Source organism: Methylobacterium sp. WL120, assembly GCF_008039465.1.
In the GTDB taxonomy this organism is placed as follows: Bacteria; Pseudomonadota; Alphaproteobacteria; order Rhizobiales; family Beijerinckiaceae; genus Methylobacterium; species Methylobacterium cerastii.
The window spans coordinates 1-44,823 of sequence record NZ_VRUT01000021.1; the positions used below are offsets into that span (position 1 = coordinate 1).

The 44,823-nt window shown below is 69.7% G+C and carries 43 protein-coding genes and 2 pseudogenes; 25 read left to right on the forward strand and 20 right to left on the reverse strand.

Translation table 11 applies throughout. The features are described 5' to 3' along the window. Window positions 1-386: pseudogene (locus FV229_RS06485) on the forward strand (porin family protein); the annotation flags it as partial. Window positions 387-574: 188 nt separating this feature from the next. On the opposite strand, the gene parE reads toward FV229_RS06485, so the two are convergent. Continuing rightward, window positions 575-2,647 (reverse strand): DNA topoisomerase IV subunit B, encoded by a 2,073-nt coding sequence (gene parE / locus FV229_RS06490; protein WP_147751176.1) that lies wholly within the window; start codon window positions 2,645-2,647, stop codon window positions 575-577. 279 nt (window positions 2,648-2,926) lie between these two features. Here parE and FV229_RS06495 point away from each other — a divergent pair, with 279 nt between their 5' ends. Further along, window positions 2,927-3,112, forward strand: coding sequence for a hypothetical protein (locus tag FV229_RS06495; RefSeq protein ID WP_147751177.1), 186 nt, complete (start codon window positions 2,927-2,929; stop codon window positions 3,110-3,112). 93 nt (window positions 3,113-3,205) lie between these two features. Here the strand turns inward: FV229_RS06495 and topA are convergent, their stop codons facing one another. The 3 genes from topA to FV229_RS06510 form a co-directional block, all read right to left on the reverse strand. Continuing rightward, window positions 3,206-5,974: a type I DNA topoisomerase gene (topA, locus tag FV229_RS06500; protein ID WP_147751178.1), complete on the reverse strand. Its 2,769-nt coding sequence runs from the start codon at window positions 5,972-5,974 to the stop codon at window positions 3,206-3,208. A gap of 305 nt (window positions 5,975-6,279) precedes the next feature. Then, entirely contained in the window at window positions 6,280-7,203 is a 924-nt protein-coding gene (locus FV229_RS06505) for a molybdopterin-binding protein (protein WP_147751179.1), read from the reverse strand. Beyond that, entirely contained in the window at window positions 7,200-8,054 is an 855-nt protein-coding gene (locus FV229_RS06510; RefSeq protein ID WP_246688078.1) for a cytochrome b/b6 domain-containing protein, read from the reverse strand. Before FV229_RS06510 ends, FV229_RS06505 begins: the two co-directional genes overlap by 4 nt. Before the next feature lie 158 nt (window positions 8,055-8,212). On the opposite strand from FV229_RS06510, the gene FV229_RS06515 reads away from it, so the two are divergent. Genes FV229_RS06515 through dprA form a run of 6 tightly spaced genes read left to right on the forward strand, consistent with a single transcriptional unit; the run spans window position 8,213 to window position 12,905 of the window. Further along, window positions 8,213-9,160 carry an aspartate carbamoyltransferase catalytic subunit gene (locus tag FV229_RS06515; protein ID WP_147751180.1) on the forward strand — a complete coding sequence of 316 codons (948 nt, stop codon included), beginning with the start codon at window positions 8,213-8,215 and terminating at the stop codon, window positions 9,158-9,160. Window position 9,161: 1 nt separating this feature from the next. Further along, the gene (locus tag FV229_RS06520; protein ID WP_147751181.1) at window positions 9,162-9,383 is read left to right on the forward strand and encodes a type II toxin-antitoxin system HicA family toxin; all 222 of its coding nucleotides are present in this window, start codon (window positions 9,162-9,164) and stop codon (window positions 9,381-9,383) included. Then, entirely contained in the window at window positions 9,380-9,766 is a 387-nt protein-coding gene (locus FV229_RS06525; RefSeq protein ID WP_187275074.1) for a type II toxin-antitoxin system HicB family antitoxin, read from the forward strand. Before FV229_RS06520 ends, FV229_RS06525 begins: the two co-directional genes overlap by 4 nt. Window positions 9,767-9,776: 10 nt before the next feature. Then, entirely contained in the window at window positions 9,777-11,075 is a 1,299-nt protein-coding gene (locus tag FV229_RS06530; protein WP_147751183.1) for a dihydroorotase, read from the forward strand. After that, on the forward strand, window positions 11,072-11,704 hold the full coding sequence (plsY, locus tag FV229_RS06535; protein WP_147751184.1) for a glycerol-3-phosphate 1-O-acyltransferase PlsY: 633 nt from the start codon (window positions 11,072-11,074) through the stop codon (window positions 11,702-11,704). The genes FV229_RS06530 and plsY overlap by 4 nt, the downstream gene beginning before the upstream one ends. 22 nt (window positions 11,705-11,726) lie before the next feature. Continuing rightward, window positions 11,727-12,905, forward strand: coding sequence for a DNA-processing protein DprA (gene dprA / locus FV229_RS06540; protein ID WP_147751185.1), 1,179 nt, complete (start codon window positions 11,727-11,729; stop codon window positions 12,903-12,905). Window positions 12,906-12,910: 5 nt separating this feature from the next. Here dprA and ruvX read toward each other — a convergent pair whose 3' ends face one another. Next, window positions 12,911-13,402, reverse strand: coding sequence for a Holliday junction resolvase RuvX (ruvX, locus tag FV229_RS06545; protein ID WP_147751186.1), 492 nt, complete (start codon window positions 13,400-13,402; stop codon window positions 12,911-12,913). A 22-nt stretch (window positions 13,403-13,424) separates the two neighbouring features. Continuing rightward, the gene (locus FV229_RS06550) at window positions 13,425-14,006 is read right to left on the reverse strand and encodes an SMI1/KNR4 family protein (protein WP_147751187.1); all 582 of its coding nucleotides are present in this window, start codon (window positions 14,004-14,006) and stop codon (window positions 13,425-13,427) included. 117 nt (window positions 14,007-14,123) lie between these two features. Between FV229_RS06550 and FV229_RS06555 the strand changes: the two genes are divergently transcribed. The 5 genes from FV229_RS06555 (at window position 14,124) to gatB (ending at window position 18,158) form a co-directional block, all read left to right on the forward strand. Further along, complete coding sequence (locus tag FV229_RS06555) at window positions 14,124-14,324, forward strand: hypothetical protein (RefSeq protein ID WP_147751188.1); 201 nt, start codon at window positions 14,124-14,126, stop codon at window positions 14,322-14,324. Window positions 14,325-14,442: 118 nt separating this feature from the next. Then, window positions 14,443-14,730 (forward strand): Asp-tRNA(Asn)/Glu-tRNA(Gln) amidotransferase subunit GatC, encoded by a 288-nt coding sequence (gene gatC, locus FV229_RS06560; protein ID WP_147751189.1) that lies wholly within the window; start codon window positions 14,443-14,445, stop codon window positions 14,728-14,730. Window positions 14,731-14,843: 113 nt separating this feature from the next. Then, window positions 14,844-16,322 carry an Asp-tRNA(Asn)/Glu-tRNA(Gln) amidotransferase subunit GatA gene (gene gatA / locus FV229_RS06565; RefSeq protein WP_147751190.1) on the forward strand — a complete coding sequence of 493 codons (1,479 nt, stop codon included), beginning with the start codon at window positions 14,844-14,846 and terminating at the stop codon, window positions 16,320-16,322. Beyond that, the gene (locus FV229_RS06570) at window positions 16,319-16,621 is read left to right on the forward strand and encodes a hypothetical protein (RefSeq protein WP_147751215.1); all 303 of its coding nucleotides are present in this window, start codon (window positions 16,319-16,321) and stop codon (window positions 16,619-16,621) included. Before gatA ends, FV229_RS06570 begins: the two co-directional genes overlap by 4 nt. Before the next feature lie 64 nt (window positions 16,622-16,685). Next, on the forward strand, window positions 16,686-18,158 hold the full coding sequence (gene gatB / locus FV229_RS06575; protein WP_147751191.1) for an Asp-tRNA(Asn)/Glu-tRNA(Gln) amidotransferase subunit GatB: 1,473 nt from the start codon (window positions 16,686-16,688) through the stop codon (window positions 18,156-18,158). A gap of 30 nt (window positions 18,159-18,188) precedes the next feature. Here the strand turns inward: gatB and FV229_RS06580 are convergent, their stop codons facing one another. Genes FV229_RS06580 through FV229_RS06600 form a run of 5 tightly spaced genes read right to left on the reverse strand, consistent with a single transcriptional unit; the run spans window position 18,189 to window position 22,320 of the window. Continuing rightward, window positions 18,189-19,262 carry an HlyD family secretion protein gene (locus FV229_RS06580; protein ID WP_147751192.1) on the reverse strand — a complete coding sequence of 358 codons (1,074 nt, stop codon included), beginning with the start codon at window positions 19,260-19,262 and terminating at the stop codon, window positions 18,189-18,191. After that, on the reverse strand, window positions 19,262-19,456 hold the full coding sequence (locus FV229_RS06585; protein WP_147729829.1) for a DUF1656 domain-containing protein: 195 nt from the start codon (window positions 19,454-19,456) through the stop codon (window positions 19,262-19,264). Before FV229_RS06585 ends, FV229_RS06580 begins: the two co-directional genes overlap by 1 nt. A gap of 34 nt (window positions 19,457-19,490) precedes the next feature. Continuing rightward, window positions 19,491-21,524, reverse strand: coding sequence for an FUSC family protein (locus FV229_RS06590; protein WP_147751193.1), 2,034 nt, complete (start codon window positions 21,522-21,524; stop codon window positions 19,491-19,493). Next, complete coding sequence (locus FV229_RS06595; RefSeq protein WP_147751194.1) at window positions 21,521-21,961, reverse strand: DUF4345 domain-containing protein; 441 nt, start codon at window positions 21,959-21,961, stop codon at window positions 21,521-21,523. The genes FV229_RS06590 and FV229_RS06595 overlap by 4 nt, the downstream gene beginning before the upstream one ends. 59 nt (window positions 21,962-22,020) lie before the next feature. After that, a complete protein-coding gene (locus FV229_RS06600; protein ID WP_147751195.1) occupies window positions 22,021-22,320 on the reverse strand; it encodes a hypothetical protein in 300 nt (99 codons plus the stop codon). Window positions 22,321-22,563: 243 nt separating this feature from the next. Here FV229_RS06600 and FV229_RS06605 point away from each other — a divergent pair, with 243 nt between their 5' ends. Then, window positions 22,564-23,199: a glutathione S-transferase N-terminal domain-containing protein gene (locus tag FV229_RS06605; RefSeq protein WP_147751196.1), complete on the forward strand. Its 636-nt coding sequence runs from the start codon at window positions 22,564-22,566 to the stop codon at window positions 23,197-23,199. 55 nt (window positions 23,200-23,254) lie between these two features. Here the strand turns inward: FV229_RS06605 and FV229_RS06610 are convergent, their stop codons facing one another. Then, window positions 23,255-23,761 carry a DUF2147 domain-containing protein gene (locus FV229_RS06610; RefSeq protein ID WP_147751197.1) on the reverse strand — a complete coding sequence of 169 codons (507 nt, stop codon included), beginning with the start codon at window positions 23,759-23,761 and terminating at the stop codon, window positions 23,255-23,257. A 230-nt stretch (window positions 23,762-23,991) separates the two neighbouring features. Between FV229_RS06610 and ndk the strand changes: the two genes are divergently transcribed. Together ndk and FV229_RS06620 are read left to right on the forward strand one after the other, a co-directional pair. Beyond that, window positions 23,992-24,414, forward strand: a complete 423-nt coding sequence (ndk, locus tag FV229_RS06615) for a nucleoside-diphosphate kinase (protein WP_147726086.1) — start codon at window positions 23,992-23,994, stop codon at window positions 24,412-24,414. 178 nt (window positions 24,415-24,592) lie between these two features. After that, on the forward strand, window positions 24,593-24,955 hold the full coding sequence (locus FV229_RS06620; RefSeq protein ID WP_147751198.1) for a hypothetical protein: 363 nt from the start codon (window positions 24,593-24,595) through the stop codon (window positions 24,953-24,955). Between the two features lie 52 nt (window positions 24,956-25,007). Here the strand turns inward: FV229_RS06620 and purN are convergent, their stop codons facing one another. Both purN and purM read right to left on the reverse strand, forming a co-directional pair. Next, window positions 25,008-25,664 (reverse strand): phosphoribosylglycinamide formyltransferase, encoded by a 657-nt coding sequence (gene purN, locus FV229_RS06625; RefSeq protein ID WP_147751199.1) that lies wholly within the window; start codon window positions 25,662-25,664, stop codon window positions 25,008-25,010. After that, complete coding sequence (gene purM, locus FV229_RS06630) at window positions 25,664-26,731, reverse strand: phosphoribosylformylglycinamidine cyclo-ligase (protein ID WP_147751200.1); 1,068 nt, start codon at window positions 26,729-26,731, stop codon at window positions 25,664-25,666. The genes purN and purM overlap by 1 nt, the downstream gene beginning before the upstream one ends. A gap of 181 nt (window positions 26,732-26,912) precedes the next feature. Here purM and FV229_RS06635 point away from each other — a divergent pair, with 181 nt between their 5' ends. The 4 genes from FV229_RS06635 (at window position 26,913) to ppx (ending at window position 32,934) form a co-directional block, all read left to right on the forward strand. After that, the gene (locus FV229_RS06635; RefSeq protein WP_147751201.1) at window positions 26,913-28,004 is read left to right on the forward strand and encodes an AI-2E family transporter; all 1,092 of its coding nucleotides are present in this window, start codon (window positions 26,913-26,915) and stop codon (window positions 28,002-28,004) included. A 46-nt stretch (window positions 28,005-28,050) separates the two neighbouring features. Next, window positions 28,051-28,776 carry a hypothetical protein gene (locus FV229_RS06640; RefSeq protein WP_147751202.1) on the forward strand — a complete coding sequence of 242 codons (726 nt, stop codon included), beginning with the start codon at window positions 28,051-28,053 and terminating at the stop codon, window positions 28,774-28,776. 133 nt (window positions 28,777-28,909) lie between these two features. Beyond that, window positions 28,910-31,282, forward strand: a complete 2,373-nt coding sequence (locus tag FV229_RS06645) for an RNA degradosome polyphosphate kinase (RefSeq protein ID WP_147751203.1) — start codon at window positions 28,910-28,912, stop codon at window positions 31,280-31,282. 110 nt (window positions 31,283-31,392) lie between these two features. Further along, window positions 31,393-32,934 carry an exopolyphosphatase gene (ppx, locus tag FV229_RS06650; protein ID WP_147751204.1) on the forward strand — a complete coding sequence of 514 codons (1,542 nt, stop codon included), beginning with the start codon at window positions 31,393-31,395 and terminating at the stop codon, window positions 32,932-32,934. A gap of 39 nt (window positions 32,935-32,973) precedes the next feature. Here the strand turns inward: ppx and FV229_RS06655 are convergent, their stop codons facing one another. Both FV229_RS06655 and FV229_RS06660 read right to left on the reverse strand, forming a co-directional pair. Further along, window positions 32,974-34,419, reverse strand: coding sequence for an acetamidase/formamidase family protein (locus FV229_RS06655; RefSeq protein ID WP_147751205.1), 1,446 nt, complete (start codon window positions 34,417-34,419; stop codon window positions 32,974-32,976). Between the two features lie 64 nt (window positions 34,420-34,483). Next, complete coding sequence (locus FV229_RS06660; RefSeq protein ID WP_147751206.1) at window positions 34,484-36,814, reverse strand: NADP-dependent malic enzyme; 2,331 nt, start codon at window positions 36,812-36,814, stop codon at window positions 34,484-34,486. A gap of 54 nt (window positions 36,815-36,868) precedes the next feature. On the opposite strand from FV229_RS06660, the gene FV229_RS06665 reads away from it, so the two are divergent. Both FV229_RS06665 and FV229_RS06670 read left to right on the forward strand, forming a co-directional pair. After that, window positions 36,869-37,489 (forward strand): CatB-related O-acetyltransferase, encoded by a 621-nt coding sequence (locus FV229_RS06665; protein ID WP_187275075.1) that lies wholly within the window; start codon window positions 36,869-36,871, stop codon window positions 37,487-37,489. Between the two features lie 83 nt (window positions 37,490-37,572). Next, entirely contained in the window at window positions 37,573-37,842 is a 270-nt protein-coding gene (locus FV229_RS06670) for a DUF3297 family protein (protein ID WP_147751207.1), read from the forward strand. Here FV229_RS06670 and FV229_RS06675 read toward each other — a convergent pair. The 4 genes from FV229_RS06675 to aspS all read right to left on the reverse strand — a co-directional run bounded on the left by FV229_RS06675 (window position 37,794) and on the right by aspS (window position 41,981). Next, window positions 37,794-38,150 (reverse strand): hypothetical protein, encoded by a 357-nt coding sequence (locus tag FV229_RS06675; RefSeq protein WP_147751208.1) that lies wholly within the window; start codon window positions 38,148-38,150, stop codon window positions 37,794-37,796. The two genes, FV229_RS06670 and FV229_RS06675, sit on opposite strands and share 49 nt — an antisense overlap. Next, window positions 38,147-39,226 carry an acyltransferase gene (locus tag FV229_RS06680; protein WP_147751209.1) on the reverse strand — a complete coding sequence of 360 codons (1,080 nt, stop codon included), beginning with the start codon at window positions 39,224-39,226 and terminating at the stop codon, window positions 38,147-38,149. The genes FV229_RS06675 and FV229_RS06680 overlap by 4 nt, the downstream gene beginning before the upstream one ends. Continuing rightward, on the reverse strand, window positions 39,223-40,092 hold the full coding sequence (locus FV229_RS06685) for a glycosyltransferase family 2 protein (protein ID WP_147751210.1): 870 nt from the start codon (window positions 40,090-40,092) through the stop codon (window positions 39,223-39,225). The genes FV229_RS06680 and FV229_RS06685 overlap by 4 nt, the downstream gene beginning before the upstream one ends. Before the next feature lie 74 nt (window positions 40,093-40,166). Further along, on the reverse strand, window positions 40,167-41,981 hold the full coding sequence (gene aspS, locus FV229_RS06690) for an aspartate--tRNA ligase (protein ID WP_147751211.1): 1,815 nt from the start codon (window positions 41,979-41,981) through the stop codon (window positions 40,167-40,169). A 231-nt stretch (window positions 41,982-42,212) separates the two neighbouring features. Here aspS and rnd point away from each other — a divergent pair, with 231 nt between their 5' ends. From rnd to FV229_RS06705, 3 genes and pseudogenes are all read left to right on the forward strand, one after another. Then, window positions 42,213-43,367, forward strand: coding sequence for a ribonuclease D (gene rnd, locus FV229_RS06695; protein WP_147751212.1), 1,155 nt, complete (start codon window positions 42,213-42,215; stop codon window positions 43,365-43,367). 143 nt (window positions 43,368-43,510) lie between these two features. Further along, window positions 43,511-43,798 (forward strand): hypothetical protein, encoded by a 288-nt coding sequence (locus tag FV229_RS06700; RefSeq protein ID WP_147751213.1) that lies wholly within the window; start codon window positions 43,511-43,513, stop codon window positions 43,796-43,798. Window positions 43,799-44,489: 691 nt separating this feature from the next. Beyond that, window positions 44,490-44,823, forward strand: a pseudogene (locus tag FV229_RS06705) (PQQ-dependent dehydrogenase, methanol/ethanol family); the annotation flags it as partial.

Genomic DNA, 44,823 nt, shown 5'->3' on the forward strand with positions numbered 1-44,823 from the left:
TCGGCTACGCCTTCGACCGCACCCTCGTGTACGGCACCGGCGGCTTCGCCTACGGCAGCGGCGGCGGCCGTGACTTCGGTTCGGGCGTGTCCCGCAACGACTTCCAGACCGGCTGGGCCGCCGGCGCAGGCGTCGAGTACGCCCTTCCGACCGACTCGTTCCTGAACTTCTTCCGCTCCTCGGCCGTGACGCTGAAGGTGGAAGGCCTGTACGTGAACCTCGACCAGAACGGCCGCAACAACGGCGCGTTCGCCACCAACTCGACCGGCACCGTGACCCTGACCTCGCCGGGCGTGACCGTCGTGCAGAGCGGCCTGAACCGCAACAACAGCACCGAGTTCGCTGTCGTGCGCGCTGGCCTGAACTACAAGTTCGGCTCGTACTAGGACCTTCGGGACCGGACGCGGCCCGCACCCCGGGCCGCAGCCGAACCCGATCCTCGGCCCGACACGCAGAAGCCCGGCCGAAAGGCCGGGCTTCTCGCGTTTTGCAGACCCGTTACCCGCACGGAGCTACGCACGAAAAAGCCCGGCCGTAGGGCCGGGCTTCGGGTCGCACCGCCAATGGGGTCGCCTCAGATGTCGAGGTCGGTCTTCTCGGCGAAGACGGCGCGCTCGGAGATGAAGGCGAAGCGCGCCTCGGGCTTGTTGCCCATCAGGCGCTCGACCGCGTCGCCCGTCGATTCGCGGGCTTCGTCGAGAACCGCGACGCGCAGCAGGATGCGCTTCTTCGGGTCCATCGTGGTTTCCTTCAGCTGCGCCGGCATCATCTCGCCCAGCCCCTTGAACCGGCTGATCTCGACCTTGCCGCCCTTGAACACCGACTTGATCAGCTGCTCCTTGTGGGCGTCGTCGCGGGCATAGGCCGTCTTGGTGCCCTGCTGCAGCCGGTAGAGCGGCGGCATCGCGAGGTAGAGGTGTCCCTTGTCGATCAGCTTGGGCATCTGCCGGTAGAAGAAGGTGATCAGCAGCGAAGCGATGTGGGCGCCGTCGACGTCGGCGTCCGTCATGATGATCACCTTGTCGTAGCGCAGGTCCTCCCCACGGTACTGTCCGCCCGTGCCGCACCCCAACGCCAGGGTCAGGTCGCCGATCAGCTGGTTGGCGCCGAGCTTGTCGCGGCTCGCCGAGGCGACGTTCAGGATCTTGCCGCGCAGCGGGAGGATCGCCTGCGTGGCCCGGTCGCGCGCCTGCTTGGCCGAGCCGCCGGCCGAGTCGCCCTCGACGATGAAGATTTCGGAGCCCGCAGTCCCGGCGGCCGAGCAGTCGGCGAGCTTGCCGGGGAGCCGCAGCTTGCGCGTCGCGGTCTTGCGCGCGACCTCCTTCTCCTGGCGCCGGCGCAGGCGCTCCTCGGCCCGGTCGATCACCCAGTCGAGCACCTTGTTGGCCTGGGCCGGCGAGGCGGCGAGCCAATGGTCGAAGGCGTCGCGGATCGCCGTCTCGACGATGCGCGAGGCCTCGACGGTGGCGAGCTTGTCCTTGGTCTGGCCCTGGAACTCGGGCTCGCGGATGAACACCGACAGCATCGAGGCGCAGGTGGCCATCACGTCGTCGGTGGTGACGGCCGTCATGCGCTTGGCCTGGTTCACCCGCTCGGCATGCTCGCGCAAGGCCCGCAAAAGCGCGACGCGCAGGCCCGATTCGTGGGTGCCGCCCTCCGGCGTCGGAATGGTGTTGCAGTAGGAAGCCGAGACGCCGTCGTCGTGCACCATCCAGGCGACGGCCCATTCGAGGGAGCCGTGCGAGCCGGGTTTGGTGATCTTGCCGGAGAAGATCGCGTCGGTGACGAGCTCCTTGCCGTCGATGTCGCGGGCGAGGTAGTCGCGCAGGCCGCCGGGGAAGCGGTGCACCGCCTCGGCCGGCACGTCGGTGCCCTCGATCAGGGACGGCGCGCAGCGCCAGCGGATCTCGACGCCGCCGAACAGGTAGGCTTTCGAGCGCGCCATCTTGAACAGGCGGCGCGGGTCGAATGCCAGCGAGCCGAAGATCTGCGCGTCGGGATGGAAGCGGATGCGCGTGCCCCGGCGGTTCTGCACCCGCCCGACCGTCTCCAGCCCACCCTGGGCATGCCCGCGCGAAAAACTCTGGCGGTAGAGGGTCTGGTTGCGCGCGACCTCGACCTCCAGCACGTCGGACAGCGCGTTGACGACGGAGATGCCGACGCCGTGCAGGCCGCCGCTGGTCTCGTAGACCTTGGAGTCGAACTTCCCGCCCGCATGCAGCGTCGTCATGATGACTTCGAGCGCGGACTTGCCTGGAAACTTCGGGTGCGGGTCGACCGGGATGCCGCGGCCGTTGTCGGTGACCACGAGCGCGCCCGACGCCTCGAGCTCGACCTCGATGAAGCTGGCATGGCCCGCTACCGCCTCGTCCATCGAGTTGTCGATCACCTCGGAGAAGAGGTGGTGCAGCGCCCGCTCGTCGGTGCCGCCGATATACATGCCGGGCCGGCGCCGCACCGGCTCCAACCCCTCCAGCACCTCGATGTCGGACGCGGTGTAGCCGGCCTCAGAACCGACGAGCGGGTCGAGCGCCGCCATCGGCGCCGCGGGCTTGCGCCGGCGGTCGGATGCGGGCGGAAGGTCGGCGGCGCCCTTGGCCGCGCCTTTGGCGCCCGGTCCGAACAGGTCGCGAGCGGGGTCGCTCACGCGACGGGCTCCAGGCTTAGGGTCACGTCTCGCATGGGCTTTCATCCGCTCACGATATCGGAACAAAACGGAAACATCAAAGGCGATCCGCCCGCGATTCCGTGGCGCAGCTTCGCATGTGCGGCGCGCGCCCACCAAACGCTGCGATGCAACCGTCATCGGAGTGATGCGCAGCGCTGGTTAAGATCGCCTCACGTTGCAGTTTCGCGCGGAACTGGGGAGGGCATCCTGCATTATACCGCAAAAGCTCCGCCGCGCTTAGGGCAGGGAACGCCACCGATGACGACCGCTTCGATAGAGGCCCGCACCCTCACCCTCGCTCGCCTGGAGCGCGCCGCCGGACAGGCCTTCGGCTGCGAGCAGGAGGGTGCGTCCGCGTCCCGCCTCACCCTCGTCGGCCCGACCACCATCGCCCTGGCGACCTTCGCGACGGCGCTTGCGGCGACGATCAGCTATCTGATCTGAGACGTCCGAGCGTCTTCACGCGAAGCGGTCACCGGCTCGCATGAAGACGATGCTTCGTGATTGGACCGGATCACCGAGCCGGCGGCGAACGGTCTAGCGGCTCGCCTTCTTCGTCGCAGCCGGCTTCGCAGCGGTCGTCTTGGATGCGGTCGTTTTGGCCGCCGCGGCCTTCGGGGCCGCGCGCTTCTTCGCAGCCGGCTTGGCAGCGGATTTGGCGGGTGCGTCCCCATCAACCTTGGTGGCCTTCGCGGGCTTCCGCGCCGCCGTCTTGGCGCCACGGGCCGGCGCGGCCTTGCGGCCCCGGCTCGGCTTGCCGCCGCCGGCCGCGCGCTTGGCGTTGACCAGGTCGATGCCCTCTGCGAGCGTCAGCGCATCGGCGGCCGTCGACTTCGGCAGGGTCGCGTTGACCTCGCCGTCGGTGACGTAGGCGCCGTACTTGCCGGCCTTCACCACGAGCTCGCGCCCCGTCGCCTCGTCCTTGCCGATCGGACGGCCGGGATCGGAGGAGGGGCGACCGCGCCCGCCGCCCTGTTCCTTGGCGACGATCAGGTCGATCGCCCGGTTGGCGCCGACCTCGAGCACGTCGTCGTCCTTGCCGAGGTTCGCGTAGGTCTTGCCGTGCTGCACGTAGGGCCCGAACCGGCCGAGGTTGGCCAGGATCGGCTCGCCGGTCTCCGGGTGCTTGGCGACCTCGCGCGGCAGCGACAGCAGACGCAGCGCCTTCTCCAAGTCGACCATCGAGGGCGTCACGCCCTTCGGCAGCGACGAGCGCTTGGGCTTGGCCGCATCCTTCTCGGTCGAGGCCTCGCCGAGCTGGACGAACGGACCGAAGCGGCCGTCGCGGATCGTCACCGGCAGGCCCGAGACCGGGTCGTTGCCGAGCAGCCGCGTCCCGGGCGGGCTGCCGTCCGGCGAAGACCCGTCGCCCTCGCCGTCGACGCCCGCGGCCGAGAGCTGGCGGGTGAACTTGCACTCGGGATAGTTCGAGCAGCCGACGAAGGAGCCGAACTTGCCGAGCTTCAGCGAGAGCTGGCCCGAGCCGCAGGTCGGGCACGTGCGCGGGTTCGAGCCGTCCGCCTTCTGCGGAAAGATGTGGTCGCCGAGCAGCGTGTTCAGCGCTTCCAGCACCTCGGTGACGCGCAGCTCCTTGGTGCCGCCGACGGCGGCCGAGAAGTCGCGCCAGAAGTCGCGCAGCACGTCGCGCCAGTCGATCTCGGCGTTCGACACCCGGTCGAGCTGGCCTTCGAGGTCGGCGGTGAAGTCGTACTCGACGTAGCGCTTGAAGAAGCTCTCCAAGAAGCCGGTCACCAGCCGGCCCTTGTCCTCGGGCTGAAGGCGCTTCTTCTCGATCTTCACGTATTCGCGGTCGCGCAGGGTCTGAAGCACGGCGGCGTAGGTCGAGGGCCGGCCGATGCCGAGTTCCTCCATACGCTTCACGAGGCTCGCCTCGGAGAAGCGCGGCGGCGGCTCGGTGAAATGCTGGGTCGAGGCGATGCGCTCGCGCTTCAGCGCCTCGCCGGCCTTCATCGGCGGCAGGCGCTTGCCGTCCTCGTCCTCCTCGTCGTCCTTGCCCTCTTGGTAGAGGGTGAGGAAGCCGTCGAACTTCACGACCTGGCCGGTGGCGCGCAGGTCGATCTTGCGCGGGCCGACGCTGGCCGTGACGTCCACGGTCGTGCGCTCCAGTTCGGCCGACTCCATCTGGCTCGCGACGGTGCGCGTCCAGATCAGGTCGTAGAGCTTGGCCTGCTCGGGATCGAGCATGCGCGCGACCTGCTTCGGCAACCGGCCCATCTCGGTCGGGCGCACGGCCTCGTGGGCCTCCTGCGCGTTCTTGGCCTTGACGCTGTACTTGCGCGGCACGCCCGGCACGTACGTGTCGCCGAACTCGCGGCCGATCACGCGGCGCGCGTCGGCGATGGCTTCGGGCGCCATGTCGACGCCGTCGGTCCGCATGTAGGTGATGAGGCCCACGGTCTCGCCGCCGATGTCGACGCCCTCGTAGAGTTTTTGCGCGACGCGCATGGTCTGCGCCGGCGCCATCCCGAGTTTTCGCGATGCTTCCTGCTGCAGGGTCGACGTGGTGAAAGGCGGCTGCGGGTGGCGCTTGGCGGGCTTGGCCTCCACGCTCGCCACCTGGAAGGTCGCGAGCTCGAGGTCGCGCTTGAACGCGGCCGCGTCCTCGCCGTTGCCGACGTCGAGGCGCTGGATACGCTTGCCGTCGGCGCCGACGAGCCGGGCCTCGAACACGCCGCCGTCGGCGGTCGAGAGCGTCGCCACCAGCGACCAGTACTCGCGCGGCTTGAAGCGCTCGATCTCGACCTCGCGCTCGCAGACGAGCCGCAACGCCACCGACTGCACGCGCCCGGCCGAGCGGGCGCCGGGAAGCTTGCGCCACAGCACAGGCGAGAGGTTGAAGCCGACGAGGTAGTCGAGCGCCCGGCGGGCGAGGTAGGCGTCGACCAGCGCCTGGTCGATCTGGCGCGGCTGGCGCATCGCCGTCTCGACCGACGCCTTGGTGATCGCGTTGAAGGTGACGCGCTCGACGGGGATGCCCTTCAGCACCTTGCGGGCATTCAGCGCCTCCAGCACGTGCCAGGAGATCGCCTCGCCCTCGCGATCCGGGTCGGTCGCCAGGATCAGCTTGTCGGCGCCCTTCACGGCGCGGGCGATCTCGGACACCTGCTTCGATCCGCGGGCGTCGAGCTCCCAGATCATGTTGAAGTCGGCCTCCGGGTCGACCGAGCCGTCCTTGGCAGGAAGGTCCCGGATGTGCCCGAACGAGGCGATGACTTCATAGTCCCGGCCAAGATACTTGTTGATGGTCTTGGCTTTGGCCGGCGACTCGACGACGACGACTTTCATGGACGAAACAGCCTCTCGTCAAAGCCCGAGCAGCGGCAGGAACGCACCAATTGTGGGGTTTCGCGCCGCGGCCGGGCCGGACCTGCGCCGGGCATGAAGTGGTTCATGCCCCGCGGGTTGTCAAATGGGGGCTGTCCAAGGCGTGGCGCGAACGCGCCGGTACAGTCTCGCCGCAGCGGCGCGCCGACGGAGGGTGAGGACGCCGGAAACGCTACGCGACTCTCTCTCCCATGGGAGAAGGGACCCGCGCTCGACCAAACACCCGGTCGAGCGCGGCAAATCGCCAGGATTCGGAAGCGCGAGCCTCAGATCCCCGCGTACCACTCGTAGCCGCGGTCTTCCCAATAGCCGCCCTGTCCGTCGCCGATCTTGGCGAGGGAATCGACCACCTCGATCCGCATCACGTACTTGGCCTGCTTGTAGCCGAGTTGGCGCTCCAGGCGCAGGCGCAGAGGGGCGCCGTTCGAGACCGGGAGTGGCTTTCCGTTGAGGTCGTAGGCGAGGATCGTCTGCGGATGGAAGGCGTCGGTGAGGTCGATGCTCTCGTAGTAGCGGATCGGCGTGCGCGTCTCCTCCGGCTCCTCGGCCGGCGCGCCGCCCCAGGCGTCGGCATCGTTGCCCGCCGCAGCGACCTGGACGTGGCGCACCGCGCTCGGGTTCTCTGGTTGTATGAAGGCCCCGTCCTTGGTGCCGTCCTTGCCGCCCTCCAACCCGCCGCCGGCATATTCCAGCGTGTCGGCGCAGTGGAACACGACGTAGCGCGCCTGCGGCTTCAACCCGGCGCGGTTCAGCACCTCGGACAGGGGCACGCCGGCCCACTTGCCGATGCAGCTCCAGCCCTCGACGCAATCGTGCCGCGTGGTCTGCGTCCGCGACGGCAACCCGCGCAGGTCCGCGAGGCTGAAGCTCTGCGGGCGCTCGACCAGGCCGCCGACCTCGAGCTTAAAGGTGGAGAAGTTCGAGGCCGCCAGCGCCTTGTAGGCCTTGTCCGGCGGGTCGATCGTCCCGTTCGGCTTGAACACGGCCGAAATCTCGGAGTCGGGGAATTCCCTGGCGAGCGAGGCGTTCGAGAGCAGCAGGCGCTGCACGAACAGGTTGGCGTCCTCCCCGGCCTTCAGGGTCCGCGGGCCGTAGGCGGAGCCGGCGAAGCGGTCGCAGCCGGCGAGCATCGCGGTGCCACCGAGCGCGGCGACGGTGGTGAGGAAGCGGCGGCGGTCGAGGGTGCTCATCGGCGGGTCGCTCCATCCTGCTCGATCGCGAACCAGCCGGTGACCATGCCGCGCATGTTGTTCCAGAACCCTGAGACCAGCACCAGGACCACGTGCACGATCACGAACAGCACCAGGAGGTTGGCCACGATGAAGTGGACCGTGCGGGCCGATTGCCGGCCGCCGAACGCGTCGACGAGCCAGGGCCAGGCCGCGTCCATGCCGGGCGACATCGCGAGGCCGGCCAGCACCATCGCCGGCAGCAGGCCCGCGATGACGGCGAGGTAGGTCAGCTTCTGCAGCACATTGTAGCGCTTGGCCTCCTCGCCCTTGGGGAAGTGCAGGGTGAGGTGCTCGCGCACCGAGCTGCCGATGTCGCGCACCTGGTCGCCGTCCGGGATCACCCGGCGGCGCAGCTGCCCCGACACCAGCCCGTAGAACAGGTAGATCGCGCCGTTGATCACAAGCGCCCAGGCGAACAGGAAGTGCCAGCGCCGGGCGGTAGCGAGGTCCTGCCCCGAGGGGATCGTGCTCCACGACGGGAACGCCCGGTCGGCCATCTGGCCCTGGTCCTTGGAGAGGCCGAGCACGCCGGTGGTGTCGAAGGTGTAGCCGCCGACCGTGACGACGCCGCGGGCGTTGCCCTTGGCGTCGGTGTCGCTCGTGATCGCGAGCGCCGGGGTGTCGAAGGTCGACTTCGCGCCCCAGTACAGGGCCGGGTGCGCATTGAAGATTTGCAGCCCGCTCATCAGCAGGATCAGCAGGGAGGCGGCGTTGAGCCAATGCGCGAGGCGGATCACCAGCGGATGCCGGTAGATCGTCTCGCGGCGGGGGGACGCGGCGCCGGAGGGAATCGCCGGGGAAGCTGCCAAAGGAAGTTCGCCTGATTGCAGGAAAAGGATGGGAGGAACTGCGACCCATTCGCCGCGTGGTCCTAGCCGGTTACGTACAACCGCGGCGGAAAGTTGCCAGTCTCCGGATCGCGGCCCGCGCTTGCCGTCGCACCGGCCGCGACCTATCACGCGAGCCGATGAGCCAGCCGACGCACCCGAACTATCCCCACCGGCATCTCCTCGGGATAGAGGGCCTGTCGCGCCCCGACATCGAGGGGTTGCTCGACCGGGCGGATGCCGCGGTGGCGATCTCCCGCCAGGTCGAGAAGAAGCTCTCGACGCTGCGGGGCCGCACCCAGATCAATCTGTTCTTCGAGCCCTCGACGCGGACGCAATCCTCGTTCGAGCTCGCCGGCAAGCGCCTCGGCGCCGACGTGATGAACATGTCGGTGGCGTCTTCCTCGGTGAAGAAGGGCGAGACGCTGATCGACACTGCGGCGACCCTGAACGCGATGCGCCCCGACATCATCGTGGTGCGCCACCATTCGGCCGGCGCCGTGCACCTGCTCGCCCGCAAGGTGGACTGCTCGGTCGTGAACGCCGGCGACGGCGCCCACGAGCACCCGACCCAGGCGCTGCTCGACGCGCTGACCATCCGGCGCAACAAGGGGCGGATCGAGGGGCTTCGCGTCGCGATCTGCGGCGACGTGCTGCACAGCCGCGTCGCCCGCTCGAACCTGATCCTGCTTCAGGCGATGGGCGCGCGCGTCCGCGTGATCGCACCGTCCTCGCTCCTGCCCGCCGGCATCGAGCGCTTCGGCGTCGAGGTGTTCACCGACATGCGTAAGGGCCTCGACGGCTGCGACATCGTGATGATGCTGCGCCTGCAGCGCGAGCGCATGAACGGCTCCTTCGTGCCGTCTGTGAAGGAGTACTTCCGCTATTATGGCCTCGACGCCGACAAGCTCGCGCTCGCCGCCCCCGACGCCCTGGTGATGCATCCCGGCCCGATGAACCGCGGCGTCGAGATCGCCTCGGACATCGCCGACGGCGCGCAATCGCTGATCCGCGAGCAGGTCGAGATGGGCGTCGCCGTGCGGATGGCGGTGATGGAAGCGCTGGCCTCGCACCTGCCGAACGCTTGACATGCCTCCGCGCGACTTCGACCTTGATATCCAGGCCATTCGGCGGCGCCTGGAACGGGAGGGTTGGATGACGCGACCGTTCAAGGGACCGCACGACATCTACGCGCATCCCGAGCGGGCGGGGACCGTCGCGGTGCCGCGCGGCCGCGGCGACCTTCCGGCCGGGACCGCCCGAAGCATCGCCCGGGCGGCCGGCTGGACGAAGGGGAGGCAGGAATCGTGACGACGTATGTCGGCATTCTCGAGAAGGACCCGACCAGCCTCTGGGGCGTATGGTTCCCCGACCTGCCCGGCTGCATCGCCGCCGCCGAGACGGCCGACGCGACCGTGATCCAGGCGGCCGAGGCGCTTGTGCAGTGGATGGCGCTGATCGAGGAGGACGGACGGACCCTGCCGCCTGCGCGGACCATCGAGGTCCTCCGTCAGGACGTGGACGTCTCGCAGGCACTTGCCGCCGGCCACGCCGCCGTCGTCATCCGTCCCCCCTTCGACGAGCTCGGACTCGACGAGACGGCGATCAGAGCGATCGATTCGGCTGCCGAGCGCCGCGGCCTTTCCCGGCGTGATCTCGTTCGCGAGATGGTCCTCAATCAGATCGCGGTTTGATCCCCCCCAGATGCTGCTTCTCACCAATGCCGCCCTCCTCGACCCGGCCTCCGGCCGCGAAGGGCCGGGCCATGTCCTGATCCGCGACGGCCGCATCGCCGACGTCGCCTGGGGCGCCGCGCCCGGCACCCCGGAGGGCGCGAAGGCGATCAATTGCGGCGGGCACGTGCTGGCGCCGGGCTTGATCGACATGCGTGCCTTCGTCGGGGAACCCGGCGCCGAGCACCGCGAGACCCTGGCGAGCGCGAGCGCGGCGGCGGCGGCGGGAGGCGTCACGACGTTGGTCTGCATGCCGGACACCAACCCGGTGATCGACGGGCCGGCGATCGTCGACTTCGTGCTGCGGCGCGCGCGCGACACCGCCTGCGTCAACGTCCTGCCGGCCGCTGCCATCACCAAGGGACTCGCGGGACAGGAAATGACCGAGTTCGGCCTGCTCCAGGAAGCCGGCGCGGTCGCCTTCACCGACGGGCTGAGAGCCGTCACGCATGCTCAGGTGATGCGCCGGGCGATGACCTACGCCCGCGACTTCGGCGCCCTGCTGATGCAGCACGTCGAGGAGCCCGACCTGGTCGGCGAGGGGGTGATGAACGAGGGCGAGTTAGCGTCGCGCCTCGGACTGATGGGCATCCCGCGCGAAGCGGAGACGATGATGCTGGAGCGCGACCTCCGCCTCGTCCGCCTCACCGGCGCGCGCTACCACGCGGCGATGATCTCGTGCGCCGACTCAGTCGAGATCGTGCGTCGGGCCAAGGCGGACGGGCTGCCGGTGACCTGCGGCGCCTCGGTCAACAACCTCGTCCTGAACGAGGGCGACATCGGCCACTACCGCACCTTCTGCAAGCTCTCGCCGCCCCTGCGCGGCGAGGCCGACCGGCAGGCGCTGGCGGCGGCGCTGAACGAGGGGGTGATCGACGTGGTCGTCTCCGACCACAACCCGCAGGACGTGGAGACCAAGCGGTTGCCCTTCGCCGAGGCCGCCGACGGCGCGCTCGGGATCGAGACCCTGCTCGGCGCCTCGCTTCGCCTCGTGCGCGCGGGGGACGTCTCCCTCGCGCGCCTGCTCGCCGCCCTGTCGGCGAACCCGGCTCGGATCCTCGGCCGCGAGGCCGGGCGGCTCGCCGTCGGCGCCCCGGCCGACCTCGTGCTGATCGATCCCGACGTGCCCTACGTCCTCGACAAGCGGACATTGAAGTCCCGCTCCAAGAACTCGCCCTTCGACGAGGCAAGGATGCAGGGCGCGGCGGTGCTGACGCTCGTCGGCGGCCGGATCGTCCACCGCTCACCCGACCTCGCGGCGGCGGCATGACCGCGCCGTCGGACATCGCCTGGCCGGTCGTCCTCGGCTGCCTGGCGCTCGGCTACGCCCTGGGCTCGATTCCCTTCGGGCTGATCTTCACGCGGCTGGCCGGCCTCGGTGACGTGCGGGCCATCGGCTCGGGCAACATCGGCGCGACCAACGTGCTGCGCACCGGCCGCAAGGGCCTCGCGGCCGCGACGCTGCTCGGCGACGCGCTCAAGGGCACCGCGGCGGTGCTGATCGCGCAGCGGATCGGCCAAGGGATCGGCCAAGGGTTCAGCGAGTGGCCGGCGCTCGCGGCCGGGCTCGGCGCCTTCCTCGGGCATCTCTTCCCGGTCTGGCTCGGATTCAAGGGCGGCAAAGGTGTCGCCACCTTCCTCGGCGTGCTGCTGGCGCTGAGCCCCCTGGCGCTGCTCGCCTTCGCCGCGATCTGGCTCGGCCTCGCCTTCACCCTGCGCTACTCGTCGCTCGCGGCGCTCGCGGCCTCGGCCGCCACCCCTATCATCCTGGGGGCGTTGGGCGATCCGAGCCGCGCGGGGCTCTTCCTCGTTCTCGGCCTGCTGCTATGGTGGAAGCACGCGCCCAACATCCGCCGGCTCGTCGACGGCACCGAGGGACGGATCGGTCAGAAGGGCTGAGACCCCTTCCGAGGGAGGGCCCGTGCAGCTCACCGACGCACAGCGGGTCGACTGGCTCCGCCTGATCCGCACCGAAGGGGTCGGCCCGCGCACCTTCCGCGGCCTGATCAACCGCTTCGGCGGCGCCGCAGCCGCACTCACGGCCCTGCCGAACCTCACCGCCAAGCGCGGACGGCGGATCGAGCCGCCGACACGCGACGAGGCCGAAGCCGAGATCGCGGCGGCCGCGCGCCTGGGCGCCCGCATCGTCGCGATGGGGGAGGCCGGTTACCCGAAGATCCTCCAGGCGGCCGATTCCGCGCCGCCGCTCGTCGCGATCCGCGGGTCCGCCGAAGCGCTGGCCCGGCCCGCGGTGGCGATCGTCGGATCGCGCAACGCCTCGGCCTCGGGATTGGCCTTCACCGAGCAGCTGGCGCGGGGCTTGGGCGAGGCGGGCCTCGTCGTGGTCTCGGGCCTGGCCCGCGGCATCGACGCCCGCGCCCACAAGGCCTCGGCCGCGACCGGCACCGTCGCGGTGCTCGCCGGCGGGCACGACAAGATCTATCCGGCCAACCACGCCGGCCTCGTCGAGTCGATCCTGGAGGCCGGCGGCGCGGTTGTCGCCGAGATGCCGATGGGCTGGGTGCCGCGCGGACGCGACTTCCCGCGGCGCAACCGCATCATCTCGGGGCTCGCCTACGGCACCGTGGTGGTCGAGGCCGCGCGCCGGTCGGGCTCGCTGATCACCGCGTGCTTCGCCCTCGAACAGGGGCGCGAGGTGTTCGCGGTGCCGGGCTCGCCGCTCGATCCCCGGGCGGAGGGCACCAACGACCTGATCCGCCAGGGCGCGACGCTCGTCGCCGAGGTCGATCACGTCCTCGCCGCGATCGCGCCGCTGATCGAGCGCGGCGGCGACCCCGACCAGGCGCCGGCCTTGCCGCGACCGGATCTGGCCGACCAGCCGGATTTCTGGGACGAGATCGACCTCGATGACGGCGGCTCATCAATGCCGGCGCCGTCGTTCGAGGCGCCGGAACCGGCAGAGCCGGTGGGCGACCGCGAGACGATCGTCGCCGCGATGAGCCCGACGCCGGTCGGCACCGACGAGATCGCCCGCGCGACCGGCCTGTCGGTGCGCGTGGTGCAGACGACGCTGCTCGAACTCGAGCTCGACGGGCGGATCGAGCGGCACGGCAGCGGGATGGTGTCGCTCGTCGGGTGACGCCTTCAATCCAGGTCGTCGTCCTCCGATTCGACCATCCCGCGCATCCGGTCGAGGCAGCCCTGCAGGATGTAGGCGGCGGCGAGCTTGTCGACGAGTTGGCTGCGCTTGGCCCGAGAGGTGTCGGCAGCGATCAACGCGCGGGTGACGACCGCGGTCGAGAGGCGCTCGTCGTAGAACAGGACCGGTAGGTCGAGGAGCGGCTTCAGGTTGCGCACGAACGAGCGCGTCGACTGCACCCGCACGCCCTCGCTGCCGTCCATGTTGAGCGGCAGGCCGATCACCAGGCCGCCGACCGCGTGCTGCTCGCAGAGGAACCGCAGCCGCGCCACGTCGGGCGTGAACTTCACGCGCTTGATCGTCTCAAGCGGCGAGGCGATCTGGCGGCCGAGGTCGGACAGCGCGAGCCCGATCGTCTTGGTGCCGAGATCGATGCCGATCAGCCGGGGCCCGCCGCGGGAGGCCTCGGCGAAGGTGTGTAGCGCGTCCGTGTCCATCGTGTCCCATCCCGCCAAGCGCTCACACCGGCGCGCCGTCCTGCGCCGGCGCGCCGGCCCGCGCCAGCACCGCCGCCTCGATGCCCTGGAAGGTCGAGGCGAGCGGCGGTGTGCCGTCGCCGAGCACGTCGAGGATCGTCAGCCCCTGCGTCCGCTTGAAGAACGCGTCCAGGGTGTCGCCGCCGAAGCGGACGGTCTCGAGGTCGGGGGCCATCACCCAGATCGGGTACTCGCCCGCGCCCGACACGTCCCAGAACAGGAAGCTGCCGTCGTCGCCCTCGCCGAAGAAGCAGGCGCGCTCCAGCCGCGACAGGTCGCCGTCCTCGATCGAGAAGCGGTGCGGCGTGTCGGCGGCGGAAAGCGCCTGGATCGCCGCGTTGATGCTGTCGGCGACGATCTCGGCCCGCGTCACCAGGTCGGCCGCCGGGTAGGGCAGGGGCGTCGCGATCCGGAAGTGGCCGTTCGCGAGCCCGGCGCCGCACGCGCGGCAGAAGCTGCGATACGATTCGGGCAGCGCGAACCCGAGTTCGGCCTCCGCCCGCGCGATCTCCGCCTCGCTCGACCGTGCCCCCGGATGAAGCCGCTCGAACACCGTGTTCCACATCGCGTCCCCGCTCCATCCACAGGCGTTAACCGCGTCCCGAACTTGCCCTGGCGCAGGACGCAGCGCTTCCCTCATAACGATGGTTAAGGTTTCGTTAACCCCGCCGCGGAGGCAATCGTGCAGGCCATCGGTTCGTTCGTCCCCCAAGCTCCCGTCAAGGCCCCCGCCCGGCGTGCCATGCCGCGCAAGCACAAGCTGATGCTGCTGATCGCCTTCGAGGTGCTGGTGCTGGGCTTCGCCCTCGCGGAGTTCCGCCCCATCCGCCCAAGCGGCATTCTCATCGAGACCACGGGGATCCCGAACCACATCGTCACCTGACCCCCTGCGCGTTGCGGCGCCGCGAAGCCCGGTGCTATAGCGCCCGGACCGTGGAAGGGCCGGCCGCCGCTGCCGGCGCCCGACCTTCCGAGACGAACGCGCAAGACGAACAGGCAGCATGTCGGTCGACGAGAAGACAGTCCGGCGCATCGCGCATCTGGCCCGCATCGCGGTGGCCGAAGACGAGGTCGCGCCGCTGCAGGGCGAGCTGAACGCGATCCTGGCCTTCGTCGAGCAGCTGAGCGCGGTCGACGTGACCGGCGTCGAGGCGATGACCTCGGTGACGCCGATGGCGATGAAGAAGCGCAAGGACGTCGTCACCGACGGCGGTCGCGCGGTCGACGTGGTCGCCAACGCGCCGGAGACCGAGGACCACTACTTCCTCGTTCCCAAGGTCGTCGAGTAGGCCGGCCGGGCCGCGAAACGCCGGCCCGTGAACGACATCTGCCGCGTCCGCCGGCTCCGCCGGCCGGAACGCCCCTGACCCGCATCGCGGCCGAACGGCCGAGGACGAACAGCGTGACGGAACTCAACGAACTCAGCCTCGCCGAGGCGCGCGACGGCCTGAGGGCCAAGACCTTCTCCGCCCGCGAGATCGCGCAGGCGCACATCGACGCCCTGGAGAAGGCGCGCGTGCTCAACGCCTACCTGCTGGAGACGCCCGACCGCGCCCTCAAGATGGCCGAGGCGTCCGACGCGAAGATCGCCAAGGGCGAGGCCGGGCCGCTCGAAGGCCTGCCGCTCGGCATCAAGGACCTGTTCTGCACCGAAGGCGTGACCACGACGGCGGGCTCCAAGATCCTGGAGAATTTCGAACCGCATTACGAATCCGCCGTCTCCGCCAACCTCTGGCGCGACGGCGCGGTGATGCTGGGCAAGCTGAACCTCGACGAGTTCGCCATGGGCTCCTCGAACGAGACCAGCGCCTACGGTGGAGTGATCTCGCCGTGGCGGCGTACCGGGTCCGACGTGAAGATCGTCCCCGGCGGCTCGTCGGGCGGCTCGGCCGCGGCGGTCGCGGCGCATCTGTGCCTGGGCGCCACGGCCACCGACACCGGCGGCTCGATCCGGCAACCGGCCGCCTTCACCGGCACGGTCGGGATCAAGCCGACCTACGGCCGCGTCTCGCGCTGGGGTACGGTGGCCTTCGCCTCCTCCCTCGACCAGGCCGGGCCGATCGCCCGCACGGTGCGCGACTGCGCGATCCTGCTCGGCTCGATGGCAGGGCCTGATGCCCGCGACACCACCTGCGTCGACCTCCCCGTGCCGGATTTCGAGGCCGCGGTCTCGCGCGGCGTGAAGGGCCTCACCATCGGTATCCCGAAGGAGTACCGGGTCGAGGGCATGCCCGCCGAGATCCAGAAGCTCTGGGACGACGGCGCCGCCTGGCTGAAGGACGCGGGCGCGACGATCCGCGAGATCTCGCTGCCGCACACCAAGCTCGCGCTGCCGGCCTACTACATCGTCGCGCCGGCCGAGGCTTCCTCGAACCTCGCCCGCTACGACGGCGTCCGCTACGGCCTTCGCGTGCCGGGACGTGACATCGCCGCCATGTACGAGAACACCCGCGCGGCTGGCTTCGGCCGCGAGGTGAAGCGCCGGATCATGATCGGCACCTACGTGCTGTCGGCCGGCTACTACGACGCCTACTACGTCCGCGCTCAGAAGATCCGCACGCTGATCAAGCGCGACTTCGAGGAGGCCTATGCGGCGGGCGTCGACGCCATCCTGACGCCGGCGACGCCGTCCTCCGCCTTCGGCGTCGGCGAGAAGGCCTCCGCCGACCCGGTCGAGATGTACCTCAACGACGTGTTCACCGTGACTGTGAACATGGCAGGGCTCCCCGGCATCGCGGTGCCGGCCGGTCTCGACGGCCAGGGCCTGCCGCTCGGGCTGCAGCTCATCGGGCGGCCGTTCGACGAGGAGACGCTGTTCGCCACCGCCGAGGTGATCGAGCGCGCGGCCGGGCGCACCGTGCTGCCGAAGGCCTGGTGGTGACGGTCCCGTATTATCCCTGGACCGTCTGGATCTTGGCCGGGTTCGATCCGGTCCTGATCGCGGTCTGCCTCTATCTCGGCTGGTCGGCGGACCAGTTCGGCAAACTCTTCGTCGCGGTGATCGCGGGGTTCGTGGCGGCGGTGCTGTTCTCCTGGGCGGTCACCGCGATCGGCATCCCCTGGCCGGCGCCGGTCAGCCACGACGGGCCGACCTTCTTCCCGGTGCGGGTCGGCGCGGCCATCCTGTGGTCGATCCTGGGCTTCACCGCCCGAAAGATCCTGCGGCCGCACGCGCCTTGACCGGCCTGCGCACCGCCACGACACTCCGCGGCGCTCCGGCGCTTCGTTGCATGAAAGTCCGAGCATGACGGCTCCCGTGAACCCGAAGAAGCTCATCAAGGGCGCCGAGCACGACTGGGAGGTCGTGATCGGCATGGAGATCCACGCCCAGGTCACCAGCCGCTCGAAGCTGTTCTCCGGCGCCTCCACCGAGTTCGGGGCCGAGCCGAACGACCACGTCTCGCTGGTCGACGCGGCGATGCCGGGCATGCTGCCGGTGATCAACGAGGAATGCGTAGCGCAGGCCGTGCGCACCGGCCTCGGCCTGAAGGCGCAGATCAACCACCGCTCGGTGTTCGACCGGAAGAACTACTTCTACCCGGACCTGCCGCAGGGCTATCAGATCTCGCAGTACAAGGACCCGATCGTCGGCGAGGGCGAGGTCGTGGTCGACCTGCTCGACGGCGAGTCGATCACCGTCGGGATCGAGCGGCTGCATCTGGAGCAGGATGCCGGCAAGTCGCTGCACGACCAGAACCCGACCCAGAGCTTCGTCGACCTCAACCGCTCCGGCGTCGCGCTTATGGAGATCGTCTCCCGGCCGGACCTGCGCTCCTCCGAGGAGGCGCGCGCCTACGTGACCAAGCTGCGCACGATCCTGCGCTACCTCGGCACCTGCGACGGCGACATGGAGAAGGGTTCGCTCCGCGCCGACGTGAACGTTTCGGTGCGGCTGCCCGGCCAGCCGCTCGGCACCCGCTGCGAGATCAAGAACGTCAACTCGATCCGCTTCATCGGCCAGGCGATCGAATCGGAGGCGCGGCGTCAGATCGCGATCATCGAGGACGGCGGCACGATCGCGCAGGAGACGCGCCTGTACGACCCGTCCAAGGGCGAGACCCGGTCGATGCGCTCGAAGGAGGAGGCGCACGACTACCGCTATTTCCCCGACCCGGACCTGCTCCCGCTCGAGTTCGACCAGGCCTACGTCGACGCCCTCGCCGAAGGGCTCCCCGAGCTGCCGGATGCCAAGAAGGCGAGGCTCATCGCCGATTTCGGGCTCTCGCCTTACGACGCCAACGTGCTCGTCGCCGAACGGGCGTCTGCCGACTACTACGAGGCGGTGGCCGCCAAGCGCGACGGCAAGGCTGCCGCGAACTGGGTGATCAACGAGCTGTTCGGGCGCCTCAACAAGGAAGGCCTCGGCATCGAGGCGACGCCGGTCTCCGCCGACCAGCTCGGCCAGATCATCGACCTGATCGGCGAGGGCGTCATCTCCGGCAAGATCGCCAAGGACCTGTTCGAGATCGTCTGGACCGAGGGCGGCGACCCGCGCGCGGTCGTCGAGGCGCGCGGGATGAAGCAGGTCACCGACACCGGCGCGATCGAGGCGGCGATCGACGACATCGTCGCCAAGAACCCCGACAAGGTCCAGCAGGCGAAGGAGAAGCCGACCCTGCTCGGCTGGTTCGTCGGCCAGACCATGAAGGCCACCGGCGGCAAGGCCAACCCGGCCGCCGTCAACGCCCTGCTGAAGAGCAAGCTCGGGATCGACTGAGCCGCCTGCGCCCAGAGCCGGTCCGCCTTGTCACCGGCGGTCGGCGTCGGCCTCCCGCGTGGCCGGCGGATCGCCGGTGACGCGGCGGCGCAGGTCCATGAACCAGGCCGGCGGCGGTGCGCCGCCTTCGCCCACCACCACGGTCGCGGTCATGCCGGCCACCAGCGGCACCCCCGGCGGCACGTGCGCGATGCGGATGCGCACCGGCACCCGCTGCGCGAGCCGCACCCAGGTGTAGACCGGGTCGACGTTCGGCAGCCCCTGCGTGCTCGCCGCGGCGTTCGCGGTGGAGATGCCCTGCGTGATGCTCTCGACCGTGCCGCGCAGGTGGTTCGAATATCCCATCAGCGCCATCTCGGCCGGGTCGCCGACATGGATGTTCGCCATCTTGGTCTCCTCGAAATAGCCGTCGACCCAGAACGAATCCGTGTCGATGACCGAGATGTTCGAGGTGCCGGTGGTGGCGTAGTCGCCGGCGCGCAGCAGCAGGTTCGTGACCCGGCCGTTCACCGTTGATTTCACCTGCGTGCGCCCGAGGTTGGTCTTGGCCTGCGAGAGCTGCGCCTTCGCGGTCTCCAGGGCCGCCTCGGCGATCTTGGCCGTGCCGGCATATTGCTGCTTCTCCTCGACGGAGGTCGAGACCGTGGTCAGCGCCTGGCGCCGGGCCGACTGGGCGTTCTTCACCGAGAGGTCGGCCTCGCGGTTCTTCACCTCGGCTTCGGCGGAAGCGACGTTCACCTCGAAGTCGAACGGGTCGATGACGTAGAGCACGTCGCCGCGCTTCACGCTCTGGTTGTCCACCACCCGCAGCTCGACGATCTGCCCCGAGACCTGCGGCGCGATGCTCGCCACCTGGACGCGCACCCGGCCGTCGCGCGTCCACGGCGCGGTGACGTAGTACGACCACACCACGGTCGCGGCGAGGAACGCCAGCACCAGGATCACGCCGGTGGCGGCCAGGCGAAACACCTTACCGATGCGGCCGCCGCGCGCACGGGCGGGACGGTCGTCGGCCAGAGCCGGCGGATCGCCGCGGGGGGCCGCGGCATGGTCGCTCCCAGCCCGGTCACCGTTCGAGGCCTTGGGGTCGTCTTCGTCGGCCATCACAGCAACACGATCAGGAGGGCGAGGACGCAGACGTAGATCCCGGCCTCGGCGAGCGGCGGGTTGGCGACGTAGCGGCTGAAGCGGATGCGCGCGAAGACGAAGCGCAGCGCGATCAGGATCGCGAAGGCGCCCAGCGCATAGGCGACGAAGGGCGAGACCAGGATCCCGCCGATTTGCAGTTCATGACGCATGGTCGCCTTCGAGACCCTCGCGAAACCCTTCGCCTTAGAAACCCGGCATGTCGAGCCGCACGAAGAAGCGTCGATGCCGCTCGATAACGCGCGCGGCCGCCACGAGATCGGTGGCCGCGCGCGCGACCGTCATGCGCGCGCCGCGGTCGTCCGCGGGCGCGGCACGCAGGAGGTCGCGAGCTGCGTCCTGCAGGCGCCAGGCGTCGCCGCGCGCGAGCGCGTCCCGGCCCTTCGAAACCGGATCGCGCATCCCCGCGGTTCCGTCGAGCAGCCGCATCTGTGCGTGGGCGCGGGCGGCGGCCGATTCCAGCTGCGACAGGGCGAAGGCGTGGACCATCGCCATCCGGCGCACCGCGCGGCTGCCGGAGGTGTAGCCCGCGAACTGGAACAGCCGGTCGGCGTTCAGGCTGGTCCGCGTGGTCGCGTCGCCGCCTTCGCCGGCCAGGGCTTCAGCGAGCGCGCGCTTAGCGGAATCCAGCGCGAAGGCGCGATGCTGCGAGGGCGAGATCGGCAGGACCAGGCGCACCGCGAGGAACAGGATGATCGCCGCCGCGATCACCAGCGCGACGTTCATCAGGTAGGTCTGCGGATCGTAGCTCTGCGGATTCTCCGGCGCGATCAGCACCGGCGTGAACACCAGCGCGATGAAGCCGATGCCGAAGGTCGACGGATTCAGCGACAGGAAGCACGCGACGAAGACCGGAACGATCATCGCGATGGCGAGCAGCGGGAAGCCCTGGTTCCCGTTGAGGAAGGCGAACAGCACGATGCCGGCGAACAGCGACGCCAGCGGCATGCCGATCAGCACGCTGACGGCGAACTTCTTGGGGTCCGGGGCGGTGGACGACAGCGCGCAGGTGGAGGCCACCTGCACCAGCGCGAACGAGGTCTGCGGCAGGCCGGACAGGATCATGAAGGCGGCGGTGAGCCCGAAGCCGATCGCCACCCGCAACGCCGCGCGCAAGGCCACGGGAAAGTCGCGGTGCGTCGGGAGCTTCACGTCGCGCAGCGGCACATGGCCGTCGGCGAGCGCGCGCACTCCGTCGTCGGCAAAGGTCGCCGCGTTGACGAAGTCGAGGCAGCGCTGGAGCGCCACCAGTTCGTCGAGGGGGCGGCGGCCGTCCCGGACCGCCTCGTCGACGAGGTCGCGCAGCCTCGCGTCGATCCGGTCGAGGCGTGCGGCGTGCGGCTCGCCGACGCCGCCTCCGGAAACCTCGCGGCACAAGCCCAGCGCCTCCTCCGCCGCCGGGCTCGGATGGCGCAGCGCCGCCGCGGCGTTGACGGCGGCGCGGCTCGCTGCCGCCATCACGTAGAGCGCCGCGATCGCGCTGCGGGATCCGGCCGCGCGATACGGGCCGTCGTCGAGTTCGCCGGCGATCGCGCTGGCGTCGGCGCGCATCGGCGCGATCGTGCGGATGAGGGCTGCGGTGCGCAGGGGCCCGGGATCGCCTGACGTGAACGCCTCGTGGGCGAAGGCCTTGGTGCCGTCGTAGGCCGACGACAGGGTCGGCAACAGCGTGCGCCACGTGCTGGGAGAGGCGAGAGCATCGTTGATGAAGGTGATCGTGACGATCGCCACCGTGATCGCCGCAAGCCGCCCGACCGCCGCGTCGAAGGTCGTCTGCGGCGCATCGATATGCGCAAGCGCGATGATCGCGACGGTATAGCCCGAGAGCATCGCACCGTAGGCGCGGGTGTCCTGCAGGTACTGGGCGGTGAAGACGCAGAGCCCGATCCACACCGAGAAGGCGACGAGCAGCGTCACGCGGTCCTGCGCGAACAGCGCCATGAACACGATCGCCACGATGCCGCCGACGACGGTGCCGAGGAAGCGGTAGGCCGCCTTCGAGATCGCCTGCCCGCGCTTGGGCTGCGCCAGGATCGCGACGCCTGTGGCGGCGGACGACGCGCTGTCGAGCTGCAGCCAGAACGCGACGTAGAGCGCCAGCATCATGGCCAGCCAGATCCGGAAGGCGAAAGCCCAGGCGGCCGGCTTCGGCACGATCGCGTCGAGCCGGTCGATCGCGCGGTCGAGCCACGGGGCGCGCCGGGTGGCGGCCGCGCTCATCGCAGGCGCGCGCCGGGCGCGGCGGCTGTGCCGACGACGGCCTCGGCGTCGCGCGCCCGTCCGGCGATCCGCGCCTGCCACAGGCACAGCGACGGCGTGACGCCGAGCTCCATGGCCAGCGCCGCCAGCATCGTCAGCGACGGGACGCCCGTGAGCCACAGGCCGAGCAGCCGCGCGAGCCCGCCGAGCATGACGACGAGGGTCAGGAACCGGAACAGGCGTCCCTTGTCCTCGATCCCGGGGACGCAGGTGAGGAACAGGATGCCGACGCCGGTAAGCAGGCCGGAGAGATAGCGGAAATGGCTGTCCGCGGAGATGTTAGGCACGCCGCCCTCCATCCCGTTGATGCCGAAGACCACGCCGTACAATCCGGCGGCGACCGGCACGATCGCCGCCACCGCCACCACGCGCTGAAGCGCCTGCCGTTCCGTCATCATGCCGTTCGGTTACGCGTGGGCACCCGGACGCACAACCCGCAGAGCGGGCGGACGATCCGTCAGGCCTTCTCACCCTTCAGGCGCTTGTTGCACTTGCTCCAGTATTGCGGCCACTTCGGCCCCTGCGACACCTTCTCGGCGTCGGCCAGCGCCCGCCACTGGGCGCCGCAGGTCTTCTGGCGCTGGCGCGCCGCCGTCTGCCCGGAGCTCGGCGTCGCGCCCGGCTTGGCGGCGGGCGTGGCCGGCGCCGCCATCGGGGTCTCGGTCGGCTTGGCCGCGGGCGCCTCCTTGGCCGTGGCCGGCTGGGCCAGGGCCAGCGGGACAGAGAAGGCGGCGATCGCGAGGAAACGGGCGAACATGACGGCGGACCCTCCGTGGCGGCCCATCGAATCCCGATGCGGCGAACCTCACACCATCACAGCGGCAAGCGCGCCCGGGAACAAGGCCGTGCGCCTCCGCACCAACAGCCGCCGGCCCCGCCTCTCGAAATCGTGAGTGGTGGCCTGGCGCTCTTGAGTACGCGGCGAGTTCCGCGGTAGCTACCGTCGGCAGCCGAGGCCCGTCGTGTCGGCTGGCCGATCCGGCGAGAGCGAAGGCAAGCGATGGCGGCCGTGACCGGCAAACCGATCGACCTCCACACGTGGAGCACGCCGAACGGCTGGAAGATCCCGATCATGCTGGAGGAGTGCGGCCTACCGTACCGCGTCGTGCCGGTCGACATCGCCAAGGGCGAGCAGATGGCGCCCGCATTCCTTGAAATCTCGCCGAACAACAAGATCCCGGCGATCGTCGATTACGACGGACCCGGCGGCGAGCCGGTCTCGATCTTCGAGTCGGGCGCGATCCTGCAATATCTCGGGCGCAAGACCGGCCGCTTCTACCCGACCGACGAGCGCGCCCGCGTCGCGGTGGACGAGTGGCTGTTCTGGCAATGCGCCGGCTTCGGGCCGATGCTCGGCCAGACCCACCATTTCAAGATCTACGCGAAGGAGAAGATCCCCTACGCGATCGAACGGTTCACCGCCGAGACCAATCGCCTCTACGGCGTGCTCGACCGGCGGCTCGCGGACCGCGAGTACCTCGCCGGGGACTATTCCATCGCCGACATGGCGACGGTGCCTTGGGCGAAGTTCACCGGAAAGCAGGGCGTCGACCTCGGCACGCTGCCGAACGTGAAGGCGTGGCTCGACCGGGTGCTGGCGCGGCCGGCGGTGCAGCGCGGGTTGGCGGCGATCTAGCGTCGTCGGGCGGAGCACCCACCATGATGCGGGGTCCGCGCGAGGCAGCTTCGGCCTATTTCGCGGCGGGCTTGGCCGGCTTCTGCGGCGCCGGCTCTGACGCGGTGTTGGCGGCCTGCTGGTTCACGTCCGGAACCTTGGTCCAGGTCTGCGAGCCGCACAGCACCTTGAGCAGGCATCCGGAGACGGACAGCTCCGAGGCGTTCTCGCGCTCGAGGCTGACCTGATAGATCTTGCCTTCCTCGATGTTGTAGATGCTGCCCGAGAACTTCGCCTCGTCGGGCTGCAGCCCCTCGATCAGCGGCAGGCCGAGCACCGGCCGCGAGCGCTTCTTCGGATCGGGGTTCTTGATGTCGGTGCGCGGCGTGCCAGCCTCCGTGGTGGCGACCTTGAGCCAGACCACCTTGCCGCAGACCTGCGCCTGGCCGGCGCCGCAGCGGTCGATCCGGATCTTCGCGCGGCCGTCCTCCGTGAGCCAGGTGCCGGAGGGGTCCTTGCCCGCGTCGGCGTGAGCCGAGGCGAGACCGGTGAGGAGGAGGGCGGAGGCGAGGGCGAGACGCATGTGGCTTAAGCTCCGAAGCTGGCGCCTGACGGCGCGGGGCGGGTGGAGTTCGTGGCGACACTGAAGCCTTCGCATTCAGGCGAATTTTCGGCAGTGTTGCAGCCACGCCATGGCCGAGCTTGATTCGGCTTCGGGTTGAGGGCGGTGGGCGCCCCCGCTATAAGCCCGGCGCGAAAGCGATTTTCCCGGTCGCCTCAGGGCGGCTTTCTTTTCTCCCGAACGGACTGACCATGGCCACCGAGCGCACCTTCTCCATCCTCAAGCCCGACGCGACCAAGCGGAACCTCACGGGCGCGGTCAACGCGGTCATCGAGAAGGCGGGCCTGCGGATCGTCGGCCAGCGCCGCATCCAGATGAGCCAGGCCCAGGCCGAGAAGTTCTACGAGATCCACAAGGAGCGCCCGTTCTTCGGCGAGCTCGTGACCTTCATGACCTCCGGCCCGGTGGTCGTTCAGGTGCTCGAAGGCGAGAACGCCGTGGCGAAGTACCGTGAGGTGATGGGCGCGACGAACCCGGCCCAGGCTGCCGAGGGCACCATCCGCAAGACCTTCTCGGAGTCGGTCGGCGAGAACACCGTCCACGGTTCGGATAGCGCCGACAACGCCAAGATGGAGATCGCGCAGTTCTTCCAGGATTCCGACATCGTCGGCTGAAGTCCACGCAGACATCTCGGCCGAGGGTGGTCGCCGGAGCACACCGGCGACGCCTTCGACCCTGTCGAATGCCACACCGCCCGGAATGGGGGGCGGTGTGGCCGCACCGCCATTGACGAAGCGTGCGGCCAAAGAGTCCAACGGCATCGGATTTCCCGATCTCGCCAACGGACCTGCCATGACGACCCGCCGCCTGTCCCTGATCGCCGCCGGCCTGCTCTCGCTCGCCGCGACCGCCGCCCTCGCCAGCGGCTCCTCTGCGCCGTTCGAGCAGTACCAGCCCGATCCGGCGCTGCGCACGGCGCCGAAGGCGAACCTCGAAGGCCGCGTGCGCCACGCCTGCGCCGTGGTGCAGGCCCGCCTCACCAGCGCGCCGGAAGCCTCGCTGGAGCGTCCCTGCGGCTGCTACGCGAAGCAGACCATGCGCTCGCTCGACGAGTCCGAGATCGAGTCCTACCGCGCCACCGGCTACTTCAACGATTCCGCCCGCGCCAAGGCGCTGAACGCCCTCGACGCGTGCAAGCTGCAGCGCCCGGTCTGACGATCGAACGCACATTCTCCCTCCCTCGCAGAAGCCGGGAGGGAAGAGCGGTTCAGAGGCTCAACAGGGCCGCGTCGGCGGCAGCACCGTCGTCCTCGATCACCACGCGATCGCCCTGCAGCCGCGCCCCGCCGCCTGCCACCAGGGCGAGCGCCGCGGGGTAGAGGCGGTGCTCCTGCACGATCACCCGCGCGGCCAAGCTGTCGGGGTCGTCGCCGGCGCGCACCGGCACCGCCGCCTGCGCCACGATCGGGCCGGCATCGAGTTCCGGCACCACGTAATGCACCGTGCAGCCGTGGAGGCGGACGCCGGCGGAGAGCGCCTGCGCGTGGGTGTGCGTGCCCTTGAACAGCGGCAGCAGGGAGGGATGGATGTTGATTATTCGTCCGGCCCAGGCCTCGACGAAGCCGGCGGAGAAGACGCGCATGAAGCCCGCTAGGCACACCAGCTCGACCCCGGCAGCGCGCAGCTCCGCATCGAGGGCGGCGTCGAAGGTCGCCCGGTCGGGGAAGGCCCTGTGGTCGATGGCGTGCGCGGGGATGCCGACGGACCGGGCGTGAGCGAGGCCGGCGGCGTCCGGCCGGTTCGAGAGCACCAGCACGATCTCGGCCGGATAGCCCGGCGCCTTCGCCGCCTCGATCAGCGAGACCATGTTCGAGCCGCGGCCCGAGATCAGGATCGCGACGCGGGTCTTCGGCTTCGTCGCCATCAGAGCGCGAGGCGGCCGGTGAAGGTCACGGGCTCCGCGCCGCGGGCGGTGATGGCGCCGAGCCGCACCGGCGCCTCGCCGGCCTCGCCGAGCGCCTTCGACACCGCTTCGGCGCGATCCTTCGCGACGACGAGCACCATGCCGACGCCGCAGTTGAAAGTGCGCAGCATCTCCGACTCGGCGACGCCGCCCTCGCGCGCCAACCAGCCGAAGACCGGCGGCGGGCGCACCGCGTCGAGGTCGATCGCGATGCCGACGTCGTCGGGCAGAACGCGGGGCAGGTTGTCCAGGAAGCCGCCGCCTGTGATGTGGGCGAGCGCCTTGATCCCGTCCGTGGCCTTCAGCACCGCGAGCAGCGGCTTCACGTAGATCCGCGTCGGCTCGAGCAACGCCTCGCCCAGCGTCTTGCCGGTGGCGAAGGGCGCGGCCGCGTCCCAGTTGAGGCCGGTGCGCGCGACGATGCGGCGGACGAGCGAGAACCCGTTCGAGTGCACCCCGGAGGAGGGGAGGCCGAGCACCACGTCGCCGGCGCGGATACCGGGCTTCGGCAACAGCGTGCCGCGCTCGGCCGCGCCGACCGAGAAGCCGGCGAGGTCGTAGTCGGCGCCGTCGTAGAGGCCCGGCATCTCCGCCGTCTCGCCGCCGATCAGCGCGCAGCCGGCCTGCCGGCAGCCCTCGGCGATGCCGCGGACGATGTCGGCGCCGACGCCCGGCACCAGCTTGCCGGTGGCGTAGTAGTCGAGGAAGAACAGCGGTTCGGCGCCCTGGACGATGATGTCGTTGACGCACATCGCCACGAGGTCGATGCCGATCGTGTCGTGCCGGCCGGTCTCGATCGCGATCTTCACCTTGGTGCCGACGCCGTCGTTGGCGGCGACCAGGATCGGATCCTTGAAGCCCGCGGCTTTCAGGTCGAACAGGCCGCCGAACCCGCCGATCTCGGCGTCGGCGCCGGGCCGGCGCGTCGCGCGCACCAGCGGTTTGATCGTCTCGACCATCGCGTTCCCGGCGTCGATGTCGACGCCCGCATGCGCGTAGGTCAGCCCGTTCGTGGTCTCGGCCGTCATCGGCGTCCCGTTCCTGTGGTCCGCGGATGCTTTAGCCGAGTTTCGCGCCGACCGAACCCGTCGGCTCACAAGAAAACGACCCACCCGGATCGGTTCCGTGCCCCGTCGGCGCCGCCGGCAGCCTTGACCGTGCGGAGACGCCTTCCCACTGTCTCCGCTCTGTCGGGTGGGGAGGGCGTCGATGCGCGCGAGGGCTGTGATCGGTCTGGCGGTGCTCGTCGCCCTCGGAATCGTCGTCTACCTGCTGCGCGAGGTGATGCTGCCGTTCGTCGCCGGGATCGCGCTGGCCTACCTGCTCGACCCCCTGGCCGACCGCCTCGAACGCCTCGGCCTCGGACGCCTGACGGCGAGCCTGCTGATCCTGGCGATGTTCGTCGCCGGCCTGATCGTCTCGCTGCTGATCGTGGTGCCGCTCGCCGCCAACCAGGTCGCGGCCCTGGTCAACAGCCTGCCCGGCATGATCGGGCGGCTGCAGGGCATCATCGCCGAGCGCGCTGGCCCGGTGCTGCAGCGGCTCGGCGGCGCCGACGTGGTCAACGAGCTGCAAGCCTCGGTGGGGACGCTCGCGACCCAGGGCGGCGCGTGGCTGCTCGCCTTCCTCAAGTCGATCTGGTCCGGCTCGCAGGCGGTGATCTCGCTGGTCTCGCTGCTGGTGGTGACGCCGGTGGTCGCCTTCTACATCCTGATCGACTGGGACCGGATGATCGCCACGCTCGACACCTGGGTGCCGCCGCGCCACCGCGCGACGGTGCGCCGGCTCGCGGCGCAGATCGACCGCGCGATCATCGGCTTCGTGCGCGGGCAGACGCTGGTCTGCCTGATCCTCGGCACCTTCTACGCGCTCGGCCTGTGGCTCGTCGGCCTGAACTTCGGCGTCCTGATCGGCCTGATCGCGGGCTTCCTCACCTTCATTCCCTACGTGGGCACGCTGACGGGCTTCCTGCTCTCGGTCGGCGTCGCGCTGGTTCAGTTCTGGCCCGGCTCGGACTGGCTGCATCTCGGGCTGACGGTCGGGGTGTTCCTGGTCGGCCAGTTCCTGGAGGGCAACGTGATCGCGCCCAAGCTCGTCGGCGAATCGGTCGGCCTGCATCCGGTTTGGCTGATGTTCGCGCTGCTCGCCTTCGGCTCGCTGTTCGGGTTCCTCGGGTTGCTCCTGGCGGTGCCGGTGGCGGCCTCGATCGGCGTCCTCGTGCGCTTCGCGCTCTCGCGCTACCTGCAGAGCCGGCTCTACCATGCCGAGCAGCCGGTGCTGATCGAGGTGCCGCGGGCCTGAGCGGGACGCTTGACTGTCGGGCCGGCAGGGTCACCCTGGACGCCGCATGCGCGAGAACGCCCCCCCGAAGCAACTGGCCTTCGACCTTCCGCTCGATCCGCGCTACGGCCGCGAGGATTTCCTGGTCGGCACGGCCAACGAGGCCGCCTACGCGTCGATCGAGGCCTGGCCCGATTGGCCGGACACCGTGCTGGTCCTCACCGGGCCGCCCGGAAGCGGCAAGAGCCATCTCGCCTCGATCTGGGCGACGCGGGCTCATGCCTGGACCGTGTCGGCCGCCGACGTCACGGCGGAGGCGGTGACCCACTGCGTCTCGAACGGCGCCCTGGTGATCGAGGACATCGACCGCCCCGGCCGCGACGAGGCGGCCCTGTTCCACCTGCTCAACCTCGCCCGGGAGCGCAAATGCCCGGTGCTGCTGACCAGCGGCGCGGCGATCGACCAGATCGGGCTGACCGTTGCGGACCTGCGCTCGCGCCTTCGGCTCGCGCCGGGCGTGGCGATCCGCGAGCCCGACGACGCCCTGCTCCGCGCGGTGATGGTGAAGCTGTTTGTAGATCGGCAACTGGTTGTGGATCTGCGTGTGATCGACGCCCTGGCGCTCCGCATCGACCGCTCGCTCGGGCGGGCGCGGGAGGTGGTGGCCGAACTCGATCGCGACGCCCTCGGCCGCGGTCGCCGCATCACCCGGCCGCTGGCGCTGGCGGTGCTCGAACGCCTTGGCATCGTCGAAGGCGGCGAGGACGACGAAGAGGACGGCGAGGACGACTGATCGCCACGCATGGGCGGCGGTCGGCGCGCTTCGGATGCGAGGGTCGCGTGCCGACCGTCACGGCAATGTCGCATTCCGGCGGACCACCCATGTTAGGGACGCCGCGACAGGCGGCAGGTGAGGAGTGGCAGGGTTGTCGGATATCGAATCGAACGTGGACGCCCTCGATCGCGACCGGACGGACGACGTCGTCGAGGCCGGCGACGAGGCGACGCCCAAGCGCACCGTACGGCGCGCGCCGCCCGCCCGCGCCCCGCGCCGGGCCGCAGCCTCCGACACCGCCGGCGACGAGTGGCCGACCGCTGCCGAGATCCCCGAGCCGCCCAAGGCCGACGACGACAAGGCGGCGCGCGAGACTATCCTCGAAGCCGGCCGCGCCCTGCGGAACTCGCCCGAGCGCTTCGTCAACCGCGAGCTGTCCTGGCTGCAGTTCAACCGGCGCGTGCTGGAGGAGGCGGCCAACACCTCGCATCCCCTGCTGGAAAAGCTGCGCTTCCTCTCGATCTCGGCCAACAACCTCGACGAGTTCTTCATGGTGCGCGTCGCCGGCCTGATCGATCAGGTCCGCGCCGGGCTGACGCTGCCGTCGCAGGACGGCCTGTCGCCGTCCGAGCAGCTCGCCCGCATCGGCACCGGCGTTTCCAAGCTCGCCGAGGACCAGCAGGCGCGCTGGCGGGCTTTGCGCGAGGAGCTCGACGGCGTCGTCGCCCTCGTCGAGCCCGACGCGCTGCGGCCGGAGCACGCGGCGTGGCTGGAGGAGTACTTCCTCAACCACGTCTTCCCGGTGCTGACACCGCTGGCGATCGACCCGGCCCACCCGTTCCCGTTCATCCCCAACCTCGGCACGACCATCGCGCTGATGTTGACGCGGCCGCGCGACGGGCGGGTGCTGCGCGCACTGATCCGCATGCCCGGCGTGCTCGACCGGTTCGTGCGCCTACCGGCGATCGAGGACGACACGGTCGCGCGCTTCATCGCCATCGAGCAGGTGATCGTGCTGTTCACCGGGCGGCTGTTCCCGGGCTACCTCGTGAAGGGGCAGGGCGCCTTCCGGGTGATCCGCGATTCGGATCTCGAGATCGAGGAGGAGGCCGAGGACCTCGTCCTGCATTTCGAGACCGCGCTGAAGCAGCGCCGCCGCGGCATCGTCATCCGCCTCGAGGTCGAATCCGGCATGCCGGAGGACCTGCGCAGCTTCGTCTGCGACGAGCTTGAGATCGGCGCGGACGCGATCTTCATCGTCGAGGGCATGCTGGCGCTGAACGAACTGTCGCAGATCGTCGGGATCGACCGTCCCGACCTCAAGTTCAAGCCCTACAACCCACGCTTCCCGGAGCGCATCCGCGAGAGCGGCGGCGACGTGTTCGCGGCGATCCGCCAGAAGGATTTCTGCGTCCACCACCCCTACGAGTCGTTCGATTCGGTGGTGCAGTTCCTGGCGCAGGCCGCCCGCGACCCGAACGTCGTGGCGATCAAGCAGACGCTGTATCGCACCTCCTCCAACTCGCCGATCGTCGCGGCGCTGGCGGAGGCGGCCGAGCTCGGCAAGTCGGTGACGGCTTTGGTCGAGCTGAAGGCGCGCTTCGACGAAGAGGCCAACATCCGCTGGGCGCGCAACCTCGAGAAGGCCGGCGCGCAGGTGGTGTTCGGCTTCGTCGAGCTGAAGACCCACGCCAAGCTGTCGATGGTGGTGCGGCGCGAGGGCGACAAGCTCGTCACCTACTGCCATGTCGGCACCGGCAACTATCACCCGATCACCGCGCGCATCTACACCGACCTGTCGTTCTTCACCGCCGACCCGGCGGTGGCGCGCGACGTGTCGCGGATCTTCAACTTCATCACCGGCTACGCCGAGCCGGCGCAGCTGGAGCGGATGTCGGTCTCGCCGCTCACCGCCAAGGCGCGGCTGCTCGCCGACATCGAGGCGGAGGCGGCGCATGCCAAGGCCGGGCGCCCGGCTGCGATCTGGATCAAGTGCAACTCGCTCGTCGACGCGCAGGTGATCGATGCGCTCTACGACGCCTCTCAGGAGGGCGTGCAGATCGACTGCGTCGTCCGCGGCATCTGCTGCCTGCGGCCGGGCGTTCCGGGCCTCTCTGAGACGATCCGCGTCAAGTCGATCGTCGGGCGCTTCCTGGAGCACGGGCGCATCTACGCCTTCGGCAACGGCGTCGGGCTGCCCCACCCGAAGGCGACGGTCTACATCTCCTCGGCCGACCTGATGAGCCGCAACCTCGACCGCCGCGTCGAGTCCCTGCTGCCGATCAGCAACCCGACGGTCCATCAACAGGTTCTCGACCAGATCATGCTGGCCAACCTCCTCGACAACCGCCAGAGCTGGCGTGTACTGGCATCCGGCGGCGCCGAGCGTATCCACCCCGCCGATGGCGAGGAACCGTTCAACGCGCACAAGTACTTCATGACGAACCCGAGCCTGTCCGGCCGCGGCAAGTCGTCGAAGAAGTCGAGTCCGCGGGCCCTCAGCCGTCGCGCACAGCGGGGCTGATCGTCCGGCCGCCGGACGGATACATGGATCGGGCGGCGCGGATCGTGCCGCCGGATCGGTCAGACGTGCGTTCGACGCAGCCGGTCGGTATCATACAGCGAGGTCGTTGCTTGGGTCCCCATCGCGCCAACCTCACGCTCGCCCATTCCGCCGACCGGGAGCCGGCCTTGGTCAACGCGCCCGTCGCGATCATCGACATCGGTTCGAACTCGGTCCGCCTCGTGGCCTATGACGGCCTGAGCCGGGCGCCGACGCCGCTCTACAACGAGAAGGTCCTGTGCGGGCTGGGCCGCAACGTCCTCACCACCGGCCGCCTCAACGACGAGGCGGTGCGCCGGGCGCTGGCCGCACTCGCGCGCTTCCGCGTGCTCTGCGAGACGATGCGGGTCGGGCGCCTCTTCGTGCTCGCCACCGCGGCTGCCCGCGACGCCTCGAACGGCCCCGCCTTCCTCGAGGCGGCGGAAGCCGCCTGCGGCACCCGCATCGAGCTCCTGTCCGGCCGGCGCGAGGCCGAGCTGTCGGCGCTCGGCGTGGTGTCGGGCTTCCATGCGCCGGACGGCGTGGTCGGCGACCTCGGCGGCGGCTCGCTGGAACTCGTGGACGTGCGCGGCGCGGTGGTCGGGCAGGGCGTGACGATGCCGCTCGGCGGGCTCGCGCTGCAGGACCTCTCGGGCGGCTCGCTGAAGAAGGCCGGCAAGATCGTGCGCGAGCACATGAAGAAGGCCGCGCCGCAGCTGGAGACGCTCCGCGGGCGCACCTTCTACGCCGTCGGCGGCACCTGGCGGGCGCTCGCCCGCCTGCATCAGGCCGCGCGCCAATATCCCGTCCACGTGATGCATGGCTACACCGTCGAGCCGACTGACGAGCTGAGCTTCCTTCAGGTGGTCGAGCAATCCGACGCGGCGACGCTGCAGGACGTCGAGGCGATTTCGGAAGCGCGCCGCCCGCTGCTCGCCTACGGGGCCGTGGTGCTGGAGGAGATCATCCGCGTCGGCCGGCCGCGCGAGGTCGCGATCTCGGCCTCCGGCGTGCGCGAGGGCCTGCTCTACGAGCAGGTCGACCGCGACACCCGCGCGCTCGATCCGCTGCTCGCCTCCTGCGCCGAGCTGAACCAGCTTCGCGCGCGCTCGCCGCGCCACGCAGACGAGCTGATCGCCTGGACCGACCGGTTCGTGGCGGCGCTCGACGGACCGGAGACCGCCGACGAGCGCCGGCTGCGGCATGCCGCCTGCCTCCTGTCCGACATCGGCTGGCGGGCGCATCCCGACTACCGCGGCGAGCAGAGCATTGCGATCATCCAGAACGCGGCCTTCGTCGGCATCGACCATCCCGGCCGCGGCTTCCTTGCCCTGGCGATCTACTTCCGCCACGAGGGCGTCGCCCCGGAGAAGGCCAACCCGATGCTGCGTGCGCTCGCCGGTCCGCGCCTGTTCGAGCGGGCCCGCCTCATCGGCGCCCTGCTGCGGGTCGCGTTTCCGATGACCGCCGGGATGGAGGGCGCCCTGCGCCGCATGCCGCTCACGATCGAGGACGGCCGCGTCATACTGAGTCTGCCGCCCGAGTGGGACGCTTTGAATGGCGACCGCCTGCTCAACCGCGTCCGCGGCCTCGGCCGCATCGTTGGGCTCGAAGGGCGCGTCCGCGTCGGGTGACGCGCCGGTAGATGCGCGGCGTGAGCGCCGCGCAGCCGTTCAAGCCGTCCGCTCGGCGAAGATCGCCTTCTTGACGATCGCGTGGACGCCCCAGTTGCCGTCCACCACCTGGGTGATGCCGAAATCGACTGCGATCGACATCAGCGAGATCGCCTCGTCCTCCGTCAGCCCCTTCGCGTGCATCAGGAACTGCCGCATCTTGCGGAAGGCGTCGCGCATGGCGAGGTCGATCGAGGATTTCTGGAAGATGGCTTCCTGTGCGCCGGCGCCGAGGTCCTTGAGATAGTTCGGATAGCTGAAGCCGGAGAGTACCCACTCGTCCCTGGTCTCGATCATCGGAAAGTCGAGGCTTTCGAGGGCTGTACCGGCAAGGTCCTGCTTCTTGTGCAGCACGAACTGGAACGTGCCGGTGAGCGAGCACTCGATCGCGGTGCCGCAGAGTTCGGAATCGCCCTGGCTCGCATGCGGGTCGCCGACTGAGAACAGCGCACCCGGCACGGCGACCGGATAGTACATCGTCGCGCCCTTGCCGATGCGCCAGTTGTCGATGTTGCCGCCGGTGTAGCTCGGCGGAATGGAGTTCACCATGTCGGCTTCCGCGGGCGCCAAGCCCATTGTGCCGAAATGCGGTCGGATCGGCACGCGGATGCCCTTCAAGACATCGAAGTTCCGGTCGGTCTTGGTGTGGTCGACCAGCAGGCCTGGATAGTCGATCGTCGGATGGGCGATCCCGTTCGGATCGGTCACGCCCGGCCAGCGAAAGCTGTAGACGGCCTTCGCCCAATCGCGCGTCCCGGTCGCGTCGACCTCGTAGATGGTCACGACCTCGCGCGGCTTTTCGCCCGTCAGAAGGTCCTTGTAGTGGTAGCCCCACCAGGCGGCGGCGTTGCTTCCGAAGGCGAGGCCCTTGAACTTCGGGTTGGCGCAAGGGCGCGGCGTGACGTCGAGGATGCGGACCTCCAGCACGTCGCCGGGCTCCGCGCCGCGGATCGCCACCGGGCCGGTGCAGATGTGGACGCCCAGGCCGCCGCCGGGACCGAGCTTGGCATCGTCGGGGCCTGCGCCACGCCGCGCGACGCCTTTCTTGTCCTTGGTCCAGAGGTAGACGCTCTCGGCGCCCGGATCGCCCTGGATCATCCGCTCGGAATCGTCGCTGGCCTGGTGCGTCAGCGTCTCGATCGTGACGAAATCGCCCGACGCGATCTCGACCTGCGGTTTCAGGTTCTTGCTGAAATAGCCCCAATGCACCGTGTCGGCGTTGGCCGGCAGCATCTGGTGCGTCGCCTGCCGCGGCCCGCGGCCCGCACTGGTCTGAGCGAGGGCCGGCGTGACCAGCGACAGGCCACCGGCGGCAAGGGCGACCGCGCCGCCCGTCGCGACGAACCCGCTCTTCAGGAAGGCGCGGCGTTCGGGCGCGAGATCCCCGAGGAAGCGGCGGCGATGCTCGGCGAACGCCGCGCAGTTCGGATCGTCACCCTGGCACATCGTCTCGGCCCACACGGTTTCGGTGGGACCGGACGATGCAAGGGGATTGCCAGGCTCGCGCCGGTTACTCCGAGATCATCCCGACGCCGGGCTCGGCCGAGTCGAGCTTCTGCTCGTCGCCCGCCTGCGCCTCCACCACCGCGGCGGTGGTGACGTTGACGATACCCCGCGCCGTCACCGACGGTGTGAGGATGTGGGCGGGCTTGGCCGGGCCGATCAGCAGCGGGCCGACGGGGAGGGCGTCGGCCAGCACCTTGGCGAACTGGTAGGCGATGTTGGCCGCATCCAGGTTCGGGAAGATCAGCACGTTGGCCGCGCCCTTCAGCGGCGAGCCGGGCAGCACCCGGTCGCGAACGATCTCCGAGAGGGCGGAATCCGCCTGCATCTCGCCGTCGACCTGGAGGTCGGGCGCGCGCTCGTGGATCAGACCGAGGGCGGCCCGCATCTTCATCGCCGAGGGCGTGTCGGACTGGCCGAAGTCGGAATGGCTCAGCAGCGCGATCTTCGGGGTGATGCCGAAGCGCGTGACGTGCCCGGCGCAGGCGACGGCGAGCTCGGCGATCTCCTCGGCGCTCGGGTCCTGGCGCACATGCGTGTCGGCGAGGAAGTAGGCGCCCTTCTTGGTAACGATCAGACTCATCGCGGCGCATTGCGTCACGCCGGGCAAGAGCCCGATGACGTCGCGGATGATGCGCAGGCGGGTCTCGAACCGGCCTTCCAGCCCGCAGATCAGCGCGTCGGCCTCGCCGCGGCGCACGGCGATGGCGCCGATGATCGTGGTGTTGGTGCGCACCAGAGTGCGGGCGGCGTCCGGCGTGATGCCGCGCCGGCCGGCGATGTCGAGGTAGGTCTGGACGTAGGAGCGGTAGCGTGGATCGTCCTCCGGATCGATCAGCTCGAAGTCGCGGCCCTCCTGGATCGACAGGCCGAAGCGCTTGAGCCGGGTCTCGACCACCCGCGGCCGGCCGACGAGGATCGGTTTTGCGACGCCGTCCTCGACGATGGCCTGGACCGCGCGCAGAACGCGCTCGTCCTCGCCCTCGGCGTAGATGACGCGCTTCGGGTTCTCCTTCGCCTTCGAGAACAGCGGCTTCATGATGAAGCCCGAGCGGTGCACGAACCGGTCGAGGGACTCGGCGTAGGCCGTGATGTCCTCTACCGGGCGGCCGGCGACGCCGGAATCCATCGCCGCCTGCGCGACGGCTGGCGCGATGCGCAGGATCAGCCGCGGGTCGAAGGGGCTCGGGATCAGCGAGCGCGGCCCGAACGGGCGCGCCTCGCCGCCATAGGCGCGGGCGACCACGTCGGAGGGCGTCTCGCGGGCGAGCGCCGCGATCGCCTTCACCGCCGCCTTCTTCATCTCCTCGTTGATCGAGCGCGCGCCGACATCAAGCGCGCCGCGGAAGATGTAGGGAAAGCACAAGACGTTGTTGACCTGGTTCGGGAAATCCGAGCGCCCGGTGCAGATCATCGCGTCGGGGCGCTTCTCCTGCGCGAGGTCGGGCATGATCTCGGGATAGGGATTGGCCAAAGCCATGATCAGCGGCTTCTCGGCCATCTTCTCGAGGTACTCGGGCTTGAGCACGCCCCCGGCAGAGAGGCCGATGAACACGTCGGCGCCGGGGATCACCTCGGCCAGCGTCCGCGCCTCGGTCTCCTGCGCGTAGATGTCCTTCCACCGGTCCATCAGCTCGGTGCGGCCCTTGTAGACCACGCCCTTGATGTCGGTGACCGTGATGTTCTCCCGCGTCGCTCCGAGCGAGACCAACAGGTTGAGGCAGGCCAGAGCCGCCGCGCCCGCGCCCGAGGTGACGATGCGGACGTCCGACAGCTGCTTGCCGGCGAGTTCCAGCGCGTTGAGGACGGCGGCCGCGACGATGATCGCGGTGCCGTGCTGGTCGTCGTGGAAGACCGGGATGTTCATCCGGGCGCGGCACTGCTCCTCGACCTCGAAGCACTCCGGCGCCTTGATGTCCTCGAGGTTGATGCCGCCGAAGGTCGGCTCGAGCGAACACACGACATCGACGAGCTTGGCCACGTCGAGCTGGTCGACCTCGATATCGAACACGTCGATGCCGGCGAACTTCTTGAACAGGACGGCCTTGCCCTCCATCACCGGCTTGGACGCCAGCGGGCCGATGTTGCCGAGGCCGAGCACCGCGGTGCCGTTGGTGAGCACCGCCACGAGGTTCTGGCGGATCGTGAGGGTCGCGGCCTCCTGCGGGTCGGCGGCGATGGCCTCGCAGGCGGCGGCGACGCCGGGCGAATAGGCGAGCGCCAGGTCTCGCTGGTTGCCCAGCGGCTTCGTCGCCTGGATCTCGAGCTTTCCGGGCCGCGGAAGGCGGTGGTAGACGAGAGCCCCCGACTTGAGATCCTCGGACATGTTGTCGCCCATGGCCCATTCTCCCTCGATCAGGCGGGTGCGCCCTCCGGCATCGACCCCCTCCACATGAAGGCCCTGTTGCACCGGCTGCGCAGCGGGCGCAACCCGAACAACGAGACGCGAATCCACCTGGAAAAGCTGGTGCGCGCCTACGGATTCTCCATCGGTGCCTATTCCTACGGGCGGCCGAAGGTGCGTTTCGCCGAATCCGGCCGGAGGCTGACGATCGGCCGCTATTGTTCCATCGCCGACAAGGTCGAGATCCTGCTCGGCGGCGACCACCGGCTCGACTGGGCCTCGACCTATCCGTTCGCGGCGATGCGCGGGCTCTGGCCCGAGGCCGACGCGCCGGCCGACTACCACGCCTCGCGCGGGGACGTGTCGATCGGGCACGACGTCTGGCTCGGCTCAGGCTGCATGATCCTGTCGGGCGTCACGGTCGGCCACGGCGCGGTGGTGGCGGCACGCGCTGTCGTCGCCCACGACGTGCCGCCCTACGCGGTCGTCGCCGGCAACCCGGCGCGGGTGGTGCGAACCCGCTTCGACGAGGCGATGGTCGCGGACCTCGTCGCCTGCGCCTGGTGGGACCTGCCGCACGCCACGGTGGCGCGCCTGGTGCCGCTTCTCCAGAGCGGGCGCATCCCCGAGCTGGTCGAAGCCGCCCGCGCCGTTGCGCCGCCTGCCTGAATCCCTTACCCGCGGGCCGATCGTCTTCGCGAGGCCGTCCTCGCAAGCGCGCCCGTTGTAAGTCTTCGCCGAAGGTCCGCCCGATGTCACAGACGCCTCCCGACCGCCTCGCCGTGAACCCGAACAGCCCGTTCTACGACGAGACCGTTCTGGAACGCGGCATCGGCATCCGCTTCAAGGGCGTCGAGAAGACCAACGTCGAGGAATATTGCGTCAGCGAGGGCTGGGTTCGGCTGAGCGCCGGCAAGACGCTCGACCGCGCCGGAAACCCGATGACGGTGAAGCTCAAGGGCCCGGTGGAGCCCTATTTCCGGGATGCCGCGCCCGAATCCGAAGCTGCCCCGGAGGCCTGAGCCTCCCGTCGGCCGCGCGCGAGGTCGAAGTCGCGCAACGTACCGGCCACCAGGGCCGCGACTTGCTCGGAGCTGCGGGCGTCGCGGACCACGAGGCTCGCGAGCACGTCGGTGCGGCGCTGCCGCTGCTTGGTCGTCCGGGCGTGGTTCGACAGCCGCAGGGCGAAGGCGCATCCTTCGCGCTGCAGGTACAGGCTGTCGCCGCGCTCGTTCCGCGCGACGACATGGAACCCGTGCTCGGCGAGCAGTCGGGCCGCGTGGTCGAGCGCTGCGAGCGGCGGGAGGCGACGCGGGGCCTGCCCGCTCACGGGCCCGCCGGCTCGATGGTGCCGAGCGTCCGCCGCCCCAGGGTCCGCGTCTTCAGCCGCAGCGCCGGGCGCTCGATCGCGTACCAGGAGGCCGTCGCCACGGGAAACGTGAGCGCCAGCGCCGGCAGCAGCAGCGGCAGCGCGGAGATTCCGGGCCAAAGCGCGTGCAGGCTCTGCTGCACCGGCCAGCCGTAAAGGTAGATTCCGTAGGACAGGTCGGCCTTCGGGTCGAAGACCTTGCGGGCGAGCCACGGCGACAGGCCGAGCCAAATCGTGCCGTAGCCTTCCGCGACGAACAGCAGCGCCCGGTAGAACGGCCCGTGTCGCACCAGGAGGCAGGCGAGGCCCAGGATCGCCACGGGCACCACCGACAGGCGAACGACCTCCCGCGCGGTGTAGAGCGCCGCGCCGACGGCGAAGATCAGCGGCAGGCGCAGGGCCGTCTCGAGGCCCTTGGGCAGGTCGGGCCGCGTCGCGTCGGCGACGAGCAGCGCCAGCGCGAAGCCGGCGACGACGAGGGGCGCGATCCAGCGTGAACGCAACGCCCCGAGCAGCCCGGCGCCGACGACGCCGAGATAGCAGAGCACCTCGTATTTCAGGGTCCAGACCGTGCCGAGCGGGCTGCGATACGGGTTGTCGGTGAAGACGCCCGGCAGCGACGCGTTGCTTTTGAAGGTCGTCAGCGTGCCGCGGACGAAGCGCCAGACGCCGCCGTCGCGAAGGTACTCGACGAGGGGCAGCGTGCTCATCGCGGCGCCGAGCACGAGGGCGACGACCAGCGTCGCCGCGACGAGGCCGGGCAGGATGCGCAGGGTCCGCGAGATCAGGTAATCGACGAGGCCGCGCCGGTCGAAGCTCATCGCCACGAGGAAGCCCGACACGGCGAAGAAGCCGTTCACGGCATGCTCGCCGAGGGTGAAGCCGGTCGCGCGCGCAAGCGGCTCGTCGAGGGCGTTGCCGCTGGTGACGCTGAAGGCGTGCGAGACCACTACCGCGACCGCCAGCACCAGGCGAAGCCCGGAGAAGCCGTTATGCGGGCGCGCCAATGCCTCGGCGACGGTCGGCGCGCGGCTCATTCGAGGCCCTCGCGAGCCAGCGCGGTGTGCCCCATGAGCGCGGCCCAGGCGCCGGCGGCCGATCCGCCGTAGCGCTCAAAGCCTGAGCGTCGCAGGATCAGCACGGACAGAAACGCCTTGAGAACGTTGGCGACGAGGCTAGGGAGGATGGGGTCGGCGAGACCGTATTTGCGGGCGACGTAGGCGCGCGACCACGCCTGGTGCCAGCGGGTGCGGAACACCCGTCCGCGCTCGGGCGCCGAGGAGCGCCCGCGCCCGTGCAGGACCTCGGCACCATGCACGTGGACGAGTGCTCGTCCCGCGTCGGCGACGCGGCGGCAGAGGTCGTCGTCCTCGTAGAACAGGAAGATCCGTTCGTCGAAGCCGCCGAGCGACAGAAAGAACCCACGCTCGATCATCAGGCAGGCGCCGGACAGGAACGGCGCGCAGGCGTCGCCCGAGGGCAGGTCTCGGCGCCCACTCGGGTTGGTTAGGTAGGGCGCCAGCAACGAGCGCGGCTGGTAGAAGAACCGGCCGTCCGGCTCGACGATCCGCGGGGCGAAGAGCCCGGCTTCCGGCCAGCGCTCGGCGGCAGCGAGCAGGGCGTCGGCCGCGCCCGGCCGCAGGGTGACGTCGGGGTTGAGGATCAGGACGTAGCGGGCCTGCGCGGCGGCACGGATCCCGCGGGTGTTGGCGCGGCCGTAGCCCTCGTTGCGGCCATTGCGGATCATCTGTGCGCCCGCGGCTTCGGCGATCTCCACAGAGCGGTCGCGGCTGGCGTTGTCGACGACGATCGCCGGGACGTGCTCGGCCGCGAGCGCCGAGAGGCAGGCCGGCAGGGCCTCGGCGCTGTCATGCGCGACGACGACCGCGACGAGGCTCGCCACCTAGCGGGCTCCATGCAGGACGCGCGTCTCCCGCCCCCCTCTGCGGGGGAGGGGGGAGGAAGGAACGCGTCGCGTCACGCCTTCTTCTCGGGCAGGTTCAGGCGGATGTGCAGCTCGCGGAGCTGCTTCGGCGTCGCCTCGGAGGGGGCGCCCATCATCAGGTCCTCGGCGCGCTGGTTCATCGGGAACAGCACGACCTCGCGGATGTTCGGCTCCTCGCAGAGCAGCATCACGATGCGATCGACACCCGGTGCGATGCCGCCGTGCGGCGGGGCGCCGAGGCGAAGCGCGTTGAGCATGCCGCCGAACTTGGCTTCGAGCACATCCTTGCCGTAGCCGGCGATGGCGAAGGCCTTCTCCATGATCTCGGGCTTGTGGTTCCGGATCGCGCCCGACGACAGCTCGATGCCGTTGCAGACGATGTCGTACTGGAACGCCTTGATGTCGAGGATCTTGGCGTCGTCGCCCTCGCCCAGCGCCAGGAAGGCGTCGTGGTCGAAGTTCGGCATCGAGAACGGGTTGTGGGAGAAATCGATGTGCTTCTCGTCCTCATTCCACTCGAACATCGGGAAGTCGGTGATCCAGCAGAACGCGAACTGGTCCTTGTCGGACAGGCCGAGGTCGTCGCCGATGCGGATGCGGGCCTTGCCGGCGAGCGCCGCCGCCTTGGCCTCGGTGCCGGCGGAGAAGAACACCGCGTCGCCGGCCTTCGTCCCGGTCTTCTCGGCGATCCGCGTCAGGATCGGTGCGGGGATGAACTTGGCGATCGGCCCCTTGCCGGCCAAGGCGCCGTCGACCTCCTCGAACACGACGTAGCCGAGGCCGGGCGCGCCCTCAGCGCGGGCGAAGTCGTTGAGCTTGTCGAAGAACGAGCGCGGCTGCGTCGCGGCGCCCGTGGCCGGGATCGCGCGGACCACGCCGCCGGACTTGATCACGCCCTTGAACGCCTTGAACTCCACCGCGTCGTCGGCGAACTCCTCCGTCACGTCGGCGATCAGCAGCGGATTGCGCAGGTCGGGCTTGTCGACGCCGTACTTGAGCATCGCGTCGGCGTAGGTGATGCGCGGGAACACGTCGGTGACGCGCTTTTCGCCGGCGAACTCCTTGAACACCCCGTGCAGCACCGGCTCCACCGCCTGGAACACGTCCTCCTGGGTGACGAAGCTCATCTCGATGTCGAGCTGGTAGAACTCGCCCGGCGAGCGGTCCGCGCGGGCGTCCTCGTCGCGGAAACAGGGTGCGATCTGGAAGTAGCGGTCGAAGCCGGCGATCATCGTCAGCTGCTTGAACTGCTGTGGCGCCTGCGGCAGCGCGTAGAACTTGCCCGGGTGCACGCGCGACGGCACGAGGTAGTCGCGGGCCCCCTCCGGCGACGACGCCGTCAGGATCGGGGTCTGGAACTCGAAGAACCCACCCTCGCGCATGCGCCGGCGGAGCGAATCGACGATGGCGCCGCGCTTCATGATGTTGGCGTGCAGCTTCTCCCGGCGCAGGTCGAGGAAGCGGTAACGGAGGCGGGTCTCCTCCGGGTATTCCAGGTCGCCGAAGACCGGCAGCGGCAGCTCGGCGGCCGCACCCAGCACCTCGAGCTCGTCGATGTAGACCTCGACCGCGCCGGTCGGCAGCTCGGGGTTCTCGGTGCCGGCCGGCCGGGTGCGGACGCGCCCGTCGAGGCGAACGACCCATTCCGAGCGCACGGCGTTCGCCGCCTTGAAGGCCGGCGAATCCGAATCGACCACGCACTGCGTCAGTCCGTAATGGTCGCGCAGGTCGATGAAGAGCACGCCGCCGTGGTCGCGGATGCGGTGGCACCAGCCGGAGAGACGGACCGACGCGCCGACGTCGGATGGGCGGAGCGCCCCGCAGGTATGGGTCCGGTAACGGTGCATCGCAAAACCTTGGGATTGAAGCGCGGCACCATTCACGCGAGGGGGGCGAAGTCAAGCAGTCGGGCGCGGGTCCGCTGCGGCTCGACGACGCGAAGCACTCGCGGCACGGATGCGTCCACGCGAAGGCAGCGGAAGATATCAAGAGAGTCGGTGCAAGAGTGTGGGCGCAAGAGAACGGATAAGCCGGCACCCGGCTCCCCTTTGCAAAAAACCTCCGATATAGCCGGAGGCATGGATCTGATCAGTACGACGCAGGCGCTCCGCGAAGCCTGCGACCGCCTCGCCGCGCAGAGCTTCGTCACCGTGGACACGGAGTTCATGCGTGAGACGACCTATTATCCCAAGCTCTGCCTGATCCAGATGGCGGCGCCGGACGGGACCGGCGTGCTGGTCGACCCTCTGGCCGAGGGCATCGACCTCCAGCCCTTCGTCGACCTGATGGCGGATGAAGGCGTGGTGAAGGTGTTCCACTCCGCCCGTCAGGACCTCGAGATCATCTGGCTGATGGGCGGGCTGCTGCCGCAGCCGTTCTTCGACACGCAGGTCGCGGCGATGGTCTGCGGCTACGGCGACTCGGTGTCCTACGAGCAGCTGGTCAACGACGTGGCCAAGGCCAAGATCGACAAGTCCTCGCGCTTCACGGACTGGTCGCGGCGACCGCTCTCCGACGCGCAGCTTTCCTACGCCCTGTCGGACGTAACCCATCTGGTGACGGTGTACGAGAAGCTCGTCGCCGACCTCGTCCGCGACGACCGCGGGCAGTGGCTCGACGAGGAGATGGCGGTGCTGACCTCGCCCGACACCTACCGCGCCGACCCGGCCCAGGCCTGGCGCCGCCTGTCGGGCCGGATGCGCAAGCCCCGCGAGATCGCGGTGCTGATGGAGGTCGCCGCCTGGCGCGAGCGCGAGGCGCAGACGCGCAACGTGCCGCGCGGGCGCATCCTGAAGGACGAGGCGGTCATCGACGTCGCCACCTCGGCGCCCCGCAGCGTCGAGGCGCTCGGCCGCCTGCGCTCGATCCCGGCCGGCTTCGAGCGCTCGCGCACCGGCACGGACATCCTCGCGGCCGTCGAGCGCGGTTTCGCCCGCGACACGGCCGAGATCGCCTTGCCCGAGCGGGGGCGCGGCCGCAGCGGCGGCAACGGCGCGCTGGTCGAATTGCTCAAGGTGCTTCTGAAAGCCGTGTGCGAGACCGAGGGCGTCGCGCCCAAGATCATCGCCACGGTGGACGACCTCGAGGCGGTGGCCGACGACGACGACGCCGACGTGCCGCTGCTCCAGGGCTGGCGTCGCGAGTTGTTCGGCAGCAAGGCCCTCGACCTCAAGCACGGCCGCCTCGCGCTTTCGGCCGAGGGCGGGCGGATCGTCGTCCGGACGCTTACCTGAACCTTCGTCGCGCCCGGGCCCTTACGGCCAGCCTCCAGAGACATCGTAGCGCGACGTCATCGGCGAGCCCGTGACACGGGTCGAGGCCGGGACTAAATGGCAATGCCTTTGCCGAAACGTCCCAGGGCCGCACGTCGCATCCGATGCACGAACCCAACGAAGTCCTCCAGACGCTGACAGGGCGGGGCACCGTCTCGGCGGAGGGCTGCGGCACCGTCCGCGTTCGCTACCGAGTGGTCGTGGAGCGGCGAGACTCGACGGTGACCGCGCATGGCAGCCTGCACGGAAGCCATGCGGGCCTGCGTCCGATCTGGCTGACGCCCGACTCCACCCTTCGCCTGAAGACGGGACGGGCTTTGGCGATTTCCATCACCGACCTCGTCGGCGACACCGCGGAGTTCGAGAGTACTGGGCCGGTCGGGCCTCTTTGAGCGTCTAACCCGGTGTTGTGGCCAGGTGCGCGATGGTGGTGCCGGAGTCGGTGCAGCCCGGCACCCGATTCTCGCAGCCGAGGGAAGCATGAAAGTGCATTCGATCGCGCACCGATCGACGAGGATGCGGCGAGAGCGCGCAGAAGCGGCAGGAAATCGTCAACCACACTGCTCGGTTCTTTGATCCGTAACCCGATACGGGTTTTGCGCTGCATCCGGGTCTCATGCAGGCGACAACACGGGATGGTGATGGAATGGGCAACGCACCGTGCGCTGGACGCATGAAAAACCGGGGGCTAGAAAAGATAGCCGCTGTGCGCGCATGTGTTTCGCTCTGAAAGCGAAGCAAAGCCTCGCACGAGCATCCGCCATTGTGCGATGCACAACGATATTTTGCGCTGCATCATCGGCCCAGCACTTCACGAGAGGGGTGCGGCGACTTGCGCACAACCCTATGGCCGACGGCACAACCGAGTTGACGACGCTCAAAAATCTCTTAGAGTTCGTTCAAGCTTCGGTTTCGAGGGGGCCGCCTCAGGGATGGCGGTCTCTGGCTCGACGACCCTAAAGGCGTCGATTTCCCGCCCGCTATCGAAGCATATCGATCCCTGTCGCAAAGAGTCAGGTCAGGTCTTCACGTCGCGATCTGCGTCGCGCCGCGTCGGCATCAAGACTTGTCGGAGGAACACACATGAGAGCGGTCCATCTTCTCGCCCTGGGCGCCAGCATGGCGGTTGCCAGCCCGGCGTTCGCGAACGAAGACCTGATGAAGCACCTGGCGAACCCCGCCGAGCAGGTTCTTCAGACGGTCGACTACGCCAACACGCGCTATTCCAAGCTCGACCAGATCAATGCCGGAAACGTCAAGAACCTCCAGGTCGCCTGGACCTTCTCGACCGGCGTGCTGCGCGGCCACGAGGGCTCGCCGCTCGTCGTCGGCAACATGATGTACGTCCACACGCCGTTCCCGAACATCGTCTACGCGCTCGACCTCGACCACGAGGCCAAGATCGTGTGGAAGTACG

What these genes read in the sequence shown, in the direction of transcription:
- FV229_RS06495 (WP_147751177.1), top strand. Translation starts at nt 2,927, where the DNA reads ATGACGACCGCTTCGATAGAGGCCCGCACCCTCACCCTCGCTCGCCTG.
- topA (WP_147751178.1), bottom strand. Translation starts at nt 5,974, where the DNA reads ATGAAAGTCGTCGTCGTCGAGTCGCCGGCCAAAGCCAAGACCATCAAC.
- FV229_RS06505 (WP_147751179.1), bottom strand. Translation starts at nt 7,203, where the DNA reads ATGAGCACCCTCGACCGCCGCCGCTTCCTCACCACCGTCGCCGCGCTC.
- FV229_RS06515 (WP_147751180.1), top strand. Translation starts at nt 8,213, where the DNA reads ATGAGCCAGCCGACGCACCCGAACTATCCCCACCGGCATCTCCTCGGG.
- FV229_RS06520 (WP_147751181.1), top strand. Translation starts at nt 9,162, where the DNA reads ATGCCTCCGCGCGACTTCGACCTTGATATCCAGGCCATTCGGCGGCGC.
- FV229_RS06530 (WP_147751183.1), top strand. Translation starts at nt 9,777, where the DNA reads ATGCTGCTTCTCACCAATGCCGCCCTCCTCGACCCGGCCTCCGGCCGC.
- plsY (WP_147751184.1), top strand. Translation starts at nt 11,072, where the DNA reads ATGACCGCGCCGTCGGACATCGCCTGGCCGGTCGTCCTCGGCTGCCTG.
- ruvX (WP_147751186.1), bottom strand. Translation starts at nt 13,402, where the DNA reads ATGGACACGGACGCGCTACACACCTTCGCCGAGGCCTCCCGCGGCGGG.
- FV229_RS06550 (WP_147751187.1), bottom strand. Translation starts at nt 14,006, where the DNA reads ATGTGGAACACGGTGTTCGAGCGGCTTCATCCGGGGGCACGGTCGAGC.
- gatC (WP_147751189.1), top strand. Translation starts at nt 14,443, where the DNA reads ATGTCGGTCGACGAGAAGACAGTCCGGCGCATCGCGCATCTGGCCCGC.
- gatB (WP_147751191.1), top strand. Translation starts at nt 16,686, where the DNA reads ATGACGGCTCCCGTGAACCCGAAGAAGCTCATCAAGGGCGCCGAGCAC.
- FV229_RS06580 (WP_147751192.1), bottom strand. Translation starts at nt 19,262, where the DNA reads ATGGCCGACGAAGACGACCCCAAGGCCTCGAACGGTGACCGGGCTGGG.
- FV229_RS06585 (WP_147729829.1), bottom strand. Translation starts at nt 19,456, where the DNA reads ATGCGTCATGAACTGCAAATCGGCGGGATCCTGGTCTCGCCCTTCGTC.
- FV229_RS06590 (WP_147751193.1), bottom strand. Translation starts at nt 21,524, where the DNA reads ATGAGCGCGGCCGCCACCCGGCGCGCCCCGTGGCTCGACCGCGCGATC.
- FV229_RS06595 (WP_147751194.1), bottom strand. Translation starts at nt 21,961, where the DNA reads ATGATGACGGAACGGCAGGCGCTTCAGCGCGTGGTGGCGGTGGCGGCG.
- FV229_RS06600 (WP_147751195.1), bottom strand. Translation starts at nt 22,320, where the DNA reads ATGTTCGCCCGTTTCCTCGCGATCGCCGCCTTCTCTGTCCCGCTGGCC.
- FV229_RS06605 (WP_147751196.1), top strand. Translation starts at nt 22,564, where the DNA reads ATGGCGGCCGTGACCGGCAAACCGATCGACCTCCACACGTGGAGCACG.
- FV229_RS06610 (WP_147751197.1), bottom strand. Translation starts at nt 23,761, where the DNA reads ATGCGTCTCGCCCTCGCCTCCGCCCTCCTCCTCACCGGTCTCGCCTCG.
- ndk (WP_147726086.1), top strand. Translation starts at nt 23,992, where the DNA reads ATGGCCACCGAGCGCACCTTCTCCATCCTCAAGCCCGACGCGACCAAG.
- FV229_RS06620 (WP_147751198.1), top strand. Translation starts at nt 24,593, where the DNA reads ATGACGACCCGCCGCCTGTCCCTGATCGCCGCCGGCCTGCTCTCGCTC.
- purN (WP_147751199.1), bottom strand. Translation starts at nt 25,664, where the DNA reads ATGGCGACGAAGCCGAAGACCCGCGTCGCGATCCTGATCTCGGGCCGC.
- purM (WP_147751200.1), bottom strand. Translation starts at nt 26,731, where the DNA reads ATGACGGCCGAGACCACGAACGGGCTGACCTACGCGCATGCGGGCGTC.
- FV229_RS06635 (WP_147751201.1), top strand. Translation starts at nt 26,913, where the DNA reads ATGCGCGCGAGGGCTGTGATCGGTCTGGCGGTGCTCGTCGCCCTCGGA.
- FV229_RS06640 (WP_147751202.1), top strand. Translation starts at nt 28,051, where the DNA reads ATGCGCGAGAACGCCCCCCCGAAGCAACTGGCCTTCGACCTTCCGCTC.
- FV229_RS06655 (WP_147751205.1), bottom strand. Translation starts at nt 34,419, where the DNA reads ATGTGCCAGGGTGACGATCCGAACTGCGCGGCGTTCGCCGAGCATCGC.
- FV229_RS06660 (WP_147751206.1), bottom strand. Translation starts at nt 36,814, where the DNA reads ATGGGCGACAACATGTCCGAGGATCTCAAGTCGGGGGCTCTCGTCTAC.
- FV229_RS06665 (WP_187275075.1), top strand. Translation starts at nt 36,869, where the DNA reads ATGAAGGCCCTGTTGCACCGGCTGCGCAGCGGGCGCAACCCGAACAAC.
- FV229_RS06670 (WP_147751207.1), top strand. Translation starts at nt 37,573, where the DNA reads ATGTCACAGACGCCTCCCGACCGCCTCGCCGTGAACCCGAACAGCCCG.
- FV229_RS06680 (WP_147751209.1), bottom strand. Translation starts at nt 39,226, where the DNA reads ATGAGCCGCGCGCCGACCGTCGCCGAGGCATTGGCGCGCCCGCATAAC.
- aspS (WP_147751211.1), bottom strand. Translation starts at nt 41,981, where the DNA reads ATGCACCGTTACCGGACCCATACCTGCGGGGCGCTCCGCCCATCCGAC.
- rnd (WP_147751212.1), top strand. Translation starts at nt 42,213, where the DNA reads ATGGATCTGATCAGTACGACGCAGGCGCTCCGCGAAGCCTGCGACCGC.
- FV229_RS06700 (WP_147751213.1), top strand. Translation starts at nt 43,511, where the DNA reads ATGCACGAACCCAACGAAGTCCTCCAGACGCTGACAGGGCGGGGCACC.